General features: G+C 49.6%; 51 protein-coding genes and 1 pseudogene (2 of these 52 cut by a window edge). 15 read left to right on the top strand and 37 right to left on the bottom strand.

Translation table 11 applies throughout. The features are described from left to right. The 4 genes from amrA to NP590_RS03395 form a co-directional block, all read left to right on the top strand. A protein-coding gene (amrA, locus tag NP590_RS03410; RefSeq protein ID WP_256600815.1) for an AmmeMemoRadiSam system protein A crosses the window boundary here: on the top strand, positions 1–139 show its 3' end. 425 nt of this gene lie to the left of the window's left edge; only the last 139 of its 564 coding nucleotides appear in the window; the start codon falls outside the window, past its left edge; it ends in the stop codon at positions 137–139. Between the two features lie 176 nt (positions 140–315). Further along, positions 316–687 carry a hypothetical protein gene (locus NP590_RS03405; protein ID WP_256600814.1) on the top strand — a complete coding sequence of 124 codons (372 nt, stop codon included), beginning with the start codon at positions 316–318 and terminating at the stop codon, positions 685–687. A 42-nt stretch (positions 688–729) separates the two neighbouring features. Then, positions 730–4,188 carry an exodeoxyribonuclease V subunit gamma gene (gene recC / locus NP590_RS03400; RefSeq protein WP_256600813.1) on the top strand — a complete coding sequence of 1,153 codons (3,459 nt, stop codon included), beginning with the start codon at positions 730–732 and terminating at the stop codon, positions 4,186–4,188. A 149-nt stretch (positions 4,189–4,337) separates the two neighbouring features. After that, positions 4,338–4,898, top strand: a complete 561-nt coding sequence (locus tag NP590_RS03395; protein WP_256600812.1) for a class I SAM-dependent methyltransferase — start codon at positions 4,338–4,340, stop codon at positions 4,896–4,898. A 232-nt stretch (positions 4,899–5,130) separates the two neighbouring features. On the opposite strand, the gene lpxB is transcribed toward NP590_RS03395, so the two are convergent. The 5 genes from lpxB to NP590_RS03370 form a co-directional block, all read right to left on the bottom strand. After that, a complete protein-coding gene (gene lpxB, locus NP590_RS03390; RefSeq protein WP_256600811.1) occupies positions 5,131–6,312 on the bottom strand; it encodes a lipid-A-disaccharide synthase in 1,182 nt (393 codons plus the stop codon). Positions 6,313–6,398: 86 nt separating this feature from the next. After that, positions 6,399–7,493 (bottom strand): DegT/DnrJ/EryC1/StrS family aminotransferase, encoded by a 1,095-nt coding sequence (locus tag NP590_RS03385; protein WP_256600810.1) that lies wholly within the window; start codon positions 7,491–7,493, stop codon positions 6,399–6,401. 13 nt (positions 7,494–7,506) lie between these two features. Further along, the gene (locus NP590_RS03380; RefSeq protein ID WP_256600809.1) at positions 7,507–8,445 is read right to left on the bottom strand and encodes a Gfo/Idh/MocA family protein; all 939 of its coding nucleotides are present in this window, start codon (positions 8,443–8,445) and stop codon (positions 7,507–7,509) included. Positions 8,446–8,956: 511 nt separating this feature from the next. Next, entirely contained in the window at positions 8,957–11,203 is a 2,247-nt protein-coding gene (locus tag NP590_RS03375; RefSeq protein ID WP_256600808.1) for a heavy metal translocating P-type ATPase, read from the bottom strand. Between the two features lie 48 nt (positions 11,204–11,251). After that, a complete protein-coding gene (locus NP590_RS03370; RefSeq protein WP_256600807.1) occupies positions 11,252–11,461 on the bottom strand; it encodes a heavy-metal-associated domain-containing protein in 210 nt (69 codons plus the stop codon). Between the two features lie 132 nt (positions 11,462–11,593). Between NP590_RS03370 and NP590_RS03365 the strand changes: the two genes are divergently transcribed. Genes NP590_RS03365 through mutM form a run of 4 tightly spaced genes read left to right on the top strand, consistent with a single transcriptional unit; the run spans position 11,594 to position 14,703 of the window. After that, positions 11,594–12,796: an EAL and HDOD domain-containing protein gene (locus NP590_RS03365; protein ID WP_256600806.1), complete on the top strand. Its 1,203-nt coding sequence runs from the start codon at positions 11,594–11,596 to the stop codon at positions 12,794–12,796. Between the two features lie 15 nt (positions 12,797–12,811). Then, positions 12,812–13,252, top strand: a complete 441-nt coding sequence (locus tag NP590_RS03360; protein ID WP_256600805.1) for a rhodanese-like domain-containing protein — start codon at positions 12,812–12,814, stop codon at positions 13,250–13,252. Positions 13,253–13,257: 5 nt separating this feature from the next. Next, positions 13,258–13,881 (top strand): high frequency lysogenization protein HflD, encoded by a 624-nt coding sequence (gene hflD / locus NP590_RS03355; protein ID WP_256600804.1) that lies wholly within the window; start codon positions 13,258–13,260, stop codon positions 13,879–13,881. A gap of 6 nt (positions 13,882–13,887) precedes the next feature. Next, positions 13,888–14,703, top strand: coding sequence for a bifunctional DNA-formamidopyrimidine glycosylase/DNA-(apurinic or apyrimidinic site) lyase (gene mutM, locus NP590_RS03350; RefSeq protein WP_256600802.1), 816 nt, complete (start codon positions 13,888–13,890; stop codon positions 14,701–14,703). A gap of 289 nt (positions 14,704–14,992) precedes the next feature. On the opposite strand, the pseudogene NP590_RS03345 reads toward mutM, so the two are convergent. The 3 genes and pseudogenes from NP590_RS03345 to NP590_RS03335 all read right to left on the bottom strand — a co-directional run. Further along, positions 14,993–15,625, bottom strand: a pseudogene (locus NP590_RS03345) (ISNCY family transposase); the annotation flags it as partial. Between the two features lie 84 nt (positions 15,626–15,709). After that, positions 15,710–17,119 (bottom strand): DUF6513 domain-containing protein, encoded by a 1,410-nt coding sequence (locus NP590_RS03340; RefSeq protein WP_256600801.1) that lies wholly within the window; start codon positions 17,117–17,119, stop codon positions 15,710–15,712. Beyond that, positions 17,116–17,655 carry a flavoprotein gene (locus tag NP590_RS03335; protein ID WP_256600800.1) on the bottom strand — a complete coding sequence of 180 codons (540 nt, stop codon included), beginning with the start codon at positions 17,653–17,655 and terminating at the stop codon, positions 17,116–17,118. The genes NP590_RS03340 and NP590_RS03335 overlap by 4 nt, the downstream gene beginning before the upstream one ends. A 149-nt stretch (positions 17,656–17,804) precedes the next feature. On the opposite strand from NP590_RS03335, the gene NP590_RS03330 reads away from it, so the two are divergent. Then, the gene (locus NP590_RS03330) at positions 17,805–19,400 is read left to right on the top strand and encodes a MinD/ParA family protein (RefSeq protein WP_256600799.1); all 1,596 of its coding nucleotides are present in this window, start codon (positions 17,805–17,807) and stop codon (positions 19,398–19,400) included. Positions 19,401–19,413: 13 nt separating this feature from the next. Here NP590_RS03330 and NP590_RS03325 read toward each other — a convergent pair whose 3' ends face one another. From NP590_RS03325 to NP590_RS03295, 7 genes are read right to left on the bottom strand one after another with little or no spacing between them, the layout of a single operon-like run. Then, the gene (locus tag NP590_RS03325; RefSeq protein ID WP_256600798.1) at positions 19,414–20,055 is read right to left on the bottom strand and encodes an SPFH domain-containing protein; all 642 of its coding nucleotides are present in this window, start codon (positions 20,053–20,055) and stop codon (positions 19,414–19,416) included. A 48-nt stretch (positions 20,056–20,103) separates the two neighbouring features. Beyond that, complete coding sequence (locus NP590_RS03320) at positions 20,104–20,418, bottom strand: non-heme iron oxygenase ferredoxin subunit (protein ID WP_256600797.1); 315 nt, start codon at positions 20,416–20,418, stop codon at positions 20,104–20,106. 42 nt (positions 20,419–20,460) lie between these two features. Then, a complete protein-coding gene (locus tag NP590_RS03315) occupies positions 20,461–21,213 on the bottom strand; it encodes a class I SAM-dependent methyltransferase (protein WP_256600796.1) in 753 nt (250 codons plus the stop codon). A gap of 50 nt (positions 21,214–21,263) precedes the next feature. Further along, positions 21,264–21,716, bottom strand: coding sequence for a Fe-S cluster assembly sulfur transfer protein SufU (sufU, locus tag NP590_RS03310; protein ID WP_256600795.1), 453 nt, complete (start codon positions 21,714–21,716; stop codon positions 21,264–21,266). A gap of 2 nt (positions 21,717–21,718) precedes the next feature. Then, a complete protein-coding gene (locus tag NP590_RS03305) occupies positions 21,719–21,961 on the bottom strand; it encodes a type II toxin-antitoxin system HicA family toxin (protein ID WP_256600794.1) in 243 nt (80 codons plus the stop codon). Next, a complete protein-coding gene (locus tag NP590_RS03300; RefSeq protein WP_256600793.1) occupies positions 21,954–22,184 on the bottom strand; it encodes a type II toxin-antitoxin system HicB family antitoxin in 231 nt (76 codons plus the stop codon). The genes NP590_RS03305 and NP590_RS03300 overlap by 8 nt, the downstream gene beginning before the upstream one ends. 16 nt (positions 22,185–22,200) lie before the next feature. Then, positions 22,201–23,424: a cysteine desulfurase gene (locus NP590_RS03295; RefSeq protein WP_256600792.1), complete on the bottom strand. Its 1,224-nt coding sequence runs from the start codon at positions 23,422–23,424 to the stop codon at positions 22,201–22,203. An 82-nt stretch (positions 23,425–23,506) separates the two neighbouring features. Between NP590_RS03295 and NP590_RS03290 the strand changes: the two genes are divergently transcribed. Further along, positions 23,507–24,067: a Uma2 family endonuclease gene (locus tag NP590_RS03290; RefSeq protein ID WP_256600791.1), complete on the top strand. Its 561-nt coding sequence runs from the start codon at positions 23,507–23,509 to the stop codon at positions 24,065–24,067. Positions 24,068–24,084: 17 nt separating this feature from the next. Here NP590_RS03290 and sufD read toward each other — a convergent pair whose 3' ends face one another. From sufD to xrtA, 8 genes are all read right to left on the bottom strand, one after another. Next, entirely contained in the window at positions 24,085–25,383 is a 1,299-nt protein-coding gene (sufD, locus tag NP590_RS03285; RefSeq protein WP_504222742.1) for a Fe-S cluster assembly protein SufD, read from the bottom strand. Continuing rightward, positions 25,380–26,129, bottom strand: coding sequence for a Fe-S cluster assembly ATPase SufC (sufC, locus tag NP590_RS03280; RefSeq protein WP_256600790.1), 750 nt, complete (start codon positions 26,127–26,129; stop codon positions 25,380–25,382). The genes sufD and sufC overlap by 4 nt, the downstream gene beginning before the upstream one ends. Before the next feature lie 420 nt (positions 26,130–26,549). Continuing rightward, positions 26,550–27,752 carry a HEPN domain-containing protein gene (locus tag NP590_RS03275; RefSeq protein WP_256600789.1) on the bottom strand — a complete coding sequence of 401 codons (1,203 nt, stop codon included), beginning with the start codon at positions 27,750–27,752 and terminating at the stop codon, positions 26,550–26,552. 617 nt (positions 27,753–28,369) lie between these two features. Then, positions 28,370–29,818 (bottom strand): Fe-S cluster assembly protein SufB, encoded by a 1,449-nt coding sequence (sufB, locus tag NP590_RS03270; RefSeq protein ID WP_256600788.1) that lies wholly within the window; start codon positions 29,816–29,818, stop codon positions 28,370–28,372. A 16-nt stretch (positions 29,819–29,834) separates the two neighbouring features. Next, positions 29,835–30,284 carry an SUF system Fe-S cluster assembly regulator gene (locus tag NP590_RS03265; RefSeq protein ID WP_256600787.1) on the bottom strand — a complete coding sequence of 150 codons (450 nt, stop codon included), beginning with the start codon at positions 30,282–30,284 and terminating at the stop codon, positions 29,835–29,837. Positions 30,285–30,361: 77 nt separating this feature from the next. Continuing rightward, entirely contained in the window at positions 30,362–31,636 is a 1,275-nt protein-coding gene (corA, locus tag NP590_RS03260; protein WP_256600786.1) for a magnesium/cobalt transporter CorA, read from the bottom strand. 92 nt (positions 31,637–31,728) lie between these two features. Continuing rightward, a complete protein-coding gene (locus NP590_RS03255) occupies positions 31,729–33,129 on the bottom strand; it encodes a mannose-1-phosphate guanylyltransferase/mannose-6-phosphate isomerase (protein ID WP_256600785.1) in 1,401 nt (466 codons plus the stop codon). A gap of 69 nt (positions 33,130–33,198) precedes the next feature. After that, positions 33,199–34,695 (bottom strand): exosortase A, encoded by a 1,497-nt coding sequence (xrtA, locus tag NP590_RS03250; protein WP_256600784.1) that lies wholly within the window; start codon positions 34,693–34,695, stop codon positions 33,199–33,201. Between the two features lie 113 nt (positions 34,696–34,808). Here xrtA and NP590_RS03245 point away from each other — a divergent pair, with 113 nt between their 5' ends. The 3 genes from NP590_RS03245 to NP590_RS03235 are packed head-to-tail and all read left to right on the top strand — an operon-like array spanning position 34,809 to position 38,511. Then, the gene (locus NP590_RS03245; RefSeq protein ID WP_256600782.1) at positions 34,809–36,398 is read left to right on the top strand and encodes an acyl-CoA ligase (AMP-forming), exosortase A system-associated; all 1,590 of its coding nucleotides are present in this window, start codon (positions 34,809–34,811) and stop codon (positions 36,396–36,398) included. A gap of 7 nt (positions 36,399–36,405) precedes the next feature. Then, on the top strand, positions 36,406–37,641 hold the full coding sequence (locus NP590_RS03240) for a pyridoxal-dependent decarboxylase, exosortase A system-associated (RefSeq protein ID WP_256600781.1): 1,236 nt from the start codon (positions 36,406–36,408) through the stop codon (positions 37,639–37,641). Between the two features lie 30 nt (positions 37,642–37,671). Beyond that, on the top strand, positions 37,672–38,511 hold the full coding sequence (locus NP590_RS03235; RefSeq protein ID WP_256600780.1) for a transglutaminase-like domain-containing protein: 840 nt from the start codon (positions 37,672–37,674) through the stop codon (positions 38,509–38,511). Here NP590_RS03235 and NP590_RS03230 read toward each other — a convergent pair. From NP590_RS03230 to NP590_RS03190, 9 genes are all read right to left on the bottom strand, one after another. Further along, on the bottom strand, positions 38,508–39,758 hold the full coding sequence (locus NP590_RS03230) for a glycosyltransferase (protein WP_256600779.1): 1,251 nt from the start codon (positions 39,756–39,758) through the stop codon (positions 38,508–38,510). The two genes, NP590_RS03235 and NP590_RS03230, sit on opposite strands and share 4 nt — an antisense overlap. Then, positions 39,755–40,624, bottom strand: coding sequence for a hydrolase 1, exosortase A system-associated (locus tag NP590_RS03225; RefSeq protein WP_256600778.1), 870 nt, complete (start codon positions 40,622–40,624; stop codon positions 39,755–39,757). Before NP590_RS03225 ends, NP590_RS03230 begins: the two co-directional genes overlap by 4 nt. A 144-nt stretch (positions 40,625–40,768) precedes the next feature. Next, entirely contained in the window at positions 40,769–41,587 is an 819-nt protein-coding gene (locus tag NP590_RS03220; RefSeq protein WP_256600777.1) for a hydrolase 2, exosortase A system-associated, read from the bottom strand. Between the two features lie 396 nt (positions 41,588–41,983). Next, on the bottom strand, positions 41,984–42,229 hold the full coding sequence (locus NP590_RS03215) for an acyl carrier protein (protein WP_256600776.1): 246 nt from the start codon (positions 42,227–42,229) through the stop codon (positions 41,984–41,986). Positions 42,230–42,231: 2 nt separating this feature from the next. Then, positions 42,232–43,308, bottom strand: a complete 1,077-nt coding sequence (locus NP590_RS03210) for a GNAT family N-acetyltransferase (RefSeq protein ID WP_256600775.1) — start codon at positions 43,306–43,308, stop codon at positions 42,232–42,234. 81 nt (positions 43,309–43,389) lie between these two features. Continuing rightward, a complete protein-coding gene (locus NP590_RS03205; RefSeq protein ID WP_256600774.1) occupies positions 43,390–44,250 on the bottom strand; it encodes a glycosyltransferase family 2 protein in 861 nt (286 codons plus the stop codon). Beyond that, positions 44,247–46,148, bottom strand: a complete 1,902-nt coding sequence (gene asnB, locus NP590_RS03200) for an asparagine synthase (glutamine-hydrolyzing) (RefSeq protein ID WP_256600773.1) — start codon at positions 46,146–46,148, stop codon at positions 44,247–44,249. The genes NP590_RS03205 and asnB overlap by 4 nt, the downstream gene beginning before the upstream one ends. Beyond that, the gene (locus NP590_RS03195; protein WP_256600772.1) at positions 46,136–48,424 is read right to left on the bottom strand and encodes a lysylphosphatidylglycerol synthase transmembrane domain-containing protein; all 2,289 of its coding nucleotides are present in this window, start codon (positions 48,422–48,424) and stop codon (positions 46,136–46,138) included. The genes asnB and NP590_RS03195 overlap by 13 nt, the downstream gene beginning before the upstream one ends. Positions 48,425–48,487: 63 nt before the next feature. Then, positions 48,488–49,789 carry a putative O-glycosylation ligase, exosortase A system-associated gene (locus NP590_RS03190; RefSeq protein ID WP_256600771.1) on the bottom strand — a complete coding sequence of 434 codons (1,302 nt, stop codon included), beginning with the start codon at positions 49,787–49,789 and terminating at the stop codon, positions 48,488–48,490. Between the two features lie 51 nt (positions 49,790–49,840). Here NP590_RS03190 and NP590_RS03185 point away from each other — a divergent pair, with 51 nt between their 5' ends. After that, complete coding sequence (locus NP590_RS03185) at positions 49,841–50,497, top strand: hypothetical protein (protein ID WP_256600770.1); 657 nt, start codon at positions 49,841–49,843, stop codon at positions 50,495–50,497. Between the two features lie 52 nt (positions 50,498–50,549). Here NP590_RS03185 and NP590_RS03180 read toward each other — a convergent pair whose 3' ends face one another. From NP590_RS03180 to NP590_RS03160, 5 genes are all read right to left on the bottom strand, one after another. After that, on the bottom strand, positions 50,550–51,707 hold the full coding sequence (locus NP590_RS03180; protein ID WP_256600769.1) for a glycosyltransferase family 4 protein: 1,158 nt from the start codon (positions 51,705–51,707) through the stop codon (positions 50,550–50,552). Between the two features lie 533 nt (positions 51,708–52,240). Continuing rightward, entirely contained in the window at positions 52,241–52,987 is a 747-nt protein-coding gene (locus tag NP590_RS03175; RefSeq protein WP_256600768.1) for a class I SAM-dependent methyltransferase, read from the bottom strand. A gap of 34 nt (positions 52,988–53,021) precedes the next feature. After that, entirely contained in the window at positions 53,022–54,491 is a 1,470-nt protein-coding gene (locus tag NP590_RS03170) for a lipopolysaccharide biosynthesis protein (RefSeq protein WP_256600767.1), read from the bottom strand. 324 nt (positions 54,492–54,815) lie between these two features. Continuing rightward, complete coding sequence (locus tag NP590_RS03165) at positions 54,816–55,787, bottom strand: hypothetical protein (RefSeq protein WP_256600766.1); 972 nt, start codon at positions 55,785–55,787, stop codon at positions 54,816–54,818. Positions 55,788–55,807: 20 nt separating this feature from the next. Further along, positions 55,808–56,797, bottom strand: a complete 990-nt coding sequence (locus NP590_RS03160) for a polysaccharide deacetylase family protein (RefSeq protein ID WP_256600765.1) — start codon at positions 56,795–56,797, stop codon at positions 55,808–55,810. A gap of 238 nt (positions 56,798–57,035) precedes the next feature. On the opposite strand from NP590_RS03160, the gene NP590_RS03155 reads away from it, so the two are divergent. Next, on the top strand, positions 57,036–57,671 hold the 5' portion of the coding sequence (locus NP590_RS03155; RefSeq protein ID WP_256600764.1) for a VWA domain-containing protein. It continues 1,098 nt past the right edge of the window; the window shows 636 of its 1,734 coding nt (coding positions 1–636); it begins with the start codon at positions 57,036–57,038; its stop codon lies off the right edge, out of view.

Raw genomic sequence — 57,671 nt, 5'->3', positions numbered from 1 at the left:
ATTCCTGCCGTCCAACTGGCATAACCTGCAAAGTCCGCTGAAATTTCTGCAGCATCTGAAGCAAAAAGCCGGGCTGCCTCCGACATACTGGTCCAAATCCATCAAAGCGGCGCGTTTCACCAGCCTGCGACTGCCTTGAGTGGATTGACCGCCATGGTATTGCCACGCTTAATTTTTACCGATCAGGCAGCGAATGGTTAAAATAGCCTCGCCGGCCAGTCCGTAAGCAGCGCCACGCATCAGCGTGCCGTAGCGCCCGTAAGGAAGAATCGGACCAACAATACCTTGCCTGGCTGCCTTGCAAATAAGAGATGAATGATGGTTTTACCCGGATTTAAGAAACTTCTGACCGTAACTCTGTTGGGGGCCGCCGCCTGCTCTACCCTGCCCCCCGCCGCAAAAGATTTCGACAACTTCTCCGATTATGTGGAATCGGTATTTCGGCATCAAAATCTGTTGAGCAGCCGTTTGATGATGCTCAGCGAGGCAATGGCCGAAAACGAGACTCTGGAAGACGCCGAGCAGGACATGAACGATGCCTGCCATCTGTTGAACGAGTATGCCGATCACGAAATGTCGGGCGAATCGATGGGCTTGTTTTTTAAACGGCGGGTAAAGGCCAGCATCGAAGAATGCGACAAAAAAATCCACATTCTGGAAGCGCTGCTTCCCAAAAACGATCCCTAAACCGGGTCCATCCTCGAACCCACCGACCCGACTGGCGCCGTTTTGATCAGCCGAAACCTGGACAGCGGCATCGCCGTCATTCATTCCAACCAATTGGAAACCTTGCGGGACGTACTGGAGTACTGGCTGCGCCAATACCCGCTGACACCGCTTGAAAACGAAGTCTTGCTGGTGCAAAGCAACGGCATGGGTCAATGGTTGAAACAAAGTCTGGCGCAAAACAGCGCCCTCGGCATCGCCGCCGCCATGCAAATTCAACTGCCGTCGCTGTTTATCTGGGGCGTCTACCGGGCGGTAGTGGGTTCGCAGATTCCCAAGCAGCAACCCTTGGCCAAGGCTCCGCTGACTTGGCGCTTGTACCGCTTGCTGCCGGCTTTGATTCGGCAAGCCGGTTTCGAGACTCTGGCACACTTTCTGCGGCACGATCCCGACGCACGCAAGCGCTTTCAACTGGCCGAACAACTGGCCGATCTGTTCGACCAATACCAAGTCTACCGTTCCGACTGGATAGCCGATTGGGCCGGCGGCCGGGACATCTTGCGCGACGCGCGCGGCGAAGCCAGCCCGCTGGCGGATCGGCAAAGCTGGCAGGCGCAGCTGTGGCGGGCGGTATTGGACGACCTGGGTAGCGAGCACAACCTCTTTGCCAGCCGGGCCTCGGTGCATGCCCAATTCATGGTCGATATCGAACAACTCGACCGTCCGCCGGCCGGCATACCGCGCCGCATCGTGCTGTTCGGCCTGTCGTCGCTGCCTCGACAATCGCTGGAAGTGCTGGCCAGTCTGGGTAAGTTTTGCCAGATCGTGTTGTTCGTACACAACCCCTGTCGGCATTATTGGGCCGACATCATAGAAGATAAGGATTTGTTAAAAGCCCAACGCCGGCGGCAACGCTACAAAACCGGCATGGCCGCCGGCTTGCCCCCTGAACAACTGCATCTGCATGCCAACCCGCTGTTGGCGGCCTGGGGCAAGCAGGGCCGCGACTACATCCGCCTGCTGGACCATTTCGACGAAACCCAAGCCTACGCCGGCTGGCAGTGGCCGGACCACAAAATCGATTTGTTCGAGGATTACGGCGCCGAAGGCCGGCGCAGCCTGCTGCAACGCCTGCAGCAAAGCATTCTGGATCTGGAGCCGGTACCGGAACAAACCGAGTTGCTGGAGCGGGTCGACGATTCGCTGGCTTTTCATATCGCCCACGGCCCGCAGCGGGAAGTGGAAATATTGCACGACCAACTGCTGGCCCGCTTCAATGCCGCCGAGCAAGCCGGCGACAAACTCCATCCGCGCGACATTATCGTCATGGTGCCGGATATCAACCAATACGCGCCGCATATCCGCGCCGTGTTCGGCCAGATGACAACCGACGATCCGCGCCATATTCCGTTCAGTCTGACCGACCAACAACAACGCGGCGAAAATCCGCTGCTGGTCGCCGTGGAAACGCTGTTGCATTTGCCGGAATCGCGCTTCACCGTCAGCGAATTTTTGGGGCTGTTGGAAGTCCCGGCCTTGCGGCGGCGCTTCGGCCTGGACGAAACCGCCATCCCCAAAATTCACCAATGGCTGGAGCAAGCCGGCATCCGCTGGGGCCTGAATGCCGAACAACGCGCCCGAGCGGCGCAGATGCCGGCCGGCTTCGGCGCCAACACCTGGCAATTCGGCTTACGCCGCATGCTGCTGGGTTACGCGGTGGGTGCCGGAGCGGCCTTCAACGGCATAGAACCCTACCCGGAAATCGGCGGATTGGATGCGCAATGGCTGGGCCACTTGTGCCACATCCTGGATACGCTGGAAACATACGCCGGCAGCCTGGAGCAACAGAAAAGCGCCGATAACTGGCTGGAAACCCTGACCGAACTGCTGGCCGACTTTTTTTCGGCCGACCAGGAGCCCGACCGCAAAACCCTGGATACCTTGCAAATTGCCTTGGCTAACTGGCATCAGGCCTGCCGGCAAGGCGGCTGCGGCGCCAACGACGTTTTGCCGTTGAACGTGGTGCGCGAAGCTTGGCTGGCGGCGGTGGACCAGCCCAATCTGCAACAGCGTTTCCTCGGCGGGCGGGTCAATTTCTGCACCTTGATGCCGATGCGGGCCATCCCATTCAGGGTGATTTGTTTGCTGGGCATGAACGACGGCGACTACCCGCGCAGCCAATACCCGCACGGCTTCGACCTGATGAGCCAACGCGGCCAATACCGGCCCGGCGACCGCTCGCGGCGGCAGGACGACCAATACCTGCTTCTGGAAGCCTTGCTGTCGGCCAGACAGCAGTTGTATATCAGTTGGATAGGTCGCGGCATCCGCGACAACAGCGCGCGACCGCCCTCGGTGTTGATCGCCCAGTTGCGGGATTTTCTGCAACAGAGCTTCAGCCTGCCGGAAGGGCAAAAGCTGTTGGAAGCGCTGACGCTGGAACACCCCTTGCAACCCTTCAGCCCGGACTACATCAAGGCCGGCCGCGACCCGCGCCTATTCACCCATGCGCGGGAATGGTTCCAGCCGTCGCCGGACCGAGAGATCAGCCGGGAAGCCTTCGATGGCGGGGATCAATCCCTATCGCTGAATCCGGAAGCACTGGCGCGCTTCCTCGCGGCGCCGGTCAAAAGCTATTGCCAGCACAGCCTGAAATTCAGTTTCGACCGCCATGACTTCACCAGCGAGGACAACGAGCCCTTCGGTTTCGACGGCTTGCAGTATCACATCCACGGCACGGAACTGCTGGCGGCCTTGCAAAATCGCCAACCGGCCGACCTGGAAGATTTTTTTCAACAACAACTGACCGAATTAAGCGGCAAGGGCGCCCTACCCTTGGGCGGCTTTGCCGAAACCGCTTTCGCCGGCATCGCCACCCCCGTCGCCGCTGCCTGGCGCCACTATCTGACATTGATGGAACCATGGCCGTTGCGGATGCATCCGCGCCATATCGAACTGAGCTTTAAGCTTGCCGGCGGCATAAACGTGCAATTGGCCGCCGGCCTCAGCCATTTATGCCAAGGCGATACGGCCGACAGCCGCGCTTTGCTCGGCTTGACCGCCCAATCGCTGGTAAAAAAAGACCTGATTCAATTCCACAGACTGATCCTGCCCTGGCTGCAACATCTGGCCGCCTGCGCCGACGGCTTACCGGTGCAAAGCTTGATTGCCGCCGCCGACGGCATTATTTCGATTCAAGCGCTACCGCAAGAACAAGCCTTGGCCTGTTTGCAGAGCTTGCTGGAAGCTTGGTTGCAAGGCATGCGGGCACCGCTGCCGGTGGCCTGCCGCACGGCCTTCGCTTGGCTGAACGCTCCGGAAGATAAAGCTACGGAAACCGCTCAAACCCAATACGACGGCGACGAATGGAATTCTGGTGAAGTCGATTTCGATCCTTATCTGGGCCGTTTTTTCCCCGACTTCGCCAGTTTGTATCCATCCGATGCCGCGAATTTCGAACACTGGGCGAACCTGCTGTACCGGCCGCTTTGTCTCAATATCAAACGGGGGCATTCCGTTTGAACCGGCAAAACCCATCCGGGCAAAACCTTGCCGAACAAAGGATACTGGCGGCCTGGAAAAAGAATGTTGCCGCTTGGACAGAAGCGGTGCGGCTTGGTGAAGTCGAAAGCAGGGTTTTGATTACTGACCGAGCCATACTGGAAGCCGTCATGAGCATCGCACCCAAGTCGGTTCTTGACGCCGGTTGCGGGGAAGGCTGGCTGGTCGGTGCCTTACACAATTTCGGTATTGATGCATTGGGTATCGATGCCCTGCCTGAATTTATAAACCGCGCCCGGCAGGCATACGCCGGACGATTTAAAGTAGCTTCATATCAAGACCTGTCCCAGCGTTATCTGAACGAATGTTTCGATGCGGTGGTGTGTAATTTCTCGTTGCTGGGCAACGAATCCGTATCGTGTTTATTCCGACAAATCCCATCCTTACTCAATAGTGGAGGCATGCTTATCGTGCAAACCCTACACCCGCTTGCCGCATGCGGAGACCTACCCTATCGGGACGGTTGGCGGCCAGGCAGTTGGCAAGGATTTAACGAGCGATTTAAAGATCCCGCGCCTTGGTACTTCAGAACCCTGGAATCCTGGCGAGCCTTATTTCAAGAATCCGGGCTTGAATTATTTGAAACGCGCGAACCGCTCCATCCCGAAACTCTGCAGCCCGCATCGGTAATTTTTATGGCGACATGTAGGAGCGACGCGCATTGGCGATGAAGAGCTTACGAACCCGGCTATGCGTCAATCCAAGCATGGCCTTCAGAGTAGTTTCGCGGTCAATCATTCAGGACACTCGCATCACCGTCCAATATTTACAGCAAGCTTCAGTGCGTTATTTTAGAAATTTGCCGAATTGAAAACGAACCGTCCGGATCGCGGCGATGGGTGGATGTGGCGGTTTTATAACTGCGGCGGCGCCAATTGATGGCGGCCTATGGCATGAAAGGCATTATTCGGCTGAGATTCCGGATTCCGGAACTTGTTTAAGCAACATCTCCAACGCCAGATCCGCCATGTTTTTCGAACCGCCGCCCTCGCCCAACAAAGTCTTGACCCGCCGTAGTTCAGTCAGCACACTGTGGCGGTAGTCGGTGTCGAACAGCAGACTTTCGATCTCGGCGGCCAGATTTTCCGCGCTGACGGCGTCCTGTATCAATTCCTTGACGATGGCCTTGCCGGCGATGATGTTGGGCAAGCCAATGTAAGGTATGTGCACCAATTGCTTGCCCAGCCAGTAGGTAAACGGCGACAGGCGGTAGGCGATCAGCATGGGCACCTGTAACAGGGCAATTTCCAGCGAGGCGGTGCCGGAGGTGGTCATTACCGCATTGCAACATTGAATGGCGTCGTAGGCTTGCTGTTTGACGATTTTGACCGGTACGGCAAAATCCCGCAGATAACTCTGCATCACCTCGTCGGAAACGGAATCGGCCTGCGGCAGCAGGAATTGCAATTCCGGAAAACGCTTGGCCAGCAGAGCGACCGCCTCCAGCATGACCGGCAACATGCGTTTGATTTCGTTGGCGCGGCTGCCGGGCAACAGGCCCACCACCGGGCGACCGGTATCCAGACCGAACAATTCGAAGTCGGCCGGTCTGTCGCGTAGGGGCTGGACCTTATCGACCGACGGATGGCCGACGTAACGTACCGGTACGTTCTTGGCGTCGTAATAAGCGGTTTCGAACGGAAAAATCACCGCCATCATGTCTATGGCCTTGCCGTAGGTTTCCACCCGCCCAGGCCGCCAGGCCCAAACTTGCGGACTGACGTAAAACAACACTTTCACGCCCCGGCGCTTGGCGAATTGCGCCAGCTTCAGATTGAACTCCTTGTAATCAACGCAAACCAGCAAATCCGGCTTTTCGTCGGCGACGATTTGTTTCATCAGCCTCAGGGCGCGGCGAATCTCGCCGTAATGCTTGAGGATTTCCACCAGACCAATCACGCCGATATCGGACGAGTCGAAACGGATATCGATGCCGGCCCGGCGCATTTTGCTTCCGCCCATGCCCTGGCCGCGAATGGCCGGACACTGTTTTTGCAATTCCTGAAACATGTGGGCGGCGTGCTGATCGCCGGAAGATTCGCCGGCGCTGAAAAGTACGGTGTAGGGAGAGTTGACGGCGGACATCGAAAATTGGATTCACGTGGGGCGGATTAGCGTTGCGTAATCCGCCATGGAGTAATCAGAGGGCTGTAGCGTAAGCCACCCTACATTTATTGAAATACGCCGCGAATCACGCCGACTATTTGTTTGACGGTTTCATCACTCAGATTGGCGCAAATCGGCAGCGAGAAGCAGCGAGCGGCTACCGATTCGGTCACCGGCAGCGACAGACCGGCGCATTCGTCCTTGAATACGTTTTGTTGATGCAAGGGCACCGGATAATAGACAGCGCAAGCGATTTGCCGGTCTTGCAACGCCTTCATCACCTCGTCGCGACGCTCGCACAACAAGGTGTATTGGTGATAGACGTGCACGCCGACGCCGTCTTCATAAGGCGTCGTCAGCGGCAAATCCGCCATTAGTTCTGAATATAAATGCGCGGCGTGCCGGCGGGCGGCGTTGTATTGATCGATACGCTTCAATTTAGCCCGCAGCACCACCGCCTGCAATTCGTCCAGCCGGCTGTTGTAGCCCACCACGTCGTGGTAATAACGCACGTCGGAGCCGTGATTGCGGTATTGCCTGATTTTGGCCGCCGTCTCGTCGCAGTGGGTGGTTACCAGACCGCCGTCGCCAAAACAGCCCAGATTTTTGCTGGGAAAGAAACTGAATCCGGCCGCGTGCCCGAAACTGCCGGTTTGCTGATTGTTGACCGTGGCGCCGAAGGATTGGGCGCAGTCCTCGATCAACTTCAAACCGTGTCTGTCGCAAATGGCCTTGATGGCAGGCAGATCGGCCGGTTGGCCAAACAAATGCACCGGCATCACCGCCTTGGTTTTCGGCGTAATCGCATTCAGGATGTTTTCCGGCGTAATGTTGAAGGTGGCCGGATCGATATCCACGAATACCGGCGTGGCTCCCACGTATTTGATGGCCTCGGCGGTGGCGATAAAAGTGAAGGCGCTGGTGATGACTTCATCGCCCCGGCCTATGCCGGCCGCCAGCAAGGCCAGATGCAATGCGTCGGTTCCGGACGCGCAACCGATGGCATGTTTGACCCCAAGGTACTGGGCCGCCTCTTTTTCGAAGGCTTGCACATTGGGACCAAGTATGAAGGCGCAGTTGTCCAGGGTTTCGGCAAAGCCTCCCAGGATTTCGTCTTGAATGTCGGCGTATTGCGCCTTTAAATTGACCATGGGGATCATATCGCTACTGCCCTTATCCGTGTTTGAGGAATTTAGTGATTTCGATGGCGGTGGCCAAGGCCTTCCGGCCGGCTTCGCCCGGTACCAGCGGATTTTCGCCGGTTTTTACGCAATGTACAAAATGTTTGATTTCTTCCAGCAAGGCATCGCCCGATTCGAATACCGATTCTTCGGTGACGATTTCCGGTATGCCCGGAAACATCTCTTTTTCGCCGGTTCTGTGCTTGATCAGCACCCGATTCTGAAAATCCACCGAAACATAGGAGCAAGGCCGGAACATGCGCATTTTGCGTTCCATTTTCATGCTGATCCGGCTGGCGGTGACGTTGGCCACGCAGCCGTTTTGGAAGGTAATGCGGGCGTTGGCGATATCGGTGCCTTGAGTCAAGACCGAGGTGCCGCTGGCATCGATGCGTTCCACTTCGGAACCGACCAAGGCCAGGATGATGTCGATGTCGTGTATCATCAAATCCAGCACCACGCTGACGTCGTTGGCGCGCGGGTTAAACGGCGATAAACGGTGCGACTCGATAAACAGCGGCTTGTCTTCCATTTTTTCCAAGCCGGCCACGGCGGGATTGAAACGCTCCAGGTGCCCCACCTGCAGGATGACATTTTTTTCCTTGGCAATCGCAATCAGCTCGTCGGCTTCTTCCACGGTTACCGTGATCGGCTTTTCCACCAGAACATGGGTGCCGGCCCATAGAAAATCTCGCGACACCTGATGATGCAAACTGGTCGGAACCACGATGCTCACCGCATCAATTTGGCCAAGCAGGGATTGATAGTCCGTCATGGCTTGCGCGCCGTATAGCTGGGCAACTTGTTCGGCAGCCTCCCGGTTAACGTCAACCACGGCCACCAATTCGCAATCCTTTAACGTCGCATATTTCTCTGCATGAAACTTCCCCAAATAGCCCGCGCCTATCACGGCACACTTCAGTTTACTCATAAACGACCACAGTTTGATTCAACGTTCTCCCGTGCCGCACCCGGCCGGGCGTAAAACCGCCTATTGTAACATTAGAACCTAATCAGAATCAGACCGAGGTTGAAGGACAAAACACTGCCGCGCTGATGGTGGGAGAGCGATTGCGGAAAGATTGTTCGCCGGCATGACCGCCAATACCAGCGAAACCGATGTCTAAGGAAAAACCGACAAGCGAAACAAAAACATTCAAACGGGATAAGGAATGCAAACCTTATAACTTTGGCATTTAATTCCCTCAGCCTTTCCCGAAGGAGTCTGCCGTAAAAGCCGATCAATCCCTTCTCCCTCAGGACGCTGTCGTTAAGTCGAAATATAGGTTGGGTTAGCGCAGCTTAACCCAACAAAATCAGAATGTTGGGCTTCATTACATTCAGCCGGCCTACCTTTTACGACAGCCTCCGAAGGGAGGGGAAAACCTTGTAAAAGTTATTTCACGCGCGTTCCCAAGTTTACGGCGCATAAGTCTGATCCGTCATTCGTCCAGCTTGATCCAGCGCAAGCGGTTGGCATTGCTGACCACCGTAACCGACGACATCGCCATGGCCGCCCCGGCTATCATCGGATTCAACAATATGCCGAACAAGGGATATAGCAAACCGGCCGCAACCGGAATACCGATGGTGTTGTAAAAAAACGCGCCCAAGAGATTTTGTTTGATGTTTGCAACGGTCAGCAAAGACAAGGCCATGGCTTCCGGCACTTTCATCAGCGAACCTTGCAGCAACACCACGTCGGCGCTTTCGATTGCCACATCGGTGCCAGTGCCAATCGCAAAGCCGACGTCGGCTTGCGCCAGGGCCGGCGCATCGTTGATACCATCCCCCACCATGCCGACCTTCTCGCCCCGGCTCTGCAGTTCCTTGACCACGGCAGCCTTGTCTTGCGGCAACACCTGCGCGCGAACTTCGCTTATCCCCGCCTGAGCGGCAATAGCCTTGGCGGTGATTTCGTTGTCGCCAGTCACCATCAACACCCGCACGCCGCGTTGTTTTAAGCGGCGGACCGCGTCGGCCGAGTCGGCCTTGATCGGGTCGGCCACCGCCACGATGCCTACCAGGGTTTTGTCGACCGCCAACAGCATGGGCGTTTGGCCTTTTCCCGCCAGTTCGGCCATGGTATCGGCATGAGCATCGATGCCGATATCGTGCTCGGCCATCAGCGCCGCGTTGCCGAACAACCAGAGACGCTTGTCTATCGATCCCGTGATGCCATGTCCGGCCACGGCCTGGAATTTCCTGACCTTTTCCAACTTGAGTTTTTGCTCTTCGGCGGCGGCCAATATCGCCGCCGCCAGCGGATGTTCCGAACCGGACTCAAGGCTGGCGGCATGTCGCAACACCTCGTCTTCCGTATAGCCTTCAAACGCTACAACCTGGGACAAGGTGGGCTTTCCGACCGTTACCGTACCGGTTTTGTCCAGGATCAGGCAGGTCAATTTACCCGCCGTTTGCAGGGCTTCGCCCTTGCGGATCAAGACACCCATCTGAGCCGCCCGGCCCACGGCCACCATGACCGAAATCGGCGTCGCCAACCCCAGGGCACAGGGGCAGGCAATCACCAGCACCGTCATCGAGGTCACGAAGGCGTAACCGAGGGCGGGGTCGGGTCCGAAGATCAGCCAGACAAAAAAGGTGAATAGCGAGAAAACCACTACCGTCGGCACAAAAACCGCCGAGATTTTATCGGCCAGTCTGGCCAACGCCGGCTTGCTACTTTGCGCCTGCCGCACGCTGTAAATGATTTGCGCCAGGGCCGTATCGCGGCCGATCCGGGTGGCCTTGAACAAAAAGCTGCCGTTCTGGTTGATGGTGCCGGCCGCCACGCTGCTACCCGGACTTTTCTCCACCGGCAGCGATTCGCCGGTCAACATGGATTCGTCCACGCTGGAATGACCTTCCAACAAGGTCCCGTCCACGGCGATTTTCTCGCCGGGCCTAACCCGCAGCACTTCGCCCAAACCAACATCTTCGATGGGAATGTCGATTTCCTGCCCGTCCCGCACCACTCGCGCGGTGCGGGGTTGCAACCCTATCAGGGCCCGAATGGCGGCCGAGGTTTTGCCGCGGGCGCGGGTTTCCAGCGCGCTGCCCAAATTGATGAATGCCAGAATAATCGCCGAGGCTTCGAAATATGCGTGATTCGATAAGGACGGCAGTTGGTCGGAGTAATCAATCACGATGGAGGAATACAACCAAGCCGAGCCGGTACCCAAGGCTATCAGGGTATCCATGTTGGCCTGCTTGACCCGCAGCAGTTTGACCGCGCTGGTGAAAAAATGGCCGCCGGAATAAAACAGCACCGCTAGGGTCAACAACGCCACATTGGTCCAAAATCCGGTACCCGCATCGGTGCCCATCATCGGAAACCAGTCCAGATGGGCGCCCAACATCAACGGCACGCCCAAAGCACCGGCCACGGCGGCCTTCAGCATCAAATCCCGGTAACGCGCTTCTTCCTGCTTTTCCTCTTCGCCAGGATCTTCCAAACCTTCCATTACCGCCGCGTCGTAGCCGGCCTGTTTCAAGGCCAGTTTCATTTGCTCCGGTTCCGCTGCTCCCGTTACCACGGCCGAGTGATCGGCAAAATTGACGTTTACCGTTTTAACGCCGGCCACGCCTTGCAACGCGGTTTCCACGGCGGCAATACAACCGGCGCAGCGCATACCCAAAATGGATAAGCGCAGTTCCTGCTCCCGCGTCATGCTTTGTTCTGTGTTCATCGCTATCTCGGATGGGCTGGGCTTGGAAGTCCAAGCGGAATCATGCCTTTATTCGACGCTGAATCCGGCGTCGGCAATGGCGTCCTCGATCTCGTCCAGATCGGTTTTGGCGGGATCGAACTCGACCTCAACCTTTTTCTCCTGGTGCGAGGCCTTGACGGCCAACACCCCTTCAATAGCCGACAAGGCGGTATTCAAGGTATTTTCGCATCCGCCGCATTTCATGCCGCTGACGTTGATTGATACTGATTCAGACATAATGGCTCTCCTGATTATGATGGGGAAAATAAAAAAGATTCAAACCCGGCGCCAACTCGACTGGCTTGGTCGCTCATGGTATAAGGTTTTCGATTTTCATCATAGTGTAACGCTCCCCGATTCGTAAACCCAATGACAGACTTCCTGATCGGTCGCCAACAAATTCTTGATCACAGATTGAACACCTTCGCTTACGAAATTCTGTTTCGCGGCAATGACTTCGATTTATCGGTTCAGGAAAGCGCGGCCTCGGCCACCAATCAAGTCATTACCGATACCATTCTGGAAATCGGCTTAAACGAACTGGTGGGGCCTCATCTGGCCTTTATAAACTTTACCGCGCAAAATATTCTGGAGAAAACCCCGCTCGATCTGCCCAAGGAGCGCATCGTGGTGGAGGTGCTGGAGAATGTCAAAGTGGATACGCGCATCATCAACAATTTGCGCGAGTTGTCCGCCCAGGGTTATACCATAGCGCTGGACGATTTTGAATTGACGCCGGAATGGCTGCCGCTGCTGGAATTCGTCGATATCATCAAATTGGACATCATGGCCTGCAGCCTGGAAGACACCCAGCGACTGATCGAAAACCTAAAACCCTACAAGCTAAAGCTGCTGGCCGAAAAAGTCGAAACCCATCAGGAGTTCAAAATGTTGCAGGCATGGGGCTGTGAACTGTTCCAGGGCTTTTTCTTCAGCAAACCCAATATAGTGGAAGGCAAGCGACTCGGCGTGTCGCAAACGGCTACCCTGCAGCTTTTGGCCATCATCAACAAACAGGATGTCGGCTTTCAGGAAATCAGCAAGGTGATTGCCCAGGATGTCAGCCTGAGTTACAAATTGCTGCATTACTTGAATTCCGCCTCGTTTGCCCTACCCAACAAAATTCAGTCGCTGCAACATGCCGCCACCTATCTGGGGCTGAAGGAATTAAGACGCTGGGTGAATATTCTGGCGCTTTCCTCTATGTCGGCGAAATCGCCCGCCATATTGCAAACCATACTGGTGCGGGCCAAAATGTGCGAATTGCTGGCGGCCGAGATCAAACAGGACCCGGAAACTTTTTTCTTGGTCGGCCTGCTGTCCGGCCTGGACAGCATATTGGATTTACCGCTGGAAAAAGGCTTGCAACAACTGCCGTTGTCCAATCTGGTCAGCGACGCGATATTGCAAAAATCCGGCGTGGCGGGAGAAGCCCTGCAATATGCCTTGGATTACGAACGTTGGGACGTGAATCGCCCCACCTTCGGCAACATCAAACCCAAGCGTATTGCCGAAATTTACCTGGACTGCATCCAGTGGTGGAGCAGCCAAGTGTATCCCTACATCAAATAATGCCGCTTTAGCCCCATGAAAAAAATTGTAAACTTGATCTTCGCCGGTTTGCTGTTCCTCGGCCATGCAACGTTGGCGGACGAACCGACCGCCGTCAGCCCCGAACAATTGCTGAAAATGCAGCAAAACCAAAATGCGCTGGTTGTGGACATTCGCACCGAAGCGGAGTGGCAAAGCTCCGGCCTGATTGCCGATAGCCGCAAATTGCAAGCCTTCGATCCGCAAGGCCGCTTCGACCCGGACCAATGGGCGGCCGATCTGCGAAAAATGCAGTCTTCTCCCGACCAAGCCGTGATTTTGGTGTGCCGCTCCGGCAATCGCAGCGGCAAAGTCGGCGCCCTGTTGACCCAAAAACTGGGCATGAAAAATGTTTATCACCTGGATAACGGCTTGCAGTCCTGGCTGAAAGCCGGCCATCCCGTTTCTCCCAATTGCATACAAGTAGCCTGTAAATAACCTAAATGTCACTAATTTCGCTCAGCAATCAAACTATCGCCCTGGCGGGCATCGCTCAAGCCTGTTCATTGGTACGCCAACTGGCCAGCACCGGCAACGCCGACCCGGATGCCATGACGGCCAGCATAGGCAGCGTATTGAAAATAGATTCGGACAGCGTGGCCGAGGTGTATGGCGGCCTGAACGGAGTAAAACACGGGCTGGAACAACTGGATCTGCAACTGACCAGCCGCGTGGTGGCCAACCCGGAACAAGCCCGCTACGCGGCTCAGTTGGTGCATCTGCAAAAACAATTGACTCGGAACTCGGAGATGCTGAAGCAGATTCGCACAGGTATTGTCCGCGCGCAAGGCCAGGCCGAGCATTTTGGCGTCATGCACGAAAACGTGCTGGCCAATCTGGCCGATGTCTACCACGGCACTATCAGCACCTTGCAGCCGCGCATCATGATCAACGGCGACCCGCAACACCTGGGCAATCAAACCATCGTCAACAAAATCCGTGCCCTGTTGCTGGCCGGCATCCGCGCCAGCCTACTATGGCGCCAATGCGGCGGCAGCCGCTGGCATTTATTGCTGTCCAGAGCCAAACTGCAAGCCGAAGCCAAACATTTGCTTGCGCAAATTTGAGCGTCCATGCCGGAATTACCCGAAGTCGAAACCACCCGGCGCGGCATTGCGCCGCATATTCTGGGCAAAACCTTTGCTCAAGTCATTATCCGCCAGCCCGGTTTACGTTGGCCGGTACCCGACGGTTTGACGGTCACCCTGCCCGGCCTGCGGCTGGAAGGCGTAGAGCGGCGGGGAAAATATCTGTTGTTGTCTACCGGCGCGGGGACTTTATTGATTCATCTGGGCATGTCGGGAAACCTGCGGATTACCGACGGTCAACAAGCCGTTCTCAAGCACGATCACGCCGATTTTGTTTTCGCCGACCGCACGATATTGCGTTTTAACGACCAGCGCCGTTTCGGCGCCATACTATGGACCAGCGAACCGGCAGAGCGGCACGTGTTGTTGAGCGGATTGGGACCGGAGCCGCTATCCGACCGCTTCAACGCCCAATTCCTGCTGGATCAATGCCTTAACCGCCGCGGCCCGATAAAAAACCTGATCATGGACAGCCATGTGGTGGTGGGGGTGGGCAATATCTACGCCAGCGAATCGCTGTTCATGGCCGGTGTGCATCCTAACCGGCCGGCCGGGGCACTTGACTTGGCCGATTGCCTGCGCCTTTGCGAAGCCATTAAAACCGTCTTGCAATGGGCGATAGAACAAGGCGGAACCACGCTACGCGACTTTGTCAACGCCGAAGGCAAGCCCGGATATTTTCAGCAATCGCTTGCGGTATACGGCCGGGCCGGGCAAGCCTGCTTGACCTGCGCCGAACCCATCCAGCAACTCAAAATCGGCCAGCGCGCCAGCTATTTCTGCGGCGCATGCCAATCGTAACGCTCATGAAACAGGCGCATCGCCCCGGCAAATGAAAGACAGTCTCGTAGGATAAACCAAACCATCCGGCAATCATGGTGGATGCGCGGGGCTTATCCACCCTTCACAATCGCTGAATAGTTGGTGCTTGACAGGAAACTCGCTTTTTTCAAAATCCTGCCGGCTTACTCAGCATAGCGCTAGCCGTTTTTCGGCGTAGGCCGGCATTTTTTCTTATTGCGTTGTACACAACGATACCAATCAGTCCTTCAGGGCGAATTTTGGATGCACCCTTCCTGTGCTTCGGGCTTTTGTACGGGCCTCGTCGTCGATCGGCTTCCGGTTGCGCTTGTTCGCGCAGGACGGCACCCAGTCGTTGAATGTTGCGGGCAACAACGGCCAGCGTCACGTAGCGTTTGAAGCCGTTAAGGCCATGATCGGGGCATTTGTCCAGGCCATGTACACCCAGTGCATTAATCGCCGATTCGACGGCTGAGTGTTGACGGCGCGGGCGGACAAATTCCGGGGCGGATTCGCGGGCTTTGCCGGCTTCGGATAATCGGCCTTTTTTCGGCAATATCACGTGTTCCAGGCGCTGTTTGAGTTCGGTCTGATTCGCGGGACTGTGAAAGCCCTTGTCGAAACTCATTGCCCTGACGGCGGGAAAGCGGGTTTGGGCGTGTTCGACCAGGGATACGGCGACTTGATCGTCGGTGTTTTTTCCCATGACCTGATGGTGCGGGATGAAGCGGTGTTGATCTTCGACGACCGCTACCCGCAAACCTAACTCAACCGGTACGCCGGCTTTACCTTTGCTGATCCATTCGGTGCGCGGCTGAAAAATGGAAAAGACTTTTTCGCCATGCGGGATGGCTTCACCTTGCGGGACCCGGCGGCGAATCTGATCGATCTGCCGCTCGACATGCACCAGATAACCGTCGAGTGCCGCCAGCATGGTTGCTGGCAGACCGTGGTCGTCATGCAGCCGATGCCGGGCGGCGCGCGCCCGTTGCAGGGTCCGGAATCCTTAATCCGCTTGGTGCTCGTGCCGTTTTTTCAGTGTACTGCCGGCCGGCTTGAAGGTATGCAAATCCGCTTCCGTTTCCCCGCCCCGGGCCGCGCAACCCCAGTTCAGTTGCTGGTCCTGCGTAAAGCGTTTGCCCAGTTGCCAGGCAATTTGCGCCCGCGCCAGCTCAACGCCCAAATAAAAGGCATGGCCGCCGTCGCTTTCGACACCCAGATGCGGATATAAATCGAAGGGATCGCGCGCGCTATGAAAGCCGTCGCGATTGAACACATGCAGTCCGTCGCCGCTGACCTGTATACGGTAGCTGGGGTCGCGGATCTCGGCGGCGATGGCTTCGATTTCCGCGCGGCTATAGGGAAAAGGCGCGCTGTCGTGCACCGTCAGTAAATCCGGGGCGATATGCTTGGGCAGACTGTCGTGCTGCTTGGCCGCGTACATGATGCGCCGGGCGGAGTCCGCTTCCTTGACGGCCTTGCAAGCATGTTTGCTGACTTCGGTGGCCAGAATGTGGTTGATGTTCAGTTCCGAACAAATCCCCAGCAGCAACGCATTCATGCCGGAAGTATCCGCATGGGTCAATTCGGTGATATTACCGACCCCTAGCATCATCTCCACCTCCGGATAGCGCTGGCGAAATTGGTAATTGCGCACGATGGATGCGGTGAAACCGAAATGAATCGGATCGAGGATGGGGTCGACGATGAAGGCGCGGCGCTTGCGTTGCAGGGTTTCTATCACCCCGTCCAGGCTGCTTAAATCGCCGTGCACTTGCGGGATGATAATCGGCGTGGCCGCCACTTCCTCGGCTATCCACAGGCTTTCGGCGGTCAGACTCAACATGTAATCGGCGCCGGCGCGTCCGCCCGCCAGCAAATCCGCGTCTTCCAAAGAATCGATGCTGACCGTGAAGCCCTCCTGTTTCAGGGTCTGAATACACTCGGCCAGATGCGGAAACGGCGTACCGGGCAAGCAGCCTATGTCTATCACGTCGGCGCCCTGCGATTTGTAGTAGTAGGCTCGCTCGACCACCGCTTCGACGTTGATATTGGGCGCGTCGACGATTTCGGCGAATATTTTGGTTTGATAAGCGTTGAGATCGTAATGATGCGCGCCCTTGCCGAAATACTCCGGCAAGTCCTTGACTTCCTCCGGCCCGCGCTCGACCGGCACCCCGAGTTGCCGCGACAACGCCTCGATATCGCCGCGGCAGCGGCCGGGAATGACGATGCGGGTAGCACCTTCGGTATCCTTCAAGCGCCGACCTATCATGTCGGCGGTCATCAAGGCCGCCACCTTGACGCCCATTTCCTTGACCTTGTAATAGAAATCCGGCTGCATGGCCGCCAGAATCTGCCGGAGCTGTTTTTCCGCCAGTTTGCCGGTCAAAAACAAAATGCGTTCGTCGCTCATGATAATGACGCCAACCGGCGTATCACCGCCGCTTTCAGTTCGTCCACGCTTTCCACCACCTGGGTAAACGGAAAAGTTCGGATTTTAGCGGTGGCCTCCAAATCGATGGGGCGCGGATAAACCATCACGCGCTTATTGCCGGGCGCGGTGGTCTCCATCTCGGGCGCTATGTCGCAGGGGTAAACGATGCTTTCCACCCGGCATTTGCCGGCTTGTGAATACAGATTGGTCACCAGCGAATCGGCGATACCCAAAACGCATTTAGCGATGGTGTTGGAGGTAGTCGGCGCCATCACGAAAGTATGGTAATAACCTTTATAAAACAAGCCCACCGGTGGCGCCGATGCCGCCCGGTCCCGGTACACCGGCATTTTGTCCTTGATGTTGTTGAGAGTGATGCCGTACATCTTCAGCACCTCTTCGCCGGCTTGGCTGAGATAACAATCCACATTATCCAGGCCCAGCATGAATTCGAGACATTCTTCGATATAATGGCCGGAACCTGTGACAGCCCAGGCAAGACGCGGTGCTTTCATGGCGTTTTGAATTGAACAAAAGGCCGGCCATTATAACCGAGCCCGCCCGACATGCCGCGGTAAGAAGAGCGCCTGTACTACCGTACATCTGCAACATTAAGCCAAACCTGTAAGCTGTGGATCACATAAACCAACTACACTCCCCGGCCATGGAATCCTCGAATTTTGCCGAACAGCCCTTGCCGGCCGACAAACCTCGCGCCCATGTAGTGGCGTTCACCAGCGGCAAGGGCGGCGTCGGCAAGACCTGCGTGACCGCCAATGTCGCCACCGCCATGGCGCAAAAAGGCGCCAGGGTCTGTATCTTCGACGCCGACACCGGCTTGGCAAACATCAATATTTTGCTGGGCCTGCGGCCGGAATTTACCCTGGAGCATGTGCTCAACGGCGAAAAATCGCTACGCGACATTGTCGTCAAGACCCGCCAAGGCGTGGCCGTGGTACCCGGAGCCACCGGTATCGCCAGCTTAGCCGATCTCGACGCCGATACCTGCAACCGGCTGAGCAAGGCCTTGACCGAGTTGGAAGCCGACTATGACTACTTTCTGATCGACACGGCGGCCGGGGTAGCCGATAGCGTATTGCAATTCATCGAATCGGCACCGCACGCCTTTTTGCTGATCACCCCCGAACCGACCTCGCTGACGGACGGTTTTTCCATGCTGAAATTGCTGAACAACCGGCAATATCCCGGTAGTATCCGGGTGCTGGTCAACATGGTGGAGCATTATCAGCATGCCACGGAAACCTATCGCCGCTTTTACGCCGCGGTCAACAAATACCTGGACCTAAACGTGGATTACGGTGGCTTCGTGGCCCGTGACGATGGCTTAGCCCAATCCATCGTCAAACAGACACCGCTGGTGGAGCTATTCGGTAACGCGCCGGCCAGCCGCTGCCTGTTCGCCCTGGCGGATAACTTGTTGAAACATGTAGGCGGCAGGGAAAGCGAAGTCGGCCTGGCCGATTATTGGCAAAATGTTGCGCGGGAAACCGCCAACCTTCAACCCACGGGCAACCGGCACAATCAAGCAAAAGACCAAGCCCTCCAAGCCGGCCCGGTATCGCAAGCCCCGGACTTAACAGCCCCGGAATCAGGTATCGCGGAGCTTGCCGAGCAATTGCTGACGGCCATGCAAAACCAGTCGGCCGATCGGCAAATGCTGGAAGATTTTAGCGGCCGTTTCATGGCCGGTTTTCAAGGCCGATTCGGCCGATTTCCAGCCAACTTCCGGACTTTGCTGTTTCGCTGGCTGGAAGCGGAAGATTACGCCGCCCCCCAGTTGCAGGAACTGGCCGGCACGCTGGAAGCGCTCTACATGGCAAAACACCGGCAACCCCTGCATGATGCGGAAAACGGTCTGGCCCGCCTGATCGTGCAATGCAAGGACTCGGAAACGGAGATGCGGGCACTGGCCACGCAGATGCGCGAGGCCTATTTACTGGCCTTTGGCGGCGATGTATTCGACGCCCGGCGGGAACTGCTGGAAGCCATCCAAAAACCCGCATTCAGCGAAGCGCATTATCAAGAATTGCTGGACGATTTGGGGCGGGCTTTTGAACAGCGTTTTAAACGGCCTTACCGGAGCAAGAGCGATTTATTGCTGGCTAGCACCATGCAAAGCTTGGCGGACATGGCGGACGAAGAGCTCAAGCTGCGGGAACAAGCCGATGAGTTAAGCAATGGCTTCAGACAATTGAACCAGCGCCGCGCAGCCTTGCTGGCGGCGGTCAAGCCGGAATGACTCCGGGTACCGTTCACTGGCCCGCGGCGGGCTGGTTGTCCATCTGTTTCAGTTCGTTGCACAACTGCGCGGCGCGTTCGGATAGATAATTGATGTTAATGATCTGCACATCCTCTACCGTCAGGCCGAAAACGCGTTGCAAGGCCGCACTCAATTCCGTTTCCAATTCCTTCACCAGTTGCTCGCGCTCCGACGGCAATTTTTCGGCCAAATGGCGGGAAAACACCAGCATGGCACTTTCGCTAAGCACCGGCCGCAGATTTTGCCCGATATCGAAGTCGCCGCTACGGCCGACTTTATACAGCAGGTTTAAAACCGCCGCTTCCGGCACACTGAACGAAATACCGACGGAGACGTTGATCCATTGGTTGTCCATGGTAAAGATCGGCAGGTCGTTTGCCTGGAAACCGGTCAGGGAGACTTGCAAAATATCGACCTCATCCAACCAGGGCACTTTAAAATACCAGCCGTCCGCCAATGGCGCGGGATGCAGAATTTTGCCCAGGCGGCGCACGTTGGCCATTTCCGAAGGCTGCACGATAAACCAGGGCGGCGAAATCAGCATTACGCCGACAAGCAGCAAGCCCAGCACATGCCAAAATCTGATTTTTCCAATTCGGCGAAACGGATTTTCGGAAGCCTGAACAGTCGACATATTGTTATTCCTTAAAAGAAAACCTGGTCCGACTATAGACCATAAACCCTAGTTTTGAGCGGCTACCTGCAGACGGCCGTCGACCACCCGAACCGGAAAAGTAGCCACGTCTTCATAGGCCGGCGCGCATTTGACTTGGCCGGTTTTCACGCAAAACCTTGCGCCATGCCGGGGACAAACGATTTCATCGCCGTCCAGTTCGCCGCTGGCGATTTCCGCGCCATCATGGGTGCAGACATCTTCTATCGCATAAAATCGGCCTTCCAGTTTAAAAACCGCCACATCGTAACCGTCAACCTCGATCACTACATGTTCGCCGTCGGCCAAGGCCGATTCGGCCGCCACGTCTATCCAATCAGACACAAAGCACCTCTCTATTCCACGGATACAAATTACGTTTTTCGCTTATTTCAAATACACATCGTAACGCAACAACTTACCCTGATAGCTTTCGTTGGGCTTGCCGCCCAGGGGATCGGCATAATCCGGGCTCTTGACCGCCACCCGCCGGCCGGTTGCGGCAAAAGCCGCACCGAACAGGGCTTGCCGGTCGGTATCGTCCCCCAAAATATCGCGCAATACCGCCATGGATTTGCGGGTTGCCGCCGATTGTTTACGTTTTGGAGGAAACATCGGGTCTAGATAAATGCAGTCCGGCTTTTCCGGTAAACTCGCCAGCAATTCGATGGCGTTTCCGACCAACAAGGTTGGCGGCGCCAGTTCCCGCTTTCGGACCCAATCTTTTTGCATCAACCGCTGGAAACCATCGGCGAGCAAAGCCGCCATGATCGGCGAACGTTCGATGCAAGTCACTTCATAACCCATGCGGAATAGCGCCAGTCCGTCCTGCCCCCAGCCGGCGGTGGCATCGACAACGCTATGGGATTTTTTACCGACCGCCTGCGCCAGCAGATCTTTTTTGGGGGCAGGATAGGAATGCTGCTCGCCGGGACGCGGGTCGATCTCGACCGCCAAGCCGCCTTTTTTCAGGTTTTGCCTGTCCAATAATTTCAGGCAGCCGTCTCGGTAAGCCAGGAAAAAACCGCAAGCTCCGGCTTCCGCTTCGGCCATGCCCAGCAAAGGCAGGTCAAGCCGCGCCGCTAACACTTGCGGCCTTGGATCGGTATCATCCTCGCTCAGGATGGCGAGATTGCGCATAGGTTCGTTAGCGCTTGATATTGCAGGGTTCCCGCACTTTGCAAGCGAACTTATTCGGTGGAAACCGCGTCCCGCTGGTTTTTCAGGGCCGCGTCCAGGGTATGCCAGGCCAGGGTAGCGCATTTGACCCGGGCCGGGTATTCGCGCACGCCGGCCAATACCGCCAGCTTACCCACGGCTTCCAGGTTGACTTGTTCGGATTTACCGGTAGTCATTTCGTGAAATTGGGTAAACAAGGCTTCGGCTTCCGCTTCTGTCTTGCCCTTGACGATTTCGGTCATCAGCGATACCGAGGCGGTGGAAATCGCGCAGCCGGAACCCTGAAAGCTGGCGTCGCTGATTACGTGATCGTCTATCTTCAAAAACAAAGTCAGCTTGTCGCCGCACAATGGATTAAAGCCGTCCACTCGCCGATTAGCGTCTTCCATGATGCGGAAGTTGCGCGGATTGCGGTTGTGGTCGAAGATGACCTCTTGGTAAAGGTCGCGTAAGTCGTCAAACATGGTTATTCCGAATAAAAATGGGGATAAGGCTGATCAATGCCGATATAACGTCCAGCTTGGCGCATGATAGCCTTGCAAGTACCGGGATCGAGTTCATTGTGATTGGGTATGGTTAAAGTCTGTTTGTGGCCGGCGATAATCCGAACCAACTTGATGTGGCTACCTCTTTGCGAAACCACGGCAAACCAGAATTGCGCAAAAATCGCCAACAACTGCTTGGCGGTCAGCGGCTTTAATTTAGGCACAAACCGATTCCATCTCGTAATTCACCACCAGCGGCGGTTGTTTACTGGCAAAACCCAGTGCCAACAAATCTTCGTCTTCCAGGTGTAACGCCAGCGCTTCGCGCAAATTTTGCACGGTTTCATCCAGCGTTTGCCCCTGAGTTACTACCGGAAATTCGACGCATTCGGCCATGTAGCCGGATTTTTCACCCGCATAAATGTGCGCTTTGACGGTGTAGTGCATAAGCCACTCCTAAAATCTATCCAAACACTTCTATCAACGACTTGATGCCCTGCATCAACACATCAATTTCCTGCCGGGTATTGTACATCGCAAACGAGGCCCGCGCGGTGGCCGGCACGCCGTAAAAATCCATCACAGGCATCGCGCAGTGGTGGCCGGCGCGCACGGCGATACCCAGACTATCCAGCATGGTGCCTATGTCGTGCGGATGGATATGATCCAACGTGAACGACAAAATGCCGCCTTTATGTTCAGCTTGACCGATGATGTTGAGGCCTTGGATTTGCCGAGCTTGCTCGGTGGCGTAAGTCAGCAACTCGGCCTCGTAAGCGGCGATATTAGCCATGCCGACGGCACTGACGTAGTCGATGGCCGCGCCCAGGCCGATGATTTCGGCAATCGCCGGGGTGCCGGCTTCGAATTTATGCGGTAGACCGGCGTAAGTGGTTTTTTCGAAAGTAACCTGCCGTATCATGTCGCCGCCGCCTTGATACGGCGGCATGGCTTCCAGCAAGACCTGCTTGCCGTACAACACACCGGTACCCGACGGACCGTAAAGTTTATGGCCGGAGAACACGTAAAAATCGCAATCCAAAGCCCGCACGTCGACCGGCATATGCGGAATCGCTTGCGCACCGTCCAGCAGCACCGGGATATTTTTGGCATGTGCGGCGGCAACGATGCGCTCGACCGGATTGATGCTGCCCAAGGCATTGGACATATGAGCAATAGCGACCAATTTGGTTTTTTCGCTCAGCAACTGTTCGAATGCATCGAATATCAGTTCACCTTGTTGATTGATAGGCGCCACCTTCAATACGGTGCCGATCTGCTGGCACAGCATCTGCCAGGGCACAATGTTGGCATGGTGCTCCATCGCGCTGATGACGATTTCGTCGCCGGCCTTTAATTGGGATGCTCCGTAACTTTGCGCAACCAGATTGATGGCCTCGGTCGCCCCGCGCACGAAAACGATTTCCTTAACGCTGGCGGCATTAATAAACGCCCTAACCTTTTCCCGCGCGCCTTCGAATTGATCGGTGGCTTTGACGCTCAAGGTATGCACGCCGCGATGGATGTTGGCATATTCGTGGCTATAAGTGCGGACTATGCTGTCTATGACCGCTTGCGGTTTCTGGCAACTGGCGGCGTTATCCAGATATACCAAGGGTTTATTGCGGATTTTTTCGCCGAGGATGGGGAAATCGGCGCGGATTTGTTCGATTGGAAATGTGCTCATCGCTAACTGTTTGCTTTAATTGATTTCGTCTTTACTAAACACTAGAATCGAACCCGTCGATTCGCCAAATTTGGGTAACATTATGTCCGCCGTCTTCCCCCAGAAACACCTCACCGACATCGCCGAGTGGCACCGCATGGGCGAGGCCGGTATTTTCCCGCCCGACAGCCGCCTGGAACTCATAGCAGGAGAAATTCTCACCATGGCACCGATTGGATTTAATCACGCGGGGCACTTGCGCCGTTTAAACACATTATTGACCTTTCTGACTGTCAATCATGCCATCGTCAGCATCCAAAGCCCTATTCAACTGGGCGATCTGTCCGAACCCGAACCCGATTTGGCACTGCTGTCCCCAAACGCGGATTTCTATAGCAACCGCCACCCCAAAGCGGAAGACGTATTGCTATTAGTCGAAATCTCCGACAGCACCCTGCGCTTCGACCGCGAACAAAAACGCCGTTTGTATGCCACACATATGATTCCGGAATACTGGATCGTCAATCTGATCGATGACTGCCTGGAAGTTTACCGGCAACCGCAAGAAGGCGATTATCTGGATAAATCCGTGCTGACAAAATCCGATAGCCTTAATCTACTAACCTTACCGGAGATTAAAATCACAGTTGCCGATATTCTGTAGGGGCGGATTAATACCCCCTACAAACTCATCGCCGGAAAACGCGCCAGCAACTCATTTAATAGCAAGCCCTTCAATTCGGCATTCTCGACCTTATCCGCCATCTCGTTGGCAAAGGCGAAGGTCAAGATGTTTCTGGCCGTCGCCTCGTCCACGCCGCGCGATTGCAAATAAAACACAGATTTTTCCTCCAACTGCCCCACCGTGACGCCGTGCGAACACTTGACGTCGTCGTTGTAAATTTCCAATTGTGGCTTGGTATCGACCTCGGCATCGGCGGACAGCAGCAGATTGCGGTTATTCATTTCCGAATCGGTACGCTGGGCGTTTTCGGCGACGATCACCCGGCCCTGAAACACTCCGCGCGCGCGGTTGTCGAGTACGCCCTTGTAAAACTCGCGGCTGACGCCGTGCGGCTTAAGATGCTTGATGCGGGTGTGGTTGTCTATATGTTGGCGCTTGCCGGCCACAAACAAACCGTTCAGCGAGCATTCCGCCGCTTTATCCAGATCGCTGTGTATATCGCTACGCGCCAAGCCGCCACCCAAGGCAAAATTATGATGAAGGAAGCGACTGTCTTGCGCTTGCTTGACGTAAGTGCCGCCGAAATGCTGAGCTTTGTCCGCTTCCAGTTGCACTTTGGTCAAGGTCAAACCGGCGTTTCGACCGAGCAGACATTCGTTGACCGCGGCGGTGAAGTAGCTGTCGGTGCTGCCGACATAGGTTTCGATAATTTCGGCTTCGGCCTGGTCGCCTATCGTTATCAGATTACGGGTCGCGGCCAAGGCACCGGCTTCGGTCACCACATGCAAAATCTGAATAGGCTTATCCAAGACCTGTTTAGCGGCGACTTCAATGGTCACGCCATCGCCAAACCAGGCATTGTTGAAGGCCACCAGATTATGCTCGCCGCTTGCGACCGCTTGCCCTAGTTTGCCTTCCAAGGCCGCCGGATTTTGCGTCAAGATTTCGGCGAGACCGTTTACCGTCACGCCTTCCAAACCTTCCAGCCGCGACAAGTCCGAAGCGAAACAGCCGTTGACCAGCACCACGCAAAACGCATTGTCCAGACGATAGGAATTCAACCAATCGGCATCGACCGCCCCAACTGCCGCCGGAGCGAACCCGGTTTTGCCCAAGGCCGACAAATTGGTGTAACGCCATTCTTCCTCGCGATTGCCCGGAAAGCCGGTTTGGCCGAAGACCTGCAAGGCCTCGTTGCGCAGTTGTTGTAACCAAGGCAAATCCCGCCCGGGCAAACTGTCCGCCAGTGCCGGATAAGCCGCCAAATAAGCATTGTTACTTAACTCGTTCATCATGCCGCCCGCCCTTCCAGCCAGCTGTAACCTTTTTCTTCCAGTTCCAGCGCCAAATCAGGCCCGCCGGATTTGACGATCTTGCCGTCGGCCAGCACATGCACCACATCGGGTTTGATGTAATCCAAAAGACGCTGGTAATGGGTGATCATCAAGAACGAACGCTCGGCGGAACGCAAGGAATTGACACCCTCGGCGACGATGCGCAAGGCGTCGATATCCAGGCCGGAATCGGTTTCGTCGAGTATGCACAACTTGGGTTCCAACACCGCCGCCTGCAAAATCTCGTTGCGCTTTTTCTCGCCGCCGGAAAAACCTTCGTTAACGGCGCGATATAAAAACTTCTCGTCCATCTGCAACAATTTGACCTTGCTTTTGACGATGGTCAGAAAATCCATCGCATCCACTTCCGGCAGGCCATGATGCTTGCGCATCGCATTCAACGCGGCTTTCAGCAGATAAATATTGCTGACGCCGGGAATCTCCACCGGATATTGGAAGGCCAGAAACACGCCTTCGCGGGCGCGAATTTCCGGAGCCAATTCCAAAAGGTCTTTGCCGTTATAGGTCACACTGCCTTCGGTGACCGTGTAACCGGCTTTACCGGACAGCACATGCGACAATGTACTCTTGCCGGCACCGTTGGGGCCCATGATGGCATGGACTTCACCTGGATTGATGTCCAGGGTTAGGCCTTTGAGGATGGGTTTGTCGTTGATGGAGACGTGTAAGTTTTTTATGCTGAGCATACGTTTAGTCACCTAAGTTTTAAAATGTAGACTGGGTAGAACGAAGTGAAACCCAGCATTAAATCTTTTAGTGTCGCTAACGCGACGTTGTTTTAAAGTCGGGTCTCGGCCCGACAGCCGAGTTTCTTTTCTTTGCTTGTCCAAAGAAAAGAAACCAAAAGAAACGACACCCGGATGCCGCGTAATCCCTGCGCTCCTCGGGTTTGACCGGGGTTTTCCGAAGGGGCTTCCCAGCCCCTGCGGAAAACGCGATGCCTCCCTGCATCGCCCCTTCGGGCTGATCCGCCCAAACCCTCCGGTGCTCGGCGCGACATAACGGGAAAAAACCATCCCGCGTAGGGTGGGCAATTTTGCCCACCGTTGGTTTTAATACCGCGTGGGCACTAAATCGTGCCCACCCTACCGAGCGTAATTGAATCCCTATCCAGAAACATACTTTAAAGCTAAATCTATTAACTCTTTTTTCTTCTTTAAACTAACTTCATCGAACGGCAAATCAAGAAAGTTGTTAGCATGATCTATATCACTAAAAACATCTGAACCTTGAAAATGAAATTTCATAAGATGTCTAAAATAATATTGCAGTTGAAAGCATATGCTCTTAACCTCTTCTCTCGATACTCCAGCATGAACTAAATTATTTCTGTACTCACGCAGATGTTCTAAAACTTGCCTATGGAACAAAGACTCCTTAAACAGAAAAGAACATCGTTTCGTTACCAAATCGCCATTCGCTCCAGATGGACAAACTAGACATTCTATCGCCCCCCACAGCTTTATTACCGCGTTATTATGATTTCTTTCATCGAGAGCCTCGACATAACGTAACAAAGCATTCTCTAATTTATTAGCATATTTTGAGATGCGAAGCCTATTTAAAATATAGTCAGTATCCTCGTCAAATTTAACATCTTTCCACGGATCAAAAAATGGTGCTTTAAAATAAAAAGGTTCTGACCAAAACCCATTAGTTACAACTTCTCCAGATTCTTGGTGGACAGTATGAAAAGGACCTAGTCTGATCCGATTTATTGGCTTCCACTCATTTCCAACTAATTCGTAATCGACATTTGATTTAAGACATAAAATAGACCTTAGCAAATCCAGAGATCTCAATGCCTTGTTCATAGCCCAGCTTGGAGACTTAGACTTTGTAATTACAACAATTTTATTATAAAAATCTCCATCATCACTCTGACCTTCTAAAGCATTAACTCGGCTATTATGAAATTCCCCCTCAAATTCACTTCCAACCAATTTAACAACACAATCATTAATTCTATATTCTTTGATATAGTTACTAGATATAGACAAACTTGTTAAAACGTGAAAAACAGACTCTGGCTTTTTTCCTTGATCTATTAATTTAGCTTCTAAATTCTTTATAAAATCATCTTTATTGTCAAGATTTATAGTTTCCCTTAATACTTGACTTATCAACCAAGACTTATCAGAATATTCTTCACTAAAATCAATCATGGTTTCCAGCGCAGACAAGGCAAATTCTATTTCAAGCCCTCCTCGAAAGGTTTTCTGATCACCATCAAGAAAAATTAAATCCTTTACTTTTCCTAAAATTAATTCTGGTTTAAGGCTTTTGCTTTTTTTCCATTTAACTGACATATGATTAAGAACCATAGAGTGTAATAACCGATAGCTATTGCCACCACCGGTGCAATACTCTTTGCTATTGCACCCTATTTTCCAGACAATTTATAAACCAAATCATCTGGCAATTATCAATTCAGCTCGTAGGATGTGCTGAACGCAGTGAAGCGCATCGTTCGCGACAGATGCGCCTCCTTCCGTCGGCACATCCTACAAATTCTTGCCAAAGTCAAAATATTCGACCACTTTCAATTCCGAAACGGGGTTTACTCCCCTGATGCCGCGCCGAGCACCGGAGGGTTTGAACGGATATGCCCGCAGGGGCGATGCAGGGATGCATCGCGTTTTTCGTGGGGGCTGGGAAGCCCCTTCGAAAAACCCCGTTCAAAGCCTTCGGCGCGCAGGATACAAGCGGCATGGGGTGGCCTTTTCTTTGGATACTTTCTTTTGGCCAAGCAAAAGAAAGTATCGCGGCCGTCGGTCCGCGAACCGACTTTAAAACAAACCGTCGCGATAGCGACACAACACCCTCAGACACTGGAGCGTCCGTCACCGCATTTCCACGCCGAAACGTGGGAACGATAAAAAATCCCCCTCACCCTAGCCCTCTCCCCGAGGGAGAGGGAACAAAACTAACCAACCGCCCCCTCAAGACTAATCCCCAACAACGCCTGCGCCTCCACCGCGAACTCCATCGGCAGTTCCTTGAACACTTCCTTACAAAACCCATTCACAATCATCGACACCGCATCTTCGGCGGACAATCCTCGCTGCTGACAAAAGAACAACTGATCTTCGCTGATTTTAGACGTCGTCGCTTCGTGCTCGACTTGCGCCGTGGGTTGATTGACTTCCACGTACGGAAAAGTGTGCGCTCCGCACTTGTCGCCAACCAGCAATGAATCGCACTGAGTGTGGTTGCGGGCGTTTTCGGCGGATTTGGCGACTTTCACCAAACCGCGATAGGTATTCTGCGCCCGGCCGGCGGAAATGCCCTTGGAAACTATGGTACTGCGGGTGTTTTTACCGATATGTATCATCTTAGTGCCGGTATCCGCTTGCTGCAGATTGTTGGTCAAGGCCACCGAATAAAACTCGCCGACCGAATCATCGCCCAGCAACACGCAACTGGGGTATTTCCAGGTGATCGCCGAGCCGGTCTCGACTTGGGTCCAGGACACTTTGGAATTATGCCCGCGACACTCGGCGCGCTTGGTGACGAAGTTGTAAATACCTCCCTTGCCGTCCTTGTCGCCGGGATACCAGTTTTGTACCGTGGAATATTTGATTTGGGCGTTGTCCAGCGCCACCAATTCCACCACCGCCGCATGCAATTGGTTTTCGTCGCGCATAGGCGCGGTGCAGCCTTCCAGATACGATACGTGCGAGTCTGCGTCGGCAATGATCAGGGTGCGTTCGAACTGGCCGGTGTTGGCGGCGTTGATGCGAAAATAAGTTGACAATTCCATAGGGCAGCGCACCCCCTTGGGGATGTAGACGAAAGAGCCGTCGGTAAACACAGCGGAATTCAACGCGGCGAAGAAGTTGTCGCCGGGAGGCACCACGCTGCCGAGATATTGTTTGACCAATTCCGGGTATTCCTGCAAGGCTTCGGAAATCGGACAGAAAATCACCCCGGCTTCTTTTAGCTTGCCTTTAAATGTAGTGGCGACGGAGACGCTGTCGAATACCGCATCGACGGCGATACCGGCCAACCGCTCTTGTTCCTCCAGCGGAATGCCGAGTTTTTTATAGGTATCCAACAATTGCGGGTCGACTTCGTCCAGACTTTTGGGACCTGCTTTTTTCGACTTGGGCGCCGAGTAATAGCTAATGGCCTGATAATCAATGGGATCGATTTTAAGCTGCGCCCAGTTTGGCGACGGCATGGTCTGCCAATGTCGAAACGCCTTCAGGCGGTATTCCAGCATGAACTCGGGTTCGTTTTTGACTTTTGATAAGCGGCGGATGACTTCTTCGTCCAGACCGGGCGGAAAAGTATCTACTTCCAGCTCGGTGACGAAACCTTGTTTGTATTCCTGGCTGATCAGATTTTCGATTTCTTGTGCGGTCGCGGACATGGGCGCTCTCGATAATTTAACGGTATAAACGGCTGAGGGGGATGCTGACTTCCGCCGGCTGCTTGAATGGCAGGATCATATCCGCCAGCGTCACGGACTCCAAGGCGTTGGCAATCTTCTGATTGATAAGATGCCAATTGCCTTGTATGCGGCAGCCGCTGGCCTGATCGCAGCCTTTATGCGAAGCCGAGCATTCAGTCAGGGCAATCGGCCCTTCCAAGGCACCGATCACCATGGCCACGGTGATTTTTTCCGGCTCGCGGGCCAGCGCATAACCGCCCTTGGCACCGCGCATGGACGACAACAAGCCAGCCTTGGTCAAAATTTTTAAAATCTTGCTGACCGTGGGCAAGGCGATACCGGTCACTTCGGCCAACTCCAGTGCATCATGCAATCGGTGCTGGTCCTTGGCAATCACGCTCAGTACCACCGTGGCGTAGTCGGTTAATTTGCTTAGCTTTAACATGGCCCTCTCAGATTTAGGACCATTTTAGTCTTATTTAATTCCCGAGTAAAGTACTCGGTTATTATTTCCTACCCTTCTCACCTGAGCCAGCCCTTGCGGCGGAAAAACAAATAGGGTAATAAAATGGAAAACGCCATCATTGCCAGGGCGAACGGGTAACCCAAATCCCATTCCAATTCCGGCATGTGCTGAAAATTCATGCCGTATATGCTGGCGATCAGGGTGGGCGGCAGCATGGCAACCGAGGCGACCGAGAAAATTTTAATGACTTTGTTCTGGTTGATGTTGATGAAACCGACCGTAGCGTCCATCAAAAAATTGATTTTGTCGAACAAAAACGCCGTATGGCTGTTGAGCGATTCTATGTCGCGCAAAATCTGCTGGGCATCTTCCAATTGCGCCGGCGAAAGCAGTTTGCGCCGCACCAGAAACGACACCGCCCGCTGGGTGTCCAGCATGTTGCGGCGAATCCGGCCGTTCAAGTCTTCTTCTTCGGCTATGTCCGCCAGAATCTGTTCGGCGTCCTCATCGCTGACATTCTGACTCAAGACTTTTTTGCTGACGGCTTCCAACTCGGTGTAGATGTCTTCCAGCGAATCGGCCGAATATTCGGCCTCGGCGCCGTATAAGTCCAGCAGCATGTCCTTGCTGTCCGTGACAAACCCGGGCTGGGTCCTGGCCCGCAAGCGCTGTAACCTAAACACCGGCAATTCTTCGCCCCGGATGGAAAACAACATCTCTCCACGCAATACAAAAGCCACCGGCACGCTGCGGGACTTGCCTTCCCTGTCCAACAAAAAATCCGAATGGATATGGATTTCATCCTGCGCGACATAAAAGCGGGCGCTGGCCTCCAAATCGGTCAACTCGTCGGGCGAGGGCAATTCCAGATCGTAATGCTGACCGATCAGAGTGCGTTGGGCCTTGGTCGGCGCCAACAAATCGATCCAGATGGGCTTGACCGCCAATAGATCGTGACGACAGGTGATGGAAACCTTCGACAAGCGGCCCTCCTTCAACTCGAAGGCACTCATCTGGCCTTCGCCGCAATGCGGCTCCCGGTCGCCAACCAGCTGTTCGCGCAAGGTGTCGGAAATTTCCCACAACACGTCGTCCTGACGGGCTTCGGGAATCTGCTCCCAAACCAGACGGGCATCGTCCAAACCGAGAGCCGAGAGTATTTGGCCGATTTCGATGGGAGACAATTTTCCCAACAAGGTATTCAACTCGGCCATGTGCTGTTTTTGCACCAGCGAGATTACCAGTTTACGGCGCGGCTGCGGTTGATTCTGCACCATGCTTTCCACCAGCCGGTGCTTTTTCAATAAATCGTTGACGGCTTGTAACTGCAACGGACACTCCAGGGTAAAGACAAATTAACAACCGATATGATAACCGACGTCACCCGGACCACGCGCCGAATAGCCGGGGTCAACCAGTCGGCTTATATCCGGCCATAATTATCCTGATAGCGCACGATATCGTCTTCGCCCAAGTAGCTGCCGGACTGCACTTCGACCATTTCCAATGGAATCACACCGGGATTTTCCAGACTGTGCACCACGCCGACCGGGATATAAATCGACTCGTTTTCGGTCACCAACACCTCTTGGCCGTCCTTGGTGACCCAGGCGGTGCCTTTCACAACCACCCAATGCTCCGCGCGATGGTGGTGCTTCTGCACCGACAGTTTGGCGCCCGGCTTGACCACGATACGCTTGGTATGATGACGGTCACCGGTATCGACCAGATCGTAGTGTCCCCAGGGCCGGTAGACTTTGCGGTGCACATGGGCTTCGTCGCGCTTTAAGGCCTTCAATTGATCGACGATGGCTTTTACATCCTGCACCCTGTCCTTCGAGGCCACCATAACTGCGTCATCCGTTTCCACCACCACCAAATCCTGTACGCCGATCACGGCCACCAATTTACTGCTGGAATGCACATAGGAATTGCTGGTATCGATGGTCAACACATCGCCCTTGATGGCGTTGCCGGCTTGGTCCTTGCCGGTAACATCCCACAAAGCCGACCAGGAGCCGACATCGTTCCAGCCGGCATTCAGGGGAATCACGGCCGCTTTATCGGTTTTTTCCATCACCGCATAGTCGATGGAATCGGCCGGACAGGTAGAAAAAATCTGCTTGTCCAAGCGGGTAAAATCCAGGTCGGTCTTGGCCGCCGCCAAGGCTTCCCGGCACACTTGCAGCATTTGCGGATTGAATTTTTCCAGCTCGGCCAAGAAGACGCCGGCTTTAAAGGCAAACATGCCGCTATTCCAGAAGTAGTCGCCACTGTCCAGGTAGCTTTGCGCGGTTTCCACATCCGGTTTTTCCACAAAAGCGGCCACTTTGAACCCTTCACCAATTTGCTCCGCGCCGGCCTTGATGTATCCATAACCGGTTTCCGGTGCGTTGGCGACGATACCGAAGGTAACCAACAGATCCTGTTTGGCCAACTGCTCTGCTTTAGCAATCGCCAGATGAAAGCTGGAGGTATCGGCAATCACATGGTCGGCCGGCAATATCAACAATACATCGTCAGCCGAAGCCGCGCTTAAGGCCGCCATGGCAACCGCCGGAGCGGTATTCTTGCCGACGGGTTCCAAAATGATGGCGGCCGGTTTACTGCCGATTTCCCATAATTGTTCCGCCATCATGAAGCGGTGATCCTCGTTACATACCGCAATCGGCGGCTGTAATCCGGCAACCCCGCTTAACCGTAACAAGGTCTCCTGTATCATGGTTTTACCCGAAACCAGGGGCAAAAATTGTTTAGGATATTGACCGCGTGACAAGGGCCATAGCCGAGTTCCGGAGCCCCCAGAGAGTATGACGGGTATCATATAAATTGTCCTTTTCGATACGTTAAAAGTTTAGGCCGGCGCCCATTCGACGCAGCATTCATTTGAAAATTATTCGCAGCAGCCCAAGGCGATTTTTTGCAAGCGCTCTCGGGCCAGCCGATAGTCGTTGTGCGGAGTTTGCGTATAGACGACCACCATCATTTCCGGCGCGGCGTCGCCACTCAAACGCTTGAGCAATTGCAACCATTTCGCGTAATACGCATTAGCGGTATTGGTACGGCCGATTCGATACCAGCGCATGACCAACAGATGAATTCGATTATCGGTTATCACTTGCTCTTCGATGCTCCAAGGCTTCGTCGACAAATCGAGGGTTTTTATCGAAGCACTGATAACTCGCCAGTCGCGCTGAATACCAGAGACCAGGATATTTTGCGAATTTACCAGTTCTCCGCCCCGCGATTCATCGCCAAAGTTGGCGAAATAGATTCCAATTACCTGTTCGTCGTCTGCAACAAAACGCGTTTCAGCCACCACCACCCCATCGAACAACGGCCGCCATTGCCAAGCAGGCGCGGCAACCGTTTCCGCCGGCAAATTTTGCAACATCTCCGACGGAATAACGGCAGTCACCGCTTGGCGGGCGTGCAATTGCATCGCGGCAACCGGCCACACAGCCAGACACAGCAGGCTCATAACAGCTACCCACCGGGAGTTACTGTTCTGGATAGTCAGTTGCGATAACGCTTGCTGATCCACTACAGCAACAACAACCAAGTCATCGCGCCAAAACGAGCCAATGTAGAACAGCAACAACATGACCAGACCAAAAAACACCCAACCATATATGATGTGATCGACCCCGGTGGCTAACTTCATGCTACTTAAATGGCCTATCATCACTATCATGTAAGCTCGCACACCATTGGCCAAAATCGGCAACAGAATGGACGCCAGAATAAACACCGCTCGCTTGCGATAACTGGTGTAATTCAAATAGGCGTAGAGCAATCCCAGGGTAATGGAGGCAATCAAATAGCGGATACCGCTGCACGCCTCCACAACCGACCAATTACCGGATGTCAGGGTGAAGTGCAAACCTTCCCGATAAACACTCATGCCGGTCAAGCGCAACATGGCGACGACGAAGCTGGCCGTATATTCCATTAGATACGGCACGAAATCCTCGCCAAACGGCACCATTAAAAACAAGAAACCCAATGGGAACAGCATGTTGCGGGTAAGCTGGTTGCCCAATACACTCCAAATCAGGCAAATCAACATCCCCGCCAGCGCAAACTGTTCAACCACCAACACCTGGCTTAATTCAGCCGCTAACCAGCCGAACCCGCATATCATCATCCCCGCCAAACCCCATGGACTCGGCTGAGGATAGAACCTTGCGTAAACTTCTTTTCGACTCCACAGTAACCACAGACTTACCGGAGCCACCAAAAAACCATGCGCAAAGGTATCGGAACCCGACCAAACACTCGCCATGGAACGCCAGCCTTCCCAAAAAAGCAGTAAAAAGCAAGATTGCAGCAGCAGCAAAATCCATAACGACCTTCGCCAATGCGCCGGAACATCAATACTTTTAAGCATGAAACTGTCTCTCCAACCGATCCATCAAGCCGCTATGCTTAGATTCGGTATTAACGCTATATTCTGCTAGGATATTCAACCTACACCATCGTTCCAGTTTCTTGACCAATATCATGACAAATTGTTTGCATCATTTATTGTTTAAATCGCTAGACAAATCGGGAAACACCGGCGCGATACTGCATAAAGACAGCCGAATCACCTACCAACAACTCGCCTTGCAAGTACAGCAACAGGCTGACGCCTTGCAAGGCCTGGATTTAAAACGCCAGCAGCGGGTAGCGATTTATTTACCCAAGCAAATTGAAACCGTCAGCAGTTTTTTAGCCGTATCGACTGCCGGCGGGGTGTTCGTACCTATCAATCCGGTTTTAAAGGCTCAACAGGTTGGCTACATACTGAACGATTGTAACGTCAAAATTTTGATTACATCGAAAAGTCGTTTACAAAGCCTGCGGGACACCCTGCACGACTGCACCGATCTACATACTATCATTGTGGTCGATCAGGATTCGATAGACATTAACGATCAGTCCCGCCAAATCATAAACTGGCCTACATACAACCGATTCGCCGAACATCATTCTTCAACAAAGCCTGTTCCACTAATCGATGCCGACATGGCCGCGATTTTGTATACCTCCGGCAGCACCGGTAAACCGAAAGGCGTGGTGCTATCGCACCGCAACATCATAGCCGGCGCGGAAAGCGTGGCCGAATATTTGCAAATTCAGGCCCATGACCGCCTGTTGGCGGCACTGCCTTTCAGCTTCGATTACGGCTTGAACCAGTTGACAACCAGCCTGCTGACCGGGGCCAGTTGCGTTCTGATGGATTATTTATTGCCCCGCGATGTCATCATGGCCCTGGAGAAATACCGGATCACGGGTTTGGCCGCCGTACCGCCGCTGTGGGCGCAACTGGCGGATTTAAACTGGCCGGAAAGTATAGCCGAACACTTGCGTTATATGACCAATTCCGGCGGCAAAATGCCGAAAACCGTTTTACAAAAACTGCGCGCCAAAGCGCCGAAATCGCGGTTTTTTTTAATGTACGGATTGACCGAAGCCTTCCGCTCCACCTACCTGCCGCCCGAGCAAATCGACATCCGTCCGGACTCCATGGGCAAGGCCATACCCAATGCCGAAATCATGGTGGTGCGGGAAGACGGTAGCCTCTGCGCCCCGCACGAACCGGGCGAATTGGTGCACCGCGGCTCGTTGGTCAGTCTGGGCTATTGGAATGATCCCGGCAAAACCGCCGAGCGCTTCAAACCCGCGCCGGGCCAACTATCCGGCCTGCCGTTGACCGAAATAGCGGTTTGGTCCGGCGACACCGTGACCATGGATGAAGAGGGATTTTTATATTTTGTCGGCCGCAAGGACGATATGATCAAAACCTCGGGTTATCGGGTCAGCCCCAGCGAAATAGAGGAAGTCGTCTATGCGTCGGGACTGGTCAAGGAAGCAGCGGCCATCGGTATAGAACACGCCACCCTGGGTCAGGCTGTCGTGGTCGTCGCCAGTCCGCAAGTCGATGGTGAATTCGACCCTCAACAATTAATCGACGTCTGCAGAAAACAATTACCGAATTTTATGGTGCCCGCCAAAATAGAAGTATTGGCGGATTTACCTCGCAACCCCAACGGCAAAATAGACCGTAAAATGCTCGTCCAACAATTTGCCAACCTGTTTCAATCCTAAGTTCAACATGAATTCAGCCGCTCCCATACATGCCGATATCAATACCTTCCCCATAGCGAATGGGCAATTGATGCTTGGCGGCATACCGCTCTCTCAATTGGCTCAACGCGTGGGCCAAACCCCGTTTTACGCCTACGACAGACAGGCGCTGACGCAACGAGTGCTTGATCTGCGAAAAAACATGCCGGCTGAATTGAAAATTCATTACGCCATGAAAGCCAACCCGATGCCGGCCGTGGTACAACATATGGCGACCTTGGTGGACGGTTTCGATTTGGCTTCGGCGGGTGAAATGAAGGTAGCGCTCGACACACCCATGCCCGCGGCACACATCAGCTTCGCCGGCCCGGGCAAACGCCCCCAGGAATTATCGCAAGCCATCGCAGCCGGGGTGACCCTTAACGCCGAATCCTTTCACGAATTAAACACCATTGCCGAACAATGCCAAGCCCTGGGTCTTAATGCCAAGGTTGCCATCCGTATCAATCCGGCGTTCGAATTAAAAGCCTCCGGCATGAAAATGGGCGGCGGCCCCAAGCAATTCGGTATCGACGAAGAACAGTTACCCGATGCACTCAGGCTGATCAAGGCACTCGATTTAGACTTTCAAGGCTTTCATATCTACAGCGGTTCGCAAAATCTTAAAGCCGAATCCATCATCGACGCACAGAAAAAGAGTCTGCAACTGGCGGCACGGCTGGCGGAACATTGCCCTACCCCCATTCGTAAACTCAACATCGGCGGCGGCTTCGGCATACCCTACTTTCCAGGCGATACTCCCCTGGAAATCGGACAGGTAGGCAAGGCATTGGGAGAGCAAATGGCGGCGACAAAACACGCCCTGCCGGAAGCGGAAATCATCATCGAACTGGGCCGCTATCTGGTCGGCGAAGCGGGTATTTACGTAACACGCATCATCGATAAAAAAAATTCCAGAGGCCAAACTTTTTTAATTGTGGATGGCGGCTTGCACCACCACTTGGCGGCATCCGGCAATTTCGGTCAAGTCATACGCAAGAATTATCCGGTAGCCATCGGTAACAAAATGGACTTTGCTGAACACGAAACCGTCAATATCGTCGGTCCGTTGTGCACGCCACTGGATATATTAGCCGACAAAATGGCGCTACCCAAGGCAGAAATCGGCGATCTGGTGGTGATTTTCCAGTCGGGCGCTTATGGCTACACCGCCAGTCCGGCCAGATTTCTTAGTCAGCCGGATGCACTGGAAATATTAGCCTAATGAATATGAAATTGATGATGTATCCATAAGTTGGATACATCCATCCCGCTGGTTCGATATCTTAAAACGACGAATTTCAACCCACATCAAATTAGCGAAAAATCAAAAATGATTGGTTATATTATCCTAGCCCTTTCCTCGATATTTTTTATATTGTCAATATATCTAAAATATAGCCAGTACGTTGACGAAAAAAGTTTAGATCGGTTTTTATCTACAGTTGATCTTACCGGCCTGTCAAAAGGTAAAATCATTGAAAGGCTAAATCAGGCTGTGTACTTCAACAAAGGGTTTGCGAAAAACAAACAATACTTTTTATTTCAAAAACTAGGCCCAACACCGGTGCAGGTTTTGCAAAATGGCGGCGACTGCGCAGACAAATCGCGTTTATTGTCTGCCCTGCTTAAGCGCTTGAATATAGACTCGACTTTGGTGATGTTGTATGGTTCCGAAACCAGTGGACCAACACACACGATTGTCAATGCTCGATATGAGAAAGGCTGGATGGCCGCAGACCCAGTATTCAACATTTCTTTTCCCAGGGATGATGATACTTATTATGGTGTATCGGATTTGAAAGCTGATTCGGAAATATTAATCAACCGCCTGGATTTTCTGGAAAAATTACGCGGTAAGGACGATAAAATCGCCTTCTATAAAAGGGAAACCGAAAGCTATAACTGGCCTAAAACCATAAACTGGGATAAAAATCCCTACTTGCGAAAAATTGCCAACATATTAGAAAATCTAAAAGTTGATCCATACCTTTTAAAGCGACCACAAGTACTCGAAAATCCTAAAAATCTAATAGGCTATATATCTTTTCTTACTGCATTGTTGTTATTAACAATAAATAACTTAATAGCCTAACTGATTATTGAGTTCAACGCATCAGCCAGAACATTGGCCCCGTACCGCCTCGAATGCATTTCTATAGTCTGCTTGGATGCAAGCTTGACACTTTTTTGCTGAATACCATCAATAAAACGGACAAATATTTTTTTGATGGACTCCTTATCATCTAACGCTACAACTTCATTCAAACCAGCCTCAAACAAAACGCCAGCCGTATCACCGACTGGATCGGTTAATGCAAGAATAGGTTTTCCGGCGCGTAAATACTCATAAATTTTTGCAGGAACCTGATGATTACAATTACTCGCCTGAAATATCAGCAAGCCATCGACCGCTAACATTTCAGCCAAAGCCATCTCATAAGCGATACCAGGCTCAAGAAAAACTATATCCTTCAAATCGCATTCATCAATCATGCGTTGAAGTAAAGCGTCATGTCCGGTAGCACGTAATATAATCCGGAGTTGATCGGCTTTTATCTGATTAAACTGTTTCAACTCAGCCAACGCGAAAAAAAAATGACTAGGGTCGCGTTCAGACGGATAAATTACACCACTATGTAACAAAACGATTTTATTAGGCTTACTTAACAACACATCCTTGAAAGCTTGAGAGCGTTCGGCGTTAACAAAATTTTCCTCGTCAAAGCCGTTCGGTATCAATACCCAGCGCTCATCGGCAATGTCCGGATAACGTTGTTTGTACATCCGAATAGCTCCGGGAGTAGTAAAGACAGCGCGACTGCAATGATTTATCGTTTGTCTCTCGATCCAACGATAAACACGCCTCTGCAACGGATCATCGGGATAATCATTTTCGGTCATGGAGTCACGAAAATCGGCAATCCATGGGATACCGGTCGCGCGGTGCAATAAAAATCCCAGTAAATGCGCGGTTGCAATGGGGTAAGTAGACCAAATGACGCGCGGCTTATTTCGTCGAATTAACATTAGACCCGAAAAAAAACCACCCAAGCACCAACTTATCCATCTGTCGGGCAAGGCCATCCATCTCGAATATCGCCCTTTAAAGGACAAATGCCTTGCCGTATCCAGGGCAAAAGCGCGTTTGACCGTGACTTGTTGAGGGACTTCTTGCAACTGATCTGAGCTGCATTTTTCATATGCGCGCGGATCGACGGTTAATACCTGCGCACACCAGCCGTGTTCCAGCAAATAGGTTGTAAACTTCAGCGTACGTTGAATTCCGCTACTGACTCTTACCGGCGGAAAGTGGTACGCTATCATCAAAACATTTTTCATAGTGCCCTTATCCAATTCACACTCCAATCCGCAACTCTGTCACGCCACTCTGCCGACGAAAATGTATGGTCCGCTTCAGGAAAATCGCGCTTTGTAACCAGCGGATCGCTCAACAATGCCTGCCAAACCGAATCGTCGGCAACAACCAGCCTGAACTCGTCCGCAGTCAAATCTCTACCGCTGAGTATCAATAAAACCGGTTTACCGAATTGCTTGAAGCACTCCCGCATTCTGACCGGTAACGGCAAACCGTCGTCGATATGAACTGCAGACGAAGTAGATACAGCCGAAGCCTGCAATGGTCCTTTTACAACTTTCTTCAAAATATCGGCAAACGAAACGATAGCACCGATAAAATCGAACTTAAATAAAAACACTTTCCGCCAAAAATCCGAACTCAAAAACCGTTGCAAATAATAATGTCTGAGAAAAGTTTTAGCGGAACCTTGCTCAGTAAACACCCAAGGATTGAGCAACACAAGTCCCGCCACCCGATGATCTTGATAAGCGTAAAACAGCGCTGCCGAAGCGGCATCGCACAACCCCCAAATTACCACGCTCTTTAGATCAACAGACGCCATAAAACAATCGACAGCACTACGTATATCGGCATCCAATTGATCAAACCGCCGCTCCCCCCCTTTCGAGTCACCCATTCCTCGAACATCAAAGCGCATTGCCGGAATTCCATGACTAGCCAAATATCTAGCCAATAAAACAAATTGTCGATGGCTGCCGACCCTGTACTGTGGCCCACCGACTACAATCAATACGCCGACCCGCGCGCCGCCTTCGGCCAGATGGACTATTCCGAGCAGTTGATCCCCCTGACAGTCAAAAACCATCGGCATTTCATTACGCCGCATAAACATTTACCGACTGTATATATTTGAACACATCGCGATTTGTACGATTTCCCGCAAAAACATAAAACACTGTATCGATCAAAATGAGCTTGACAGCAGCCATACATATGCTTCGAGAATATAAAAAATTCGAGATTACGTTAATTAATGCCATAGCCTAACCTTTTCTAGCGTAACGGTAAGCAATGCGGGCGCCGTACTGATTTCCTGACTGGCCCAAAACTGTTCACCAGTAACGGTTGTCAAGGTTGTCGGGATTCCCTGATTCGTCAGATTATCAACAGCCTGTAAATAAACAAAAGATGATTGTGGGTTCTGCGCCGCGACAACTTCAAACACATCGAACGAGTTCAAAGACACCAAAGCGGAAGGATCGAACTTTAACTTCATCAAGGGATTCATCAACTCAGGATTCAAACCATAGCCGGCCACCTCTAGCGCTTGCCCTTGCTGCAACAACCTTTTCAAATCGCCGGTCTTTTCCTGCGGCGCAAGGTTGTTCATTATGGCGGCAGCAATCCGAAGTCGCAAAAACTGGGTAACAAACATGTCGCCGTTAAAAACCGGTTGCCAAGCCAACATTCGCGAAATAGTATCTGGATTGCGCTTAGCGTAATCCATGGCCAGTAAAATACCGGTCCTTAAACCCCATAAACCTACCCGTTCGATACCTTGTCGTTTAAGCCAAGCAACTCCCTCGGCAAGATCGGCTAACCAGAAATCCCAAGTAGCCTCAGCAAAGTCACCGCTACTGTCGCCAGTCCCAAACAAATCCAGTATCAATACGCCATATCCCAGTTTAGAAAGCGCATTTGCTTGCAACATAACCATATGCCTTGATTTGTTCATCTCTTCAGCAAAGGCTGGAACATGCACCAGCGCCCCCTTGGGTTCAGAATCAGAAGGCGAGATATAAACGGCAAACAATGTGCCCGATCGGCTTTCCAAAAAAAAAGGATTCATAGATCAAACACTAAAGAGAGCATGGCATGTAATGGAGGAGAAAAACTACGCTATGAACCACTGGCGCGAGATAATGCTAACGAATATCCAGCCAGATAACCAAGTTTTACTGATTTCATTAGTGAAAAATAACCGTTGCCCGCAATTGAAATTAATATACACAAAACAAGCAATCCGGATGATTGTAAAATTCGACGATGGCAAAATAGTTGATATCTTCTATTAACTCATTAAAAACCAATTAATACCGTGCAACCAGTTGCCGTAATACGAAGGGAATACTTGAAAATGGAGGCAAACAAAAAGATCAACCGATATGCAGATATCATCCATACGCTGAGGTTGGTTTCAGACATGCACACTTACAACGATTATTACCGAAGGCAAAATAAATAATTATAGTTTATTTTCGACAAACGCTACCAGAGAACCGAATGTCTCAAATACCGAGGCATCGATTTCATCATCATCGACAGCAAACCCGAATCGATCCTCAAATGCCGTTATAATTGACACTACAGCCATGGAGTCAAATTCCGGAATAGCGCCCAATAAAGGCATATCCATTGCGAAATTGGCGCTACTATCCTTAATCTGCAGAATTGAAATCAATATTTCTTTAACTTGATCGGTAACGGACATAATTATATTTTTAGTTTAGTTTTAAGCATTACATAAATATCCCGCAATCGCTTTATACGGGCTTTTAAGGTTTCTTTGAGATATTCCAAACACCCCCTGAATGAAGACGTATTAAACACCAAAAGCCCCCAACGTTCGCGTCTATGAGACATCCAGTCCTTCTTGTAACTATCATCGCCGGATAAATAATCGACAATTTCCACCTTGTCCAGGTCGATCGCGTGCTCCATGAGTTTTGAAGTCAGTATAGTACCAGCGGAATATTGCGTGTAAGCATCATCATAAGCCAACTTAAAAATGTATGCCGTTTTATCCGCGATAATCCAGACTTGCGCCGCGATGGCTTTGTCACCAAGATAGGCGACCCCCAAACGAAGCGTACCATTTGACGCTGCCAGTTTAATTAATCCAGGCATAAATTCCGGAAACGGCTCTTCCACTTTCCAGCTGGAGCGATAAACTTGCTCATAACAAGCTATAGCCTCTTCAATATGCTGAATAGATGTGAAAATAGTAACCTTTGCACCATCCAATTGGAAAAATTTTTTCGATTTACGCAATACCGTATTTCTAACTTGCGACGAGAGCTGAGAAAAGTATTCGGTAAATGATCGACCAGCAACATCAAGAAACCAGTTACCAAAACAAAAGAATTTAATTGCCGGCATCCCGTTTTTTTGGAATTCAGACAACAAAAAATCACACTCCTCCAGACTGAGCGGACGTAACTCCATTAAGTCCCAGGCCGGCAACCTTTTATTGATTTGTTGTAAAAAGCTTGAGATTTCAGACTCAACCATCCCCCTATCGCCAACCAATGAAAAGATTGGCGAATAATAATTTGACATACTCTTAACAACTTTAAGAGAATGATTTGCCTCATACATCAAGGGCAGAATCAATGGATTATTAATTTGGCTTTGATACAAAAAAAAACAATCGAAGTTTAAAACTTTAGCGACACTATTAAAAAAATTACTAAACCAACCGAATGAATTAAAAAACCCCCTTTCGGGACGGTTCAACCCCAAAATAACATCATCCCGCAAACCATCAATACTTGAAACTTCTATTGACATATAGATAAAAACCAAATTTAATAAATACCAGCAATCTCGAGAATTAGTCTATCATTAGCAAACAAACAAAATAAAGAATATTTATTTATGCATAATTTGTTTTAATAAATCCGCAATCAACCCCATGCACAATATAATAAGAGAAACCAAAAATCCGCCCAACCCCAAATAATAACCGGCATTTATATGCAGAAAGGTTGATATCAAGAAGCCAACACACGACAATAAAATACAAATGATAGCAAATAGTAGAAAAACCTTTATAGGATTATAATAAGTTACAGCTTGCAAAATAAATTGCAAAGTTCTTAATGAATCTCTAAACAATCGGACTTTTGAGCTACCATGCCTTTTTGAATAAGGTATATCTATATATGACACAAATAGCCCGGTCATCATATAGGCGAGAGTTAGCGACGTGGTAAAGCTAAAGGTATCGCAAAGCAGGTTGAAATATGGAACGACAGTTTTTTTACTAAACACTCTCAATCCGGAATTTATGTCAGGGATTTTTCGACCGGCAGTAAACTCAACCAAAAACCTCAATATTCGCCGCAATGGTGATTTAAGGATAGATGGATTTACATGTACGCCCGTCCTGCGCCCAACCACCATATCGAATCCCTTAACATACTCCTCGTAGAGTTTGGGAAATTGATCGAATGGATAAGTTAAATCCGCGTCGGTAATAACGATCGCATCGTTGTTTGCAGCCAAAATACCACTCTTTAGGGACTTGCCATACCCAACGTTATGAGGATGATTAACAACTTTCGCCCCGCTCTCTAGCGCTTCTTCCGCTGTATTGTCAGTAGAACCGTCGTTCACAACAATAATTTCGTAACCGTCAATACTCATTGACTCTAGAGTATGTCTGATTTCGTTAACAGTATGGTGAATGGCGCCCTGTTCGTTATATGCAGGTATGACGACTGAGATCATGTAGATTTCCTATTAATATGTTCATAATGTTTTTGCAACCAAAGCCCCAAACAAACCAAGCCATACAGCTTTAACCCATTATCTGATACTTTGTTTTCGTGATCGCGCCACAAACTTTCGATAACAGCTCCATTTAACCATTCAGTCAGCGGAGTATCCAAGGTTGCGGATTTTCCCAATGCGGCCAAATCCTTAGACAACCAATGGGACACAGGAGCGTTAAATCCCTTTTTTTTTCGGTATAAAAGATCATGTGGAAGATTGCCTTCTTGAGATGATTTTAATATTGCCTTTTTGTTACCCCTATTCAACTTCCAAGAAACCGGTAGACCCGCGGCAAACTCTACAATTCGATGATCCAGAAAAGGCACACGCGTTTCAAGAGAATGCGCCATCGCCGCCTGATCCAATTTAATCAAAATATCGTCAACCAACCAGGTTTTCATATCGACATATGAGGCCTGATCCAAAAAATGGCAGTTGGATACCTCGGAAAACTTTTGCAGGAAAGATTCAGCAGGATCATATTCCATGATACTGGGATCGTTCAAAAAAGCACGTTTTTCGGCATCTGAAAAAATAGTGCGCCAGTGATAGTGAGCTCGTTCAAAGGGCAAAGCCAAACCAGCCAAAAATTGGCGTAATTTATAATCAAAACTTACTTTATGAAAAGTGACCGGCAAATGAGCATTAACAATGCCCCGCATGGCCTGAATGATAAAATTTGGGACTCCGGAAAACACATTATGAAGTTTGTCCGCCATATACGTTTCGTATCCCAGAAACAACTCATCGCCGCCATCTCCTGACAACGATACCGTTACATTTTGCCTCGCAAATTGGCATAAAAAATATGTTGGTATCATAGAACTGTCTGCAAATGGCTCGTCATACGCGGAAGTTATCGCAGGCAAATTATCACAAATATGCGGAGCTATTACTTTAGAATCCAAACCAACCCCAAGGTAATCAGCCATCGATTGGGCTTCCGGAAGTTCATTATAGGAGTGCTCATTAAAACCGATACTGTAAGTTTTAGTCCTATTCGACCCGGCCAATTTTGCCATTCCGTACACGATTGTCGAGGAATCAACACCGCCGCTTAAAAAAGCTCCCAGAGGAACATCCGCAACTATCTGCCCCGAAACGGACTGACTAATTAACTCATTTAGCCGGTCCTGAGCCAATTTATAACTTGACCACTCCTGTTTATGATTAAAAAACTCATTTAGCGCCCAATATTCTTTGATAACTATCGGTTTTGAATGGTCCGCTAAAATATAATGTGCCGGCGCTAATTTTTTAACCCCCTGAATAATACAACAATCGGTAAGAACATAGTTTAAGGAAAGAAACTGACTTATAGCACGAGGATCTACGGCTTGAGGGCAGTAGGGGTGTTGCATCAGCGCCTTTAGCTCGGAAGCAAAGACAACACCATATTCGTTTTCAAAAAAATATAAAGGTTTCTCACCCATCCTATCGCGCGCAATAAACAAACGCTGTTTCCGAACGTCCCATATTGCAAAAGCAAACATGCCCACGAATTTTGCCAGACATTCCACATCCCAATGCAGATAGGCTTGCAAAATCACTTCAGTATCCGAGTTAGTTAAAAACTCAGCCCCCCTCGCCACCAATTCCTGCCTCAATTGGCCGTGGTTATAAATCTCTCCGTTAAAAACGATGCAGGCAAGTCCGTCTCTATCAAACATCGGCTGATTAGAAACAGCACGTGTATCAATTACCGATAGCCTGCGGTGACCCAATACCACTTTCCCGCATTGCTTTATTGACCCCGCATCGGGCCCCCTATGAACCATTGCCGAAATTACTTTCTCCATGGCAACAGGATCAACCGAGCCACCCCAATTCAATTCACCCGCTATTCCACACATTTAGATTTCTCTGGCTCAAATAAAAATACTACCAATACGGCGATTTGCAGAAAACTGGTGTAGAAAGTATATCGCTGCAAGAGTGGTTCAACGATGGAAACCAATAAAATATTGGCAAGACACATCATGGTTACCATTAGCAAAACCCTTGAGGTGATTTTATCATACCTCATACTATCTATTAACGATAAGATTAATACAACGAGCAGAAAGAGCATATAATAAGGACCATCTCCATTTTTGACTGCCGAATAATACTCTGAAAGATATGTAAACAGATTGCCCTTGATTAATTTATAGGAAATTGAAAGGGTGATTCTATCAATTTCCCACCAGTCAGTAATTCCATTCCCTTTAAGTACAGGATATAGTATTTGCCAGCAAATTAAGTTATAACTTTCGAGAAAATGATGGTATCCGCATTGAATCGGCAACGCGCTTTCCTTACAGGAGCTTAATGACACATAGTTTTTATCCATCATTTGTAATGTCGAAACAAAAACCTCCTTTTCAAGCCCAGAAAATTGATCCGCGTCGACGAAGCGAGCTATCCAAAGCGGACGCACGACCAATTGTATTCCAGTAAATGGCACTCCCGTAAAATGACCCGCTGTAATGCCGTTATAAACCCTTTCGATTGCATTTGATCCAAAGTAACTAACAAAAACCATGCATATCAAGATCAAAGATTTTGATTTATTTCGCATAAGCAATAACATCAGGACGTAAACCGGATACAAAAAAACGAATTGTTTTCTAGTCAACATCAAAATAAACAATATAACACATGACAGGAAGATACTTCTTTTATCTAGTGCATACAATCCAGCTATAAAATAACCTGTCGATAACAAAAACAAGGAATAAGAAACAGACTCCGCCCCTACAAGATTGGCAATATCGAGAAAATCGATTGGCAAATATGGCAATATCAGCAACAAAAAAAACATTATACTAACGTGCCGCGTCCGAATAAAAATAGACTTTAATTTTTCACAAAAGAATACTATTGATGCCACTCCAGTTATGTATTGCATCAACACCAAAAGATGATAGTGCTCATCAAATATATCGAGCAAAAAAGGATACACTGGGGAACGTGTCGGCCAATGATTGACATAGGTCGATGAGTCTAGACTGATTACCGGCCCTTTCAGCAATATGGAAATTCCCAACCCCAAAAACAGCAAGATATAAAGCCAAGCATGAGAAGTCGATAATTCAGTGCGAAACATCTGGTTGATAGCTTTTGCGCCATAGAACCCGATCCTGCCTAACGCCCTTCTCTTATTCGTCGCATTATGAAAATCCAACGCCATACACACCTTTGAATCAAGTTGCCCAACTTGAGCGCAAGTCGAATCAGACTTGAGACTGCCCTTGCCACCCCACCATAAGAACCCTCCAGGTAACGAAGCAAGCATCATTACAACCCCGTAGAGCACCGACAACAACAAAGATTTTTCATTTGGCACCCCCACGATACCAAACAACGCGACCATGGCGCTTTCACGAACCCCCCACCCTCCAATAGAAATTGGTAACGCGGCGAGCAAGGTCACCATACCGACAAACACAGCGCTGATAAAAAATGAAACGTCTATACCAATACTTTTACTTAATACAAAAACCGCTAAAAACCCGGTTGACGAAGCCAATGCTCCCACTATTAAAACTTCAACTGCCCGATACGGATTAACAAGCAATTTACGCATACCACTGGCAAGATCGTTCATTAACTTGACAATATGATGATTCAAAAATCTATATTTTTGTCCGACTCCAACCGTGCAAAACACTATCAGTGCAAGGATCATCACGCTGGAACTCAATATTGTAAAACGTAAAAGCCCATCATTAAGGTCGGACCAGACAAACAACGATGCGATTGTTACCACCATACTGAGCGAAAGCAACCCGGTAACTCTATCGATAACCACGCTACTAAAACCTATATTGCTAATCAACCCGTGTCGATGAGCCCCCCAAACCCTGAAAACATCGCCCCCTATCGAAGTAGGCAGCACCTGATTCATGAACACACCAAGAAAAGACAGTCTGACAGCCACTGCAACTTCGAGCATGCCATCCAAAAAACATACAATTCTATGCCACCGCCATGAGAGAATATAAGTTTGGAGTATAGTAATAAAAATCGCAGCCAATATATATTTCCAGTCAACATAAAACAACAATTGAGCGATATTATTAATATCTATTCTAGAAAATACGACCAGAAGTAACAGCGATGTAACCCCAAGCTTAATTAATAGCATAAGCGAACTCTTTAAACTAGCTGTGTTTCGTATGGATACCATCAGTTTTAGTAATTAATTAATTTATCGAGTTAGGGTTCTGACTGAAATAGGGGCATATAACCTTCCAGAATCGCTGTCTTCCTTCATCGAAATTCGATCATTTAACATGCGCTGGAGCACAATAAGCAAACCAATCAACAAGTAAGGTAAATCCCAATAGGCCAAATTCAAAAAAGTCCCCCCCACCCAATAACCAATAAGACTCACCTGAATCATTGCCGCCAATTTTCCCATCCATGCAGTGTCCGGGAACAATTCAGACTTTTTAATTATTCGAGAGCCAGTCCTCCATGCAACGAACATAATCGCAAAGTATAAGCCCAATCCCAAATACCCATGGTGGGCTAATACGGAAAAATAATTGCTATGAAAATCGTGACTATCGGTTGGATCTGGTGCGTAGAGCATAAATAACTCTGGCCTTGCACCACACTCAAATCCGGCTCCGAATGGATAATCCTTGGCGAGATTCCAAGACATCTCCCAGGCATTGATACGCCCCATCGCCGAGGCATCTTCTTCGTAGGTTTCCACGGTATCCATCCGGGATTTCCATCTATCAGGCATAAACTGTAATAGAGTCGCTCCGCTTAGAAGCACCAAAATCAATATGGGAAGTTTATTTGTACCTTTCAACCATAGGAATCCACCCATCGCTATGGCCGCCAACATGGCGCCGCGAGAATATGATGCCGCGGAAACCAACAAACAACATATCATCAAAAAAACAAGACAACGTTTCACCCAAACCCTACTATCATCCATTTGTAAAAAACGAATAAGAGGCACCAACATTGCCGCGACTAAGCCAATGTTATTATTTCCATCCAGATAAGATCCCTCCGGCCCCATAACCATGTAGTTTCCGGCAGTCACAAGTGCAAACACGCCACCCTTGAGCATATAAAATCCGATTGAAAGCACCACCACCCATAAGATTTGCTTTATTCTTTCATAGCTACTAGTAAGCATTATGCAGATAAAATTAATCAACTGCGCTTTTACTGTGGTCGATGCGACAACACGCGCATCTTCCGGATATAACGCAAAAAGTGTGGTCGTCTGCATCCAAATGTTAAAAATAATGAGTAACACGGTAAGCAGCGTCAGGGGGAGTCGTTTTCGCTCCGTGGAAATCAGCGTAGAAAACAAGATTGCCGCCGCCGTAAGTACCGAGAACGGTATACTTCTGGCAAACCCATAAGCGAGAGACTGAGGCATCATGAATGCCAGCCAAATCCATACCAAAATACCTATGAAAGGTTGATAAAGCATTTTGGGAAATAGGCCCAAAAAAACTAAAACCAGTACAATGTCTCTCATTTATCAACTCAGAAAATACACGCCATAACCAACCATTAGAAACCTAGCACCATGAAGATTTTAGCAATACTGATAACGACTTTAATCCCAACAGTCACTGCAGCCGCCAATTCAGCACCCTGGGTGGGCCAAACACTCCAAGGACTGCCCTGCACTGGCGGAGCACAGGGTTATGGTCCGTTTGACTACACAAAACTGGAAGATAAGCAAAATTTGCCTATCGTTGAACATAGTCACTTTTCCGCTGACGTTGAAAACCATATTAAAGGCATAGGAGGATATGTTCCGGCTGATCTCGATTACACCCTTCGCGCTTTTCCTAACCATCACAGAGCCCTGCTTAGCGTCATCAGGTATAAGTTTAAATTAACCAATAAATTGTTAACAGAAAACAGGGAACTCCTGAGTCCGGTCGAATGCTACCTTCAACGCGCCATAAAATTCAGCCCGCAAGACTCCGCCAGCTATGCCTTATACGGATATTACCTCCACAAAATAGGTCATCTCACCGAATCGTCAACAATTTATCAAAAAGCGCTTGAAATAGATAATGACAACCCCAAGATTGCTTATTCGTTATCATTATTATTGATCGACATGAAGGAATATGAAAGAGCACTAAAATATGCAAAAATCGCATATAAAAACAAAAAAACACCTGAAAGCTTAAAATTAAAACTTAAAAATATAGGCATATGGACTGAGTAGAGTAATTCACAAAAAATAAATCATATAAATACCACCTACAACATTGTATTTATTAATCAGACAAGATTTTAAGATATTTTTCCGCCGCATAATGCCAAGTAAAATTCCTAATAATTTTCTCTTTTAAGCAAACCGCGCTCTGCTCTGCACGTTCAGGATTTCTCAAAACAGTATCCAATACAGACGTCAACTCGTCGACGTCTTCAGATTCAAACAAATACCCGTCATAACCGTCTGTTATTATCTCAGGGATACCTCCAACTTTCGTCGCAACGACTGGACACCCCAGAAAACCCGATTCAAGTAACACAATGCCAAAAGGCTCGAAACGGGATGGCAAGCAAAAAAGCCTTGCTTTTTTAAAAAAAGCCATGACATCACTATGTTTGACATTTTCAAAAAAAATTACATCATCTTCACAACCTAAATCTCTAACCAAAGCTTTATAATAATCCAGCTCTGATGCCTCCCTTCCAATTAAGCAAAGCTTAACATTATGTACACGCCTAATTTTAGAAAAAGATTTTATCAATAAATCCTGGCCTTTCTTATACTCAAATGTAGCCACATTCAAAATAAATGGCCTAGTATCCAATCCATTAGGCAACAACTCATACCCCACGGACTCCCGAGCTAATAAATCTGGATTAATACCGTTATGAATAACTATAATTTTATCCTGGTACTTGTCGCCAACCAAATTTAAAAAGTGTTGAGCCAGAAAATACGAACAGAAGACAATAGCATCAACTTTTTGAAAAACATACAACCAAAATCGCCTCTCCATGCCAACCGAAGTTTCAATTCCTTTGATATCGAGACCATGAAACGATAAGACAATTTTCCACTTACATAAAAATACACGTTTGTAAAAAATATAGTTTATTACATTCAAAGACGGATAATGCGAATTAACACAAACAACGTCACCAGAAATAATTGTTCTTAATTTCAAAAATATACCGGGGATTTTAACGATGTACTTAACAAGTCCTATCAGTCCGGGAGACCAAAAAGGATTGCTAAGCAAAATACGATCTACACCTGTGTTTTCGTCGCTTCCTTTATAATGGCAATCTATAAGTAAGCCACCTTTCACCTCAGGGTCCTTATCAAACTCTGCAAGCAAATTGCTGACTACCTGATTAACCCCACCAGGATAAGATATTTCCCAGGGAAGTACGAAAAGCCATTTATTTTTTTGGCTCATAATTCAACAACTGCTACAAATATATAGAAACTTAACAATAAATTTATCACAAATTGCCAAGAAAATAATACTGATATACACAAGTATCTAACCACGCATAAAAAGTTTTAATCAATGAATAGGAACAAAAAATCGATAATTAATATTATAGCTATTCTAAATGATTAAATGCATCCCCAACCCCTTCCTTAATGCAGATCAACTGGCGTTAAAGCAATATCATCAAAAACGTTACCAGTAATGGCTATAACAAACTCGAAATTATTAGAGCACCGACTCTATAATGGCCATATTTACACACACACTAAATATTTATGCTTTTAAATGACCGCATAATCAGAATACACATATCCAAGCACATCATATTCACTTAAACCTGCCTTCACCGCCAAATATTGACTCATTAGAATAACTTCCTTTCTGCAGAGCGAATAAAAAGACCAATAATTCATTTATATGGCGCATTAGTGATTGTAAATTTTTCGCTTTGAATTGTAATAACTCTTACAATGATAACCAGAGCACCGTCAACGTTAATTAGGCTTGCGCGCAGACACAACCATTATTTCCCCTTGTTTACTTTTATCTATAGATGTCAAAAAACTTAAGAGACGAGCAAAATATTTCATCTTGGGCCATCCAACTAATACACGAAACGGGTCTCCGTAACTTACAAAATCAACATCTACAAAACCGGCCTCAAGCAGAAATTTATTCATCCAGTGCTGGGAAACAGGTGTTATATGGCCTTCGTTATTATAGTTTTCATCACTAAACCATTGAAACCAACCAAATCGAACATAGAAAGCAAGTGAAACCGGATTATCTATATTTGGCGTTGTTATTAACACCTTGCCCCCTGGCACCAACGAATCATAGATCTCTCTAATTAAATGGCGCGGATTTTCCAGATGCTCAATTATTTCAACAGCTATAACTCCGTCGTACAAACAATCAGATATCTTCGAAAAGTCGTTATTTAAATCTACTTGATTGAATTTGATAGACTGCTTAAGTCGAAAGTTATTTTCTTCATAATCATAGGCGGTTATCTTAAACCCCATATCCTGTAGCCGAAGAGACAACGCACCACTACCTGCGGCAAGATCCAATAAATTCGCAGAATCAAAAAACAACTCCTTTACTTTATCCCCAACAAACTCGTGCAGTCCATTTAATGCATGTATAGCCAATCCCTTGTAATTTTTTTCCATCCCACCTGTATCTAGGTCACCCATACGCGAAAAAAGGCCAGTTTTAACTACAGTTCTTCCCATCATTTCTCCAGAATGCCCAATCTAATTTCAAAAACACTCAATTTGGCGAATAAAACAACCTATTCACAATAGTTTTTTCTGCCCCTTCCGGTTTGCGAAAAACAAACCAACATAATAATACGGTAAAAGAATACACAACCACACCAATAAAAACTTTAAATACCAAACATAGCCAGTCCAATTCTAATAACCCACTAAACATGGAAATCCAATCAGATCTCAAAACAGCGGTCATAACAAAACATCCAATAATAGGCCTCCATAATACAAAAAATATAGAACGCCATTTAAGCTTAATAACAGATGAAACAACAAAGAAATTTATCGGCCAAATAATGATGTTGCTAAACAAATAAGCTTGTGTCACACCAAAAACCCCATTCAACTCCATTAGATATAAAAATAGAGGTATGAATACCACAAAGACATGAAACAATGAAATCATAGTCAAATAACTAGGTTTTCCTATCGCCATATAGAGAGAGCCGGTATTCGTTTGTAACGCTACAAATACACCCGACATCGCCAACATCTGGATAAGAGGTACACTTTCAAGCCACTTATTTCCCAATACAACAGGCACCAATACATCCGCAACCAATGCAATACCCAACCCTGCTGGTATTGCACATAAAGCAATCATACCCAGAACACTTAAAAAGCCATGGCGAATATCATCAGGATTATTGGCTAATTTCGAATAACCAGGAAACACCGCACGATTAATCGGAGCAACCAATTCTGTGGTTGGTAAATTTGACAATTCATAGGCAACAGTATAGACACCTAGGGTATGACTACCAAGGGTTTTGCTAATGATAAAGTCTGCCATACGGTGATAGGTAAAAAAAATCGTATTGTTAATAAATAGCCACATCGAATAGCCAAACAACTCTTTACGTCCCTTCAGACAAAAGCGTGGCCTATAGGAATGAACTGCATAACTTAAAGCCAATTCCGCAATCGTACTAGCAAACGTCCCAAATACCAGCGCCCAGTAGTTTCTCATGGAAAACGCAAGTATCATACATACAATAAAGCCTGATATTTTTTTTCCTAGTAAAAAATAAAACTCTTTATGAAATTGTAAGTCCTTTCTAAATGCAACAGGGCCAATATTTCCAAAACCGCCCAAAAAAGTGCCAAATGCCAAAATATATAAAATATCCTCCAGCCTTGGCTCATTATAAAAGCCCACCAGAGGACCCGCAGCCACCGCTAATATGATAGCTAACAGGGCTCCAAAAATGACATTAAATGTCCAGGCAGTGTCATATAACGCTCTATCCGGTTCCTGTTTTTGAATCAGCGCCACGTCAAAACTAAAGCTCGTCAATAATAAAAGTAATCCCAGGAATGCCGTCGCCATGGCCACCAAGCCGAAATCATCCGGCTCCAATAATCGCGCCAGAATTATTGTACTTAACAGCCCAATACTACGTTCAATCATTTTAAAGGCAACCATCCAAGCCGCCCCTTTTGCCATCTTATTGGTTATACTTTGCATTTTCCTTATTTCATCTATATGTCTTAATCAGATTTAACAATTTCGTAACCCGCCGGTAAATATATTATCCATGCACGAAATCCGCTTATAGCCGAATCAGAAACGTTTTTTTAGATGGGAACAAGTAATTTGTAGAATTGCGCCATTTAATAAAACTATTCCATCCCCAGCGATATCTGCGATTTAAATCATAAACCCCTGATTATTATTTTAGCCCGGATTTTAGCGGCCTATCTCGCCAACGCATTCATGGCGAAAAACTCACAGCATGTATATTCCTTACTAATTAAGGACTGTCAATCATAATTTTTCCCATTTTTCGTTCTAGTTATCTAAATAAGATACGATCAAAATAGGTTTGCCAAGTTGCCCAAGCGACTTTAAATTCATAGCCTTAATCTTTAACCATGCAAAATATACCAATGGACTCCGGCAAAACATCCAAAATGCCTGAGTCTTATTCCTATTGACCCAATTCTCTATTAACGCATGGACGTTATCTTCCAATTCTAAGGCTGGTTTTTTGTTAATGGCGAAATGGTCTTTTATGGCAGCATTTTCAAGCTTACCCTGCGCTTGCCTATATATTCGTTTGATATGCACTACGAGATCTTTAAACCTGTACCACTTGAGACTGTCTCTATCCCAGGTTACATTTGGGTTTACAGCTATTCGCGCGGGGTTCCAGGAGTATGTAGTCGGATCGAAATTAAAGTTCAATATTGCGCCTATTGTTGAGTCAGTTCTGTAAATACCCTTGGGTAATCTGAACAATGCCTTTCGTAACTGACGCATGCTAGACCGAGGCAGTGCAAACAAATTACCATGCAGACCGCCTTGCCGGGTCATTTGTTGTCTTTGCGTTTTAGCCCCCATCCCAACACTCGGTATGCCGGTAGCAGCTAACACATCATAATCAATTAAATTATCGGACAATAATTCCAGTGCATTCGGTCTTACTTTGACATAGCCGTCTAAAAAGAAGGTTTTTTCTGCTCCAGGCCATATATCATGTAAATATTCATTCCATGCATTGGCCTTGTCACCGAACTCAAGAAACCAAACCCTAATGGTATAATGAGCGCTAACCTTTGCTCCATTCAATTCATTACATAACTCTTCACATAATTTTTGGCTACCGTTGACCAATACATCGATACAAACATTATGATGTTTACACGCGACAAAAATCGCATGAATAGAACCCATTAATTGTGGCAATGATTCTCTCGATGTAAAAACACATACAGCCCAAGTGGGTATTGAATTATATTGCTTCTTTAAATCGTTGTTCACAAAACCACCAAATGCCGAACCTATATTGCAAAATATGGCAGACAACTTTGTTTTTTGATGAAAAAAATCAATCTAGCCATAAATTTAACTCTTTCGGTATCCCACGGGGTAAACCGCGGCAACTCATAAAAATTACTGTGTTTTGTTGCTACGTTCCACTGGGTAGATACAGCTGAATGGAAGCCGCTTTGTTTTACCAACTCAGTATGAAACCAACCATAATCAATTTCCGGCTTCCCATTTGGATATGCGAAACATCTCAACTCAATTCCCAACAAATTCTCCAGAAACTTCTTATTTTCCCCAATCTCCCATTTTGCTATTTCATCGTCCAATTTTGCCAATATAGGGTGATTTACCGTATGCCCACCAATTTCCATGCCGCTTATATGCAGTTTTTTAACTTGCTCGCTGGTCATCATTAAATCCTCGGGCAGGTTTTCGGATTTTACGGCGATAGCTTCTACGTAGTGGGCGCGCTCGGCAAAATCCAGATGTTTGATTTTTTGAATGATCTGCTGGGCGGCTAGAGATTTCTGGGTTTCGTTGGCTATTTCGAAAACGCCTAAACCTTGCTGAGCGAGATCTAAAATTGGCGTCGACAAGTTGCGCACGGATTCAATGACCGTATCGTTCCACATTCTGCCACCGTCCAAAAACCCGCTGGCGATAAAAAAGGTGGCTTTTAAATTGAATTGTTGCAGTATTGGCAGTGCGTTGGTGTAGTTGTCGGCATAACCGTCGTCAAAGGTAATACATACAGCTCTGGACGGTAATGTGTCACTTTGCATGCGCTCCAACGCTTCCGGCAATGGCAACACATTGAAATGCTTGGCTAGCAATTCCATTTGCCATGTAAATTTTTCCTTATCCACTTCGCCGGGCCGCATGAAATCCGGCTCGTCCAGCACGCGGTGATAAATCATGATTAATAATTTTTTCCGTTTGCCGATACCGCTGGCAAAGCTTGCCAACGGTTGCAAAAGCTTGAGTAGAAATGCCTGCTTCATGATCGGGTGAACAATTAAGGTTTGAGTTCGGTTAATAAAACAACGGCCAATACGGTTTGGGTAAACGTCACGAAGCCGCAGTCAGTGTAGTCGAATATCGACTTATCAACCCGGCTATTTTTGTAGCGCATTATTTTACTTTTCGCTTAATCGGACCATTGGTCTATAGTTCAGGCATTGATTGTTATACTGGTTATTCATGAAACTCATAGCCGCTGTTATCTTTTTTAGCCTATCAGTGAATCTAGGTTTAGCGCAAACCTTGGCCGCAACCAATTCAAGCGCTGACGAAATTCAGGTCCTTATCGACGTCTCCGGCAGCATGAAGCAAAACGACCCGCAAAATCTGCGGGTGGCGGCCACCCAGCTATTAATCAATCTACTGCCGGACAGTGCCAACGTTTCGTTATGGCTGTTTGCGGAGAAGACTTCGTTACTCAGTCACACGGATGCCGCAAACGAAGTATGGCGACAGGAAGCTTTAAAAGCCAGCAACAATATCCATTCGCATGGTGTTTATACTCACTTAGAGGATGCGATTCAAACGACAGTTGAACAAGGCTTTGCCGGCAATGGGGCTAAAAGCCTGATTATTCTGACCGACGGTTTGGTGGACATTTCCAAAGACATCATGGTCAGCGCGGATTCCAGGGAACGCATTCTAAGCGAATGGATACCCAAATTGCAGCTGCAAAAAATCAAGGTTCAAACCATTGCCTTGTCCGATCAGGTAGACAAGGAATTGCTGGATAAACTGGCATATGACACCGGCGGCTGGAGCGAAACCGCTCAATCCGCCGACCAGCTGCAGCGCCTGTTTCTGAAAACCGCTCTAAAAATTGCGCCGAAAGACTTATTACCGCTTGAAAACAAC

The sequence above is a fragment of the Methylomonas subterranea genome (assembly GCF_024505185.1).
GTDB classification, from domain to species: domain Bacteria; phylum Pseudomonadota; class Gammaproteobacteria; order Methylococcales; family Methylomonadaceae; genus Methylomonas; species Methylomonas subterranea.
The sequence above is the reverse complement of the archived record's forward strand: the minus strand, read 5'-3'. Positions and strand labels throughout refer to the sequence as shown.

What these genes read in the sequence shown, in the direction of transcription:
- asnB (WP_256600773.1), bottom strand. Translation starts at nt 46,148, where the DNA reads ATGTGTGGAATAGCGGGTGAATTGAATTGGGGTGGCTCGGTTGATCCT.
- NP590_RS03265 (WP_256600787.1), bottom strand. Translation starts at nt 30,284, where the DNA reads ATGTTAAAGCTAAGCAAATTAACCGACTACGCCACGGTGGTACTGAGC.
- NP590_RS03375 (WP_256600808.1), bottom strand. Translation starts at nt 11,203, where the DNA reads ATGAACACAGAACAAAGCATGACGCGGGAGCAGGAACTGCGCTTATCC.
- NP590_RS03380 (WP_256600809.1), bottom strand. Translation starts at nt 8,445, where the DNA reads ATGAGTAAACTGAAGTGTGCCGTGATAGGCGCGGGCTATTTGGGGAAG.
- NP590_RS03170 (WP_256600767.1), bottom strand. Translation starts at nt 54,491, where the DNA reads ATGCAAAGTATAACCAATAAGATGGCAAAAGGGGCGGCTTGGATGGTT.
- NP590_RS03230 (WP_256600779.1), bottom strand. Translation starts at nt 39,758, where the DNA reads ATGAAAAATGTTTTGATGATAGCGTACCACTTTCCGCCGGTAAGAGTC.
- NP590_RS03330 (WP_256600799.1), top strand. Translation starts at nt 17,805, where the DNA reads ATGGAATCCTCGAATTTTGCCGAACAGCCCTTGCCGGCCGACAAACCT.
- NP590_RS03215 (WP_256600776.1), bottom strand. Translation starts at nt 42,229, where the DNA reads ATGTCCGTTACCGATCAAGTTAAAGAAATATTGATTTCAATTCTGCAG.
- NP590_RS03395 (WP_256600812.1), top strand. Translation starts at nt 4,338, where the DNA reads ATGAGCATCGCACCCAAGTCGGTTCTTGACGCCGGTTGCGGGGAAGGC.
- NP590_RS03240 (WP_256600781.1), top strand. Translation starts at nt 36,406, where the DNA reads ATGAATTCAGCCGCTCCCATACATGCCGATATCAATACCTTCCCCATA.
- NP590_RS03185 (WP_256600770.1), top strand. Translation starts at nt 49,841, where the DNA reads ATGAAGATTTTAGCAATACTGATAACGACTTTAATCCCAACAGTCACT.
- NP590_RS03180 (WP_256600769.1), bottom strand. Translation starts at nt 51,707, where the DNA reads ATGAGCCAAAAAAATAAATGGCTTTTCGTACTTCCCTGGGAAATATCT.
- NP590_RS03370 (WP_256600807.1), bottom strand. Translation starts at nt 11,461, where the DNA reads ATGTCTGAATCAGTATCAATCAACGTCAGCGGCATGAAATGCGGCGGA.
- NP590_RS03275 (WP_256600789.1), bottom strand. Translation starts at nt 27,752, where the DNA reads ATGTCAGTTAAATGGAAAAAAAGCAAAAGCCTTAAACCAGAATTAATT.
- NP590_RS03195 (WP_256600772.1), bottom strand. Translation starts at nt 48,424, where the DNA reads ATGCTATTAATTAAGCTTGGGGTTACATCGCTGTTACTTCTGGTCGTA.
- NP590_RS03175 (WP_256600768.1), bottom strand. Translation starts at nt 52,987, where the DNA reads ATGATGGGAAGAACTGTAGTTAAAACTGGCCTTTTTTCGCGTATGGGT.
- NP590_RS03385 (WP_256600810.1), bottom strand. Translation starts at nt 7,493, where the DNA reads ATGATCCCCATGGTCAATTTAAAGGCGCAATACGCCGACATTCAAGAC.
- NP590_RS03205 (WP_256600774.1), bottom strand. Translation starts at nt 44,250, where the DNA reads ATGATCTCAGTCGTCATACCTGCATATAACGAACAGGGCGCCATTCAC.
- NP590_RS03340 (WP_256600801.1), bottom strand. Translation starts at nt 17,119, where the DNA reads ATGAGCGACGAACGCATTTTGTTTTTGACCGGCAAACTGGCGGAAAAA.
- NP590_RS03315 (WP_256600796.1), bottom strand. Translation starts at nt 21,213, where the DNA reads ATGCGCAATCTCGCCATCCTGAGCGAGGATGATACCGATCCAAGGCCG.
- NP590_RS03300 (WP_256600793.1), bottom strand. Translation starts at nt 22,184, where the DNA reads ATGCACTACACCGTCAAAGCGCACATTTATGCGGGTGAAAAATCCGGC.
- NP590_RS03365 (WP_256600806.1), top strand. Translation starts at nt 11,594, where the DNA reads ATGACAGACTTCCTGATCGGTCGCCAACAAATTCTTGATCACAGATTG.
- sufD (WP_504222742.1), bottom strand. Translation starts at nt 25,383, where the DNA reads ATGATGAACGAGTTAAGTAACAATGCTTATTTGGCGGCTTATCCGGCA.
- NP590_RS03295 (WP_256600792.1), bottom strand. Translation starts at nt 23,424, where the DNA reads ATGAGCACATTTCCAATCGAACAAATCCGCGCCGATTTCCCCATCCTC.
- hflD (WP_256600804.1), top strand. Translation starts at nt 13,258, where the DNA reads ATGTCACTAATTTCGCTCAGCAATCAAACTATCGCCCTGGCGGGCATC.
- NP590_RS03360 (WP_256600805.1), top strand. Translation starts at nt 12,812, where the DNA reads ATGAAAAAAATTGTAAACTTGATCTTCGCCGGTTTGCTGTTCCTCGGC.
- xrtA (WP_256600784.1), bottom strand. Translation starts at nt 34,695, where the DNA reads ATGCTTAAAAGTATTGATGTTCCGGCGCATTGGCGAAGGTCGTTATGG.
- NP590_RS03255 (WP_256600785.1), bottom strand. Translation starts at nt 33,129, where the DNA reads ATGATACCCGTCATACTCTCTGGGGGCTCCGGAACTCGGCTATGGCCC.
- NP590_RS03220 (WP_256600777.1), bottom strand. Translation starts at nt 41,587, where the DNA reads ATGAATCCTTTTTTTTTGGAAAGCCGATCGGGCACATTGTTTGCCGTT.
- sufC (WP_256600790.1), bottom strand. Translation starts at nt 26,129, where the DNA reads ATGCTCAGCATAAAAAACTTACACGTCTCCATCAACGACAAACCCATC.
- NP590_RS03210 (WP_256600775.1), bottom strand. Translation starts at nt 43,308, where the DNA reads ATGTCAATAGAAGTTTCAAGTATTGATGGTTTGCGGGATGATGTTATT.
- NP590_RS03290 (WP_256600791.1), top strand. Translation starts at nt 23,507, where the DNA reads ATGTCCGCCGTCTTCCCCCAGAAACACCTCACCGACATCGCCGAGTGG.
- NP590_RS03335 (WP_256600800.1), bottom strand. Translation starts at nt 17,655, where the DNA reads ATGAAAGCACCGCGTCTTGCCTGGGCTGTCACAGGTTCCGGCCATTAT.
- NP590_RS03405 (WP_256600814.1), top strand. Translation starts at nt 316, where the DNA reads ATGATGGTTTTACCCGGATTTAAGAAACTTCTGACCGTAACTCTGTTG.
- NP590_RS03225 (WP_256600778.1), bottom strand. Translation starts at nt 40,624, where the DNA reads ATGCGGCGTAATGAAATGCCGATGGTTTTTGACTGTCAGGGGGATCAA.
- mutM (WP_256600802.1), top strand. Translation starts at nt 13,888, where the DNA reads ATGCCGGAATTACCCGAAGTCGAAACCACCCGGCGCGGCATTGCGCCG.
- sufU (WP_256600795.1), bottom strand. Translation starts at nt 21,716, where the DNA reads ATGTTTGACGACTTACGCGACCTTTACCAAGAGGTCATCTTCGACCAC.
- NP590_RS03190 (WP_256600771.1), bottom strand. Translation starts at nt 49,789, where the DNA reads ATGAGAGACATTGTACTGGTTTTAGTTTTTTTGGGCCTATTTCCCAAA.
- lpxB (WP_256600811.1), bottom strand. Translation starts at nt 6,312, where the DNA reads ATGTCCGCCGTCAACTCTCCCTACACCGTACTTTTCAGCGCCGGCGAA.
- NP590_RS03160 (WP_256600765.1), bottom strand. Translation starts at nt 56,797, where the DNA reads ATGAAGCAGGCATTTCTACTCAAGCTTTTGCAACCGTTGGCAAGCTTT.
- NP590_RS03325 (WP_256600798.1), bottom strand. Translation starts at nt 20,055, where the DNA reads ATGTCGACTGTTCAGGCTTCCGAAAATCCGTTTCGCCGAATTGGAAAA.
- NP590_RS03245 (WP_256600782.1), top strand. Translation starts at nt 34,809, where the DNA reads ATGACAAATTGTTTGCATCATTTATTGTTTAAATCGCTAGACAAATCG.
- sufB (WP_256600788.1), bottom strand. Translation starts at nt 29,818, where the DNA reads ATGTCCGCGACCGCACAAGAAATCGAAAATCTGATCAGCCAGGAATAC.